The 55,585-nt window shown below is 73.5% G+C and carries 54 protein-coding genes and 2 pseudogenes (1 of these 56 cut by a window edge); 27 read left to right on the forward strand and 29 right to left on the reverse strand.

Features of this window, described 5'->3' with window-relative positions; all coding sequences use genetic code 11:
• Window positions 1-305 (forward strand): annotated as a pseudogene (locus tag E1284_RS42885) (IS630 family transposase); the annotation flags it as partial.
• Between the two features lie 119 nt (window positions 306-424).
• Here the strand turns inward: E1284_RS42885 and E1284_RS03715 are convergent.
• From E1284_RS03715 to E1284_RS03740, 6 genes are all read right to left on the reverse strand, one after another.
• Window positions 425-1,225, reverse strand: a complete 801-nt coding sequence (locus E1284_RS03715; RefSeq protein WP_131937041.1) for a VOC family protein — start codon at window positions 1,223-1,225, stop codon at window positions 425-427.
• Window positions 1,226-1,371: 146 nt separating this feature from the next.
• Window positions 1,372-1,929, reverse strand: coding sequence for a hypothetical protein (locus E1284_RS03720; RefSeq protein ID WP_131937043.1), 558 nt, complete (start codon window positions 1,927-1,929; stop codon window positions 1,372-1,374).
• Between the two features lie 11 nt (window positions 1,930-1,940).
• Window positions 1,941-2,903 (reverse strand): DUF5954 family protein, encoded by a 963-nt coding sequence (locus tag E1284_RS03725; protein WP_131937045.1) that lies wholly within the window; start codon window positions 2,901-2,903, stop codon window positions 1,941-1,943.
• A 58-nt stretch (window positions 2,904-2,961) separates the two neighbouring features.
• The gene (locus tag E1284_RS03730; RefSeq protein WP_131937047.1) at window positions 2,962-4,209 is read right to left on the reverse strand and encodes an alpha/beta hydrolase; all 1,248 of its coding nucleotides are present in this window, start codon (window positions 4,207-4,209) and stop codon (window positions 2,962-2,964) included.
• A gap of 168 nt (window positions 4,210-4,377) precedes the next feature.
• Window positions 4,378-5,913: an FAD-binding oxidoreductase gene (locus E1284_RS03735; protein WP_131937049.1), complete on the reverse strand. Its 1,536-nt coding sequence runs from the start codon at window positions 5,911-5,913 to the stop codon at window positions 4,378-4,380.
• 85 nt (window positions 5,914-5,998) lie between these two features.
• Window positions 5,999-7,012: a helix-turn-helix transcriptional regulator gene (locus tag E1284_RS03740; protein ID WP_207923545.1), complete on the reverse strand. Its 1,014-nt coding sequence runs from the start codon at window positions 7,010-7,012 to the stop codon at window positions 5,999-6,001.
• 130 nt (window positions 7,013-7,142) lie between these two features.
• On the opposite strand from E1284_RS03740, the gene E1284_RS03745 reads away from it, so the two are divergent.
• Entirely contained in the window at window positions 7,143-9,431 is a 2,289-nt protein-coding gene (locus E1284_RS03745) for a PA domain-containing protein (RefSeq protein ID WP_131937051.1), read from the forward strand.
• A 99-nt stretch (window positions 9,432-9,530) separates the two neighbouring features.
• On the opposite strand, the gene E1284_RS03750 is transcribed toward E1284_RS03745, so the two are convergent.
• From E1284_RS03750 to E1284_RS03760, 3 genes are all read right to left on the reverse strand, one after another.
• Window positions 9,531-10,013, reverse strand: coding sequence for a hypothetical protein (locus E1284_RS03750; RefSeq protein ID WP_131937053.1), 483 nt, complete (start codon window positions 10,011-10,013; stop codon window positions 9,531-9,533).
• 419 nt (window positions 10,014-10,432) lie between these two features.
• Window positions 10,433-11,392, reverse strand: coding sequence for a TIGR03557 family F420-dependent LLM class oxidoreductase (locus E1284_RS03755; protein WP_131937055.1), 960 nt, complete (start codon window positions 11,390-11,392; stop codon window positions 10,433-10,435).
• A gap of 89 nt (window positions 11,393-11,481) precedes the next feature.
• Complete coding sequence (locus tag E1284_RS03760; RefSeq protein WP_131937057.1) at window positions 11,482-12,018, reverse strand: ferritin-like domain-containing protein; 537 nt, start codon at window positions 12,016-12,018, stop codon at window positions 11,482-11,484.
• Window positions 12,019-12,243: 225 nt separating this feature from the next.
• Between E1284_RS03760 and E1284_RS03765 the strand changes: the two genes are divergently transcribed.
• The 4 genes from E1284_RS03765 to E1284_RS03780 all read left to right on the forward strand — a co-directional run bounded on the left by E1284_RS03765 (window position 12,244) and on the right by E1284_RS03780 (window position 15,428).
• Window positions 12,244-12,528 (forward strand): hypothetical protein, encoded by a 285-nt coding sequence (locus tag E1284_RS03765; protein WP_131937059.1) that lies wholly within the window; start codon window positions 12,244-12,246, stop codon window positions 12,526-12,528.
• Window positions 12,529-12,648: 120 nt separating this feature from the next.
• Window positions 12,649-12,870: a hypothetical protein gene (locus E1284_RS03770; protein ID WP_131937061.1), complete on the forward strand. Its 222-nt coding sequence runs from the start codon at window positions 12,649-12,651 to the stop codon at window positions 12,868-12,870.
• Window positions 12,870-14,216, forward strand: coding sequence for a hypothetical protein (locus E1284_RS03775; RefSeq protein WP_131937063.1), 1,347 nt, complete (start codon window positions 12,870-12,872; stop codon window positions 14,214-14,216). Before E1284_RS03770 ends, E1284_RS03775 begins: the two co-directional genes overlap by 1 nt.
• Window positions 14,217-14,432: 216 nt before the next feature.
• Window positions 14,433-15,428 carry an alpha/beta hydrolase gene (locus E1284_RS03780; protein WP_131937065.1) on the forward strand — a complete coding sequence of 332 codons (996 nt, stop codon included), beginning with the start codon at window positions 14,433-14,435 and terminating at the stop codon, window positions 15,426-15,428.
• Between the two features lie 105 nt (window positions 15,429-15,533).
• Here E1284_RS03780 and E1284_RS03785 read toward each other — a convergent pair whose 3' ends face one another.
• Together E1284_RS03785 and E1284_RS03790 are read right to left on the reverse strand one after the other, a co-directional pair.
• Window positions 15,534-16,751 (reverse strand): PP2C family protein-serine/threonine phosphatase, encoded by a 1,218-nt coding sequence (locus tag E1284_RS03785; protein ID WP_131937067.1) that lies wholly within the window; start codon window positions 16,749-16,751, stop codon window positions 15,534-15,536.
• A 46-nt stretch (window positions 16,752-16,797) separates the two neighbouring features.
• Entirely contained in the window at window positions 16,798-17,286 is a 489-nt protein-coding gene (locus E1284_RS03790) for an MSMEG_6728 family protein (protein WP_131937069.1), read from the reverse strand.
• 262 nt (window positions 17,287-17,548) lie between these two features.
• Between E1284_RS03790 and E1284_RS03795 the strand changes: the two genes are divergently transcribed.
• The 3 genes from E1284_RS03795 to E1284_RS03805 are packed head-to-tail and all read left to right on the forward strand — an operon-like array spanning window position 17,549 to window position 21,056.
• Complete coding sequence (locus E1284_RS03795) at window positions 17,549-18,385, forward strand: HalD/BesD family halogenase (protein WP_243714231.1); 837 nt, start codon at window positions 17,549-17,551, stop codon at window positions 18,383-18,385.
• A 10-nt stretch (window positions 18,386-18,395) separates the two neighbouring features.
• Entirely contained in the window at window positions 18,396-19,205 is an 810-nt protein-coding gene (locus E1284_RS03800; RefSeq protein ID WP_131937073.1) for a class I SAM-dependent methyltransferase, read from the forward strand.
• A gap of 57 nt (window positions 19,206-19,262) precedes the next feature.
• Window positions 19,263-21,056: a choline/carnitine O-acyltransferase gene (locus E1284_RS03805; protein WP_131937075.1), complete on the forward strand. Its 1,794-nt coding sequence runs from the start codon at window positions 19,263-19,265 to the stop codon at window positions 21,054-21,056.
• Window positions 21,057-21,092: 36 nt separating this feature from the next.
• Here E1284_RS03805 and E1284_RS03810 read toward each other — a convergent pair whose 3' ends face one another.
• From E1284_RS03810 to E1284_RS03825, 4 genes are read right to left on the reverse strand one after another with little or no spacing between them, the layout of a single operon-like run.
• On the reverse strand, window positions 21,093-22,301 hold the full coding sequence (locus E1284_RS03810) for an ABC transporter permease (RefSeq protein ID WP_131937077.1): 1,209 nt from the start codon (window positions 22,299-22,301) through the stop codon (window positions 21,093-21,095).
• A gap of 44 nt (window positions 22,302-22,345) precedes the next feature.
• On the reverse strand, window positions 22,346-23,026 hold the full coding sequence (locus E1284_RS03815) for an ABC transporter ATP-binding protein (protein WP_131937079.1): 681 nt from the start codon (window positions 23,024-23,026) through the stop codon (window positions 22,346-22,348).
• Complete coding sequence (locus tag E1284_RS03820) at window positions 23,023-24,084, reverse strand: peptidoglycan-binding protein (RefSeq protein WP_131937081.1); 1,062 nt, start codon at window positions 24,082-24,084, stop codon at window positions 23,023-23,025. Before E1284_RS03820 ends, E1284_RS03815 begins: the two co-directional genes overlap by 4 nt.
• Window positions 24,081-24,587: a hypothetical protein gene (locus E1284_RS03825; protein ID WP_131937083.1), complete on the reverse strand. Its 507-nt coding sequence runs from the start codon at window positions 24,585-24,587 to the stop codon at window positions 24,081-24,083. The genes E1284_RS03820 and E1284_RS03825 overlap by 4 nt, the downstream gene beginning before the upstream one ends.
• Window positions 24,588-24,731: 144 nt before the next feature.
• On the opposite strand from E1284_RS03825, the gene E1284_RS03830 reads away from it, so the two are divergent.
• Both E1284_RS03830 and E1284_RS03835 read left to right on the forward strand, forming a co-directional pair.
• The gene (locus tag E1284_RS03830) at window positions 24,732-25,388 is read left to right on the forward strand and encodes a response regulator transcription factor (RefSeq protein WP_131937085.1); all 657 of its coding nucleotides are present in this window, start codon (window positions 24,732-24,734) and stop codon (window positions 25,386-25,388) included.
• Entirely contained in the window at window positions 25,385-26,557 is a 1,173-nt protein-coding gene (locus E1284_RS03835; RefSeq protein WP_131937087.1) for a sensor histidine kinase, read from the forward strand. The genes E1284_RS03830 and E1284_RS03835 overlap by 4 nt, the downstream gene beginning before the upstream one ends.
• Here the strand turns inward: E1284_RS03835 and E1284_RS03840 are convergent.
• The 3 genes from E1284_RS03840 to E1284_RS03850 all read right to left on the reverse strand — a co-directional run bounded on the left by E1284_RS03840 (window position 26,554) and on the right by E1284_RS03850 (window position 29,515).
• A complete protein-coding gene (locus E1284_RS03840) occupies window positions 26,554-27,807 on the reverse strand; it encodes an FAD-binding protein (protein ID WP_131937089.1) in 1,254 nt (417 codons plus the stop codon). The genes E1284_RS03835 and E1284_RS03840 overlap by 4 nt on opposite strands.
• A gap of 83 nt (window positions 27,808-27,890) precedes the next feature.
• Window positions 27,891-28,676: a nucleotidyl cyclase domain-containing protein gene (locus E1284_RS03845; RefSeq protein ID WP_131937091.1), complete on the reverse strand. Its 786-nt coding sequence runs from the start codon at window positions 28,674-28,676 to the stop codon at window positions 27,891-27,893.
• A 35-nt stretch (window positions 28,677-28,711) separates the two neighbouring features.
• Entirely contained in the window at window positions 28,712-29,515 is an 804-nt protein-coding gene (locus tag E1284_RS03850) for an AraC family transcriptional regulator (protein WP_243714232.1), read from the reverse strand.
• A gap of 293 nt (window positions 29,516-29,808) precedes the next feature.
• Here E1284_RS03850 and E1284_RS03855 point away from each other — a divergent pair, with 293 nt between their 5' ends.
• Genes E1284_RS03855 through E1284_RS03875 form a run of 5 tightly spaced genes read left to right on the forward strand, consistent with a single transcriptional unit; the run spans window position 29,809 to window position 33,679 of the window.
• Window positions 29,809-31,110 carry an ATP-binding protein gene (locus E1284_RS03855; RefSeq protein WP_131937093.1) on the forward strand — a complete coding sequence of 434 codons (1,302 nt, stop codon included), beginning with the start codon at window positions 29,809-29,811 and terminating at the stop codon, window positions 31,108-31,110.
• Complete coding sequence (locus E1284_RS03860) at window positions 31,107-31,556, forward strand: roadblock/LC7 domain-containing protein (RefSeq protein ID WP_243714233.1); 450 nt, start codon at window positions 31,107-31,109, stop codon at window positions 31,554-31,556. The genes E1284_RS03855 and E1284_RS03860 overlap by 4 nt, the downstream gene beginning before the upstream one ends.
• A complete protein-coding gene (locus tag E1284_RS03865) occupies window positions 31,553-31,909 on the forward strand; it encodes a DUF742 domain-containing protein (RefSeq protein ID WP_131937095.1) in 357 nt (118 codons plus the stop codon). Before E1284_RS03860 ends, E1284_RS03865 begins: the two co-directional genes overlap by 4 nt.
• Entirely contained in the window at window positions 31,887-32,498 is a 612-nt protein-coding gene (locus E1284_RS03870) for a GTP-binding protein (protein WP_131937097.1), read from the forward strand. The genes E1284_RS03865 and E1284_RS03870 overlap by 23 nt, the downstream gene beginning before the upstream one ends.
• Complete coding sequence (locus tag E1284_RS03875) at window positions 32,495-33,679, forward strand: cytochrome P450 (RefSeq protein WP_131937099.1); 1,185 nt, start codon at window positions 32,495-32,497, stop codon at window positions 33,677-33,679. Before E1284_RS03870 ends, E1284_RS03875 begins: the two co-directional genes overlap by 4 nt.
• Here E1284_RS03875 and E1284_RS03880 read toward each other — a convergent pair.
• A complete protein-coding gene (locus E1284_RS03880) occupies window positions 33,648-35,072 on the reverse strand; it encodes an SPFH domain-containing protein (RefSeq protein WP_131937101.1) in 1,425 nt (474 codons plus the stop codon). The genes E1284_RS03875 and E1284_RS03880 overlap by 32 nt on opposite strands.
• Before the next feature lie 681 nt (window positions 35,073-35,753).
• Between E1284_RS03880 and E1284_RS42890 the strand changes: the two are divergent.
• A pseudogene (locus tag E1284_RS42890) lies at window positions 35,754-36,992 on the forward strand (bifunctional copper resistance protein CopD/cytochrome c oxidase assembly protein); the annotation flags it as partial.
• Between the two features lie 50 nt (window positions 36,993-37,042).
• On the opposite strand, the gene E1284_RS42895 reads toward E1284_RS42890, so the two are convergent.
• From E1284_RS42895 to E1284_RS03910, 5 genes are all read right to left on the reverse strand, one after another.
• Window positions 37,043-38,374 (reverse strand): HD-GYP domain-containing protein, encoded by a 1,332-nt coding sequence (locus E1284_RS42895; protein ID WP_131937105.1) that lies wholly within the window; start codon window positions 38,372-38,374, stop codon window positions 37,043-37,045.
• Window positions 38,371-39,723, reverse strand: a complete 1,353-nt coding sequence (locus E1284_RS03895) for an HD-GYP domain-containing protein (RefSeq protein ID WP_131937107.1) — start codon at window positions 39,721-39,723, stop codon at window positions 38,371-38,373. Before E1284_RS03895 ends, E1284_RS42895 begins: the two co-directional genes overlap by 4 nt.
• 618 nt (window positions 39,724-40,341) lie before the next feature.
• Window positions 40,342-41,268 carry an NAD-dependent epimerase/dehydratase family protein gene (locus E1284_RS03900; protein ID WP_131937109.1) on the reverse strand — a complete coding sequence of 309 codons (927 nt, stop codon included), beginning with the start codon at window positions 41,266-41,268 and terminating at the stop codon, window positions 40,342-40,344.
• An 83-nt stretch (window positions 41,269-41,351) separates the two neighbouring features.
• Entirely contained in the window at window positions 41,352-41,648 is a 297-nt protein-coding gene (gene rsrA, locus E1284_RS03905; RefSeq protein WP_131937111.1) for a mycothiol system anti-sigma-R factor, read from the reverse strand.
• Complete coding sequence (locus E1284_RS03910) at window positions 41,645-42,250, reverse strand: sigma-70 family RNA polymerase sigma factor (protein ID WP_163060424.1); 606 nt, start codon at window positions 42,248-42,250, stop codon at window positions 41,645-41,647. The genes rsrA and E1284_RS03910 overlap by 4 nt, the downstream gene beginning before the upstream one ends.
• Before the next feature lie 335 nt (window positions 42,251-42,585).
• Between E1284_RS03910 and E1284_RS03915 the strand changes: the two genes are divergently transcribed.
• Entirely contained in the window at window positions 42,586-43,392 is an 807-nt protein-coding gene (locus E1284_RS03915; RefSeq protein WP_131937155.1) for a class I SAM-dependent methyltransferase, read from the forward strand.
• Here the strand turns inward: E1284_RS03915 and E1284_RS03920 are convergent.
• Together E1284_RS03920 and E1284_RS03925 are read right to left on the reverse strand one after the other, a co-directional pair.
• A complete protein-coding gene (locus tag E1284_RS03920) occupies window positions 43,389-43,730 on the reverse strand; it encodes a TraR/DksA family transcriptional regulator (RefSeq protein WP_243714235.1) in 342 nt (113 codons plus the stop codon). The two genes, E1284_RS03915 and E1284_RS03920, sit on opposite strands and share 4 nt — an antisense overlap.
• Window positions 43,731-43,786: 56 nt before the next feature.
• Entirely contained in the window at window positions 43,787-44,581 is a 795-nt protein-coding gene (locus E1284_RS03925) for an SOS response-associated peptidase (protein ID WP_165965110.1), read from the reverse strand.
• A gap of 78 nt (window positions 44,582-44,659) precedes the next feature.
• Between E1284_RS03925 and E1284_RS03930 the strand changes: the two genes are divergently transcribed.
• From E1284_RS03930 to rsgA, 5 genes are all read left to right on the forward strand, one after another.
• A complete protein-coding gene (locus E1284_RS03930; protein ID WP_131937115.1) occupies window positions 44,660-45,679 on the forward strand; it encodes a DoxX family protein in 1,020 nt (339 codons plus the stop codon).
• A gap of 118 nt (window positions 45,680-45,797) precedes the next feature.
• Entirely contained in the window at window positions 45,798-46,406 is a 609-nt protein-coding gene (locus E1284_RS03935) for a sigma-70 family RNA polymerase sigma factor (RefSeq protein WP_131937118.1), read from the forward strand.
• Window positions 46,403-47,131, forward strand: a complete 729-nt coding sequence (locus E1284_RS03940) for an anti-sigma factor family protein (protein WP_131937120.1) — start codon at window positions 46,403-46,405, stop codon at window positions 47,129-47,131. The genes E1284_RS03935 and E1284_RS03940 overlap by 4 nt, the downstream gene beginning before the upstream one ends.
• 39 nt (window positions 47,132-47,170) lie before the next feature.
• Window positions 47,171-48,442 carry a 3-phosphoshikimate 1-carboxyvinyltransferase gene (gene aroA / locus E1284_RS03945; RefSeq protein ID WP_131937122.1) on the forward strand — a complete coding sequence of 424 codons (1,272 nt, stop codon included), beginning with the start codon at window positions 47,171-47,173 and terminating at the stop codon, window positions 48,440-48,442.
• A gap of 57 nt (window positions 48,443-48,499) precedes the next feature.
• Window positions 48,500-49,465, forward strand: a complete 966-nt coding sequence (gene rsgA, locus E1284_RS03950) for a ribosome small subunit-dependent GTPase A (protein WP_243714236.1) — start codon at window positions 48,500-48,502, stop codon at window positions 49,463-49,465.
• A gap of 15 nt (window positions 49,466-49,480) precedes the next feature.
• On the opposite strand, the gene E1284_RS03955 is transcribed toward rsgA, so the two are convergent.
• A complete protein-coding gene (locus E1284_RS03955) occupies window positions 49,481-50,329 on the reverse strand; it encodes a hypothetical protein (protein ID WP_131937126.1) in 849 nt (282 codons plus the stop codon).
• A gap of 135 nt (window positions 50,330-50,464) precedes the next feature.
• Here E1284_RS03955 and hisN point away from each other — a divergent pair, with 135 nt between their 5' ends.
• From hisN to lhgO, 3 genes are all read left to right on the forward strand, one after another.
• Window positions 50,465-51,268 carry a histidinol-phosphatase gene (gene hisN, locus E1284_RS03960; protein ID WP_131937128.1) on the forward strand — a complete coding sequence of 268 codons (804 nt, stop codon included), beginning with the start codon at window positions 50,465-50,467 and terminating at the stop codon, window positions 51,266-51,268.
• A gap of 187 nt (window positions 51,269-51,455) precedes the next feature.
• The gene (locus E1284_RS03965) at window positions 51,456-51,647 is read left to right on the forward strand and encodes a hypothetical protein (RefSeq protein ID WP_131937130.1); all 192 of its coding nucleotides are present in this window, start codon (window positions 51,456-51,458) and stop codon (window positions 51,645-51,647) included.
• A gap of 42 nt (window positions 51,648-51,689) precedes the next feature.
• A complete protein-coding gene (lhgO, locus tag E1284_RS03970; protein ID WP_131937132.1) occupies window positions 51,690-52,877 on the forward strand; it encodes an L-2-hydroxyglutarate oxidase in 1,188 nt (395 codons plus the stop codon).
• 7 nt (window positions 52,878-52,884) lie between these two features.
• On the opposite strand, the gene E1284_RS03975 is transcribed toward lhgO, so the two are convergent.
• Both E1284_RS03975 and E1284_RS03980 read right to left on the reverse strand, forming a co-directional pair.
• The gene (locus E1284_RS03975; protein ID WP_131937134.1) at window positions 52,885-54,402 is read right to left on the reverse strand and encodes a carboxylesterase/lipase family protein; all 1,518 of its coding nucleotides are present in this window, start codon (window positions 54,400-54,402) and stop codon (window positions 52,885-52,887) included.
• Between the two features lie 75 nt (window positions 54,403-54,477).
• On the reverse strand, window positions 54,478-55,119 hold the full coding sequence (locus E1284_RS03980; protein WP_243714237.1) for a TetR/AcrR family transcriptional regulator: 642 nt from the start codon (window positions 55,117-55,119) through the stop codon (window positions 54,478-54,480).
• 106 nt (window positions 55,120-55,225) lie between these two features.
• Here E1284_RS03980 and E1284_RS03985 point away from each other — a divergent pair, with 106 nt between their 5' ends.
• On the forward strand, window positions 55,226-55,585 hold the start of the coding sequence (locus E1284_RS03985) for an oxygenase MpaB family protein (RefSeq protein ID WP_131937136.1). Its footprint extends 513 nt past the window's final position; 360 of the gene's 873 nt are visible here — the first part of the coding sequence; it begins with the start codon at window positions 55,226-55,228; its stop codon lies off the right edge, out of view.

The following is a 55,585-nucleotide window of genomic DNA, read 5'->3' on the forward strand; positions in this document are numbered from 1 at the left end:
CGAACAAGACCCCGCAGATCAGAGCTTGGGCGGCCCGCAACAACGTCGAGTTGTGCCTCACCCCGACCTACGCCTCGTGGGCCAACCCGATCGAGGCGCAGTTCGGGCCGCTGCGCACCTTCGTGATGGGCAACTCCAACCATCCCAACCACACCGTGCTCGCTTGGGAGATCCAGGCCTACCTGCGCTGGCGCAACGCCAACGCCCGCCACCCCGACGTGCTGGCCGCCCAACGCCGCGAACGCGCCCGGGTCCGCAGCGAACGCCAGCAACGCTGGGGACGACCCCGCCCCAAAGCAGCATGACAAGACCCGGCGAACGTTCGTGGTCACCGCACTAGGGAGCCGTGCGCAATCCGACGTGACCGGAATCGCCAAGATCGCTCAAACGTTGGCAAGTCCGGCGGCCGCGCGCACCGGGCGGTTCAGCGGCGCGGATGGAACCGGTCGCGGGCCCCGGCGGCCGGTGTGAGGACGGCGAAGCGGGCGCCGGTCGGGTCCGTCAGGACCGAGAAACGGCCGGTCTCCACGTCGCTCGGCGGGATGCGCACCCTGGCCCCGAGCTCGACCGCGCGGGCGGCGGAGGCATCGCAGTCGGGCACCCAGAAGTACGGGATCCAGTGGGCGGGGTAGTCGGGCGGCCAGCACCCGTCCATCGCCACCATGCCCGCCACCGCCCAGTCGCCCACCTTCCAGGTCGTGTACAGCGACCCGTGGTAGTCGCGGTCAACGGCCTTCCAGCCGAACACCTCGCCGTAGAAGCGGCGGCTCTCCGGGACGTCCCGGCAGGCCAGCTCCACCCAGCACATCGTCGACGGCTCGTCGGCGACGGGGACGACGTCGGGTTCGCGCGGCTCGTAGAGCGCGAACCCGGCGCCCTGCGTGTCGGCGCACAGCACCGCGCGTCCCATGTGGGCGACGGTCGCCGGCTCCATCAGCACCTGTCCGCCCGCGGCGCGGACGGCGTCGAGCGAGGCGTCCACATCGTCGGTGTAGAAGTAGCAGGTCCAGGACGGCGGCTGGGTGTCGTCGGCCAGCGGCTGCATGCCGCCGACCTCGGGGCCCTGGACGTCGCGGAGGGTGAACATCGCGTAGTCGCCGTACTCTCCGATGGCCAGCGTGTAGCAGTACCAGCCGAACAGCTCGCCGTAGAAGCTCCGCGACGCCTCGACGTCGGGGCTGGCGATCTCCACCCAGAAGGGCGTCCCGAGAACGTGCTCCGTCATCTCGCGTCCCGTCGGCCGTTCGCTGCGTCCATGGGGCCCAACGCTAGGGGCGGGCGCGCAATCTCCGTGATGTCGGCGGCAAGTGCGCGTGCCAAAATGCGTCCAATCTTCGGCAATTCCGGCCGCGCCCGCGTGCGGTCACGTGCTCACACGCTCACGACCGTCTGCAGGAGGCCCCAGACGAAGTGCGCGACGTAGGTCTCGCCGTCCGGCATGGTGATCGTCGCGTGCCGGCGGCTCGGCGCGTCGCCGTCCTGGTGGGCGACCGCGCCGAACCGGGCGTCGACGTCGCCGACCGTGCACGACCACGGGACGAGGTCGTCGGCGCGCGCCAGCTCCGGGACGGGGACGCCGTCGTCCCGGACGAGCCACTCCTGCATGACCGAGCCGTCCGGCGCCATCATGATCTCGAAGCGCAGGCCCGGCCACAGCGGCAGCGGCCCCCACCACGCGGTCGCGCAGACGACGTCGCCGATGCGCCGGTCCGCGGCGCCGGCGGGCGGGCCGAGGACGGCCTCGTAGCGGCGCCGCCCGCGCGGGAACGTCCGGGACCGCAGGACGCGCTGCCAGCGGGCATTGGCGTCCCGCATCTCGGTGCGGGACGCGCCGAGCGCGCGCATCGCGTCCTCGACGAGGCCCGGCTGGTAGTCGGCCATGCGGCGGAGCAGCACGAGCTGGAACTCGCGCCGCGCGAATCCCTTCATCGCCGGCCACGCTACCCCGCGCGGCCCGTGCCGAAGTCGCCGGTGACGGGTTCCTCCAGGTCCCGTTCGCAGGGGCGGGGCGGCTCGGGGCCGTCCGGGCCGCAGCGCACCGTGTACTCGGCGCGGACCACCCGGAAGCGGCGGCCGAGCACCTCGACCTCGGCGCGGCGCACCCCGTCCCGCAGCAGGTCCGCGGCGTGCCGGTAGGCGGCGAGGTCGCGGGGCGACGGGCCCTGCGCCAGCGGCACGACGAGGTCGAAGTAGGCGGCCAGGTGGTCGCGGACGGCGGCGGGGCTGTGCAGGAACGGGCCGTGCACCGGCCACCGCCCGCCGTCGGCCTCGGCGACCGCGAACCGGGTCGGCAGCCGCGCGACCAGCGGATGCGTGGCAAGCGCGCGGCGGGCGTCGGCGGCCATCGCGGGCGGGACGGCGGGCCCGGCGGGGGCGTCCGCCCACCGCTCCCCCGGCAGTGCCGCGGCGCCCGGGATCCGCGCGGCCGGGAGCAGGCCGTGGTCGAACCGGCGGGCGTCGCGCCGGGTGCGGGGCTCGGGCAGGTCGTCGGGGTCGCCGGGGCGCGGCGGCTCGGGACCGTCCGGACCGCACCGGCAGAACCGGTCGGCGCGCACCACGCGGAACAGCCGGCCGGCCACCGACAGCTCGTCCGGCCGGTCGCGGTCGAGCCGCCCGGCGCCGCGGAGGTACTCGGCGCGGACCGCCGCGCAGACGCCCCGGTCGCGGGTCCTGCCCCGCAGCCACCAGCCGAGCGAGTCGCGGGCGTCCTGCGGGGTCGTCCGCTCCATCCCGGACATCATCCAGCCGCCGGGGACCCGTTCCATCACGCCGTACGTCGCGCCGCACCAGCGCACCTCGGGATGCGTCAGCCGTGCGCGCGCCTCACCGAGCCTCGGCGGCCCGGATGCCGGCGGCGGGAACGGGAGATCGCCGGCGAGGGCCGCTCCATCACTACCCCTCATGCCCCCATGGTCACAGGGGACGGCCGCTCACCGCTCGTGTTTCCCCGATTCCGGCCGGTCAGGACTTGCGGGCGCCGATGGCGGCGGCGATGGCCGGCCAGCTCTTCGCCAGCTCGCGCCGCCAGTAGTGCCAGTTGTGCATGCCGGGCCCGTAGAGGTTCGCGGTGACCGGGATGCCCGCCCGCTTCGCCGCCGCGACGAAGTTCTCGTTCATCGTCCCGGCGAGCTGCTCGCCGATGCGGCCGGCGTCCGCGGGCGCGGCGTTCGGGTTGTCGTAGGGGCCGGGCTGGCCGTTGCCGGACGAGACGTAGACGCCGATGCCCTTGAGGTTCGCGACGTTGACGGTCGCGTCATGCGCCCGCCAGTTCGCCCGCGCGGTGATCGGGTCGCCCCAGATGGCGGTGCCCGCCTCGCGGTTCATGGAGGTGAGGATCACCGGCATGCCGGGCGCGGTGATGTTGAGGGCGCCGCTGTAGGACGCCGCGTAGCGGAACAGGCGGTGCCGCTCGGCGTAGGTGATGGCGCCCTGCCCACCGGATGACAGGCCGATCGCGGCGCGCACGTTCCCGGCGCGGAAGTTGCGCTCCATCAACGGGATGACCTCGTCGATGTGGAACTTCTCCCACTCGGGGATGCCGCCCTTGCCGCCGTTGTACCAGTTGGTGTACGAGCCGTTCCAGCCGCCCTCGGGCATCACGACCATCGCGTTGTACGGGCCGATGACCTGCTCGATGTCGGAGTCCTTGGTCCAGGACGTGTAGTTGTTGTTGCCGCCGTGGTAGGCGTACACGACCGGCCACGTGCCGGTGCTCTTGGCCGACCAGCCCTTCGGGACCATCACCCGGGTCTTCACCGCCGCGCCGAGCGCGGGCGAGGCGATCGTGACATCGAAGATCCGCGAGTTGACCTTCTTCACGCCGGTGATCGCGGCGCCGTCCTTGGCCGGAAGGTACTTGCCGGATCCGGCGCCCGCCGGCAGCTGCGGCTTCTTGCCGCGGCTGCCCTGGTTGGTGTCGGGGTTGTTCGGGCTCGGTGAGCCGTTGCCCGTCTTGAACGGGTTGGTCCCGAGCGGGACGCTCGGCAGCTTCGTGCTCTTCGGCGAGGCGCTCGCGGACGCCGACGCCGGCGACGACGGCTGCGTCGCCGGGCCGAACGAGGGGATCGGCTGGGAGTTGCCGGACGCCTCCGACTTGCCGGTCGGCACGCCGATGCCGGCCTGCGCGAGGCCGACCATGACGGTGGGCAGCAGTACGGCCGCCGCCGCGGTGCCCGCGATGGCGATCTTCCTGTCGGTACGCTTCTTCATGGACTCCCCAGCCGCTCAGGCCGCCCCGGGCCCGACGCTCTGCTCGTCCGAAGAAACTACTGTCCCGGCAGTCACAGCCGCAAGTATTGGCAAAGAATGCAATAAAGGCGAGACAAGACGGGCCGCCGCGCCCTGTGACCGGGGCCACTCTCCACCTCGCGGCGCGTCTCAGGGGCGGACGGACTGGGCGTGGCGGAACACGCCGCACGGGTCCCAGTGCCGCTTGACCTCCTGGAGTTTCGCGTAGGCGTCCTTGTAGTACAGCGTCTCCCACGACTGGCCCGACCCGTTCCACTCGGGATCGGCCAGATCGCCGTCCGGATACCCGATGTAACAGCCGTCCGTGATCTCGCCGTCCGCCACGGGCACGCCCCCGGTCTCCGCGAACGTCGCCTTGTAGGCGTCGCGTATCCACGCGATATGGGCGTCCTCGGCGGGGTCGTGTTTCGTCCAGTAGGACTGGTATTGCACTTTCAGTATGGAGTCGCGCTGCCGCACCGCGGTCTGGTGCAGCGGCGTGTTGATGGCACTGCCGTACGAATCGACCTGAATGAGCGCCTGCCGGTTGGTGTAATCGGTGTACTGCTCGTTGCCGAGATAAGCCCACATGGCGTCGATCTGCCGATCGGTGAACGGCTTGCGAAGATACGCGGACTTGTATTTCCCGCAGCGGTTCTGGCAGCCGGCGTCCAGCATCTGGGTCGCCGTCAGCCAGGGCATCACCCGCGGAACGTCCAGGTGGACGAAGTGCTCCCCCATCACCGACCGCATCTGCGTCGCCTTCGGCCCGATCGGGCCGTCGAGGGCCGCGATGAAATCGGTCATCGCCCGCTCGCCGTCGGGATCGTCGACGTCCACCTGGGCCAGCAGGCCGATCTGACCGTTGCTCACATGGTTGAGCTTCAGCATCGCGAACAGCTTCCCGGCCGCCGTCGACGGATTCTGCCGGTCGCGGAAGTACTCCCCGAACGCGGTCACCAGCGCGGCGAAGTCGTCCTCGGCGACGTCCTCCCAGTCCCATGCGAGCGCCGTCAGCAGCACCTGTTTCGGCGGCTGCGGGAGCCCCCGGAACCAGAACCGGGTGGCCACCCCGAAGTTCCCGCCGCCACCGCCGGTGTGCGCCCACCACAACTCGCACAGCCTCGAATCCTCGTCATCGCGCCTGGCCACGACGAGTTCGACGTTCTTGTCCCCGTCCACCACGGCCACCTCGACCGCGTAGAGGTAGTCGACGGTGAGGCCGTGCTGCCGCGACAGCAGCCCGAAACCGCCCGCCGGGATGTGCCCGCCCAGGCCCACCGAGAAGCACGAGCCGCCCGGCAGCACCTTTCCGCTGACCGGATAGAGGCGGCCGTACACATGCCCGTTCGTCGCCCCGGCCTCGACGCAGTACGCCTTCATCGAACTGTCGTAGGACACCCCGCACATGGGGCTCACGTCCAGGATCACCCGGACGTCCTCGCCGCAGACGAAGTCCTCGTAGCAGTGCCCGCCGGACCGCACCGCGATCCGCGCCCGCGCCGGGTCCGCCGGCTCCTCGGCGACCGCCTCGGCGAGCGCCGCCCGCGCCTCCTCGGGCGTCCGCACCAGCCGCACGTACTCCGGCGCGGCGATCCACCGCTGGTTGAACCCCCGGCTGAGCGCCGGATACCGCCTGTCCCCGGGCCGGACGACCGTACTCGGCAGCGTCGACAACTCGCTCATGACCCCGCGCCCCCACACCCTCGAAGAAAGGACGCGAGGAACCCTTCCCCACCCGCCTCTCACGTAGTCGGCCGGTGACACAGGGTTAACGCTCCGGAGAGGTCGCGCTCGGCGCCGACGCCGCGGCGCCTCCCGGAGGCGCAGGCGAAGGAGCGGGCCGCCAGGGTTCGGGGTGGCGGACGGAGAGGGCGCCGGCTTGGAAGCGGGTGCGGGCGCCCAAGCGGTCGCACAGGTCGCGGACGCGGCGCTGGACGGTGCGGGTGCTGATGGAGAGGCGGCGGGCGATGGCCTCGTCGGTGAGGCCCGCGGCGAGGAGGGCGAGGACGGGGTCGTCCGGGGCGTCGCCGCCGGGGAGCGGGAGGGCGGTGCGCCACAGGGCCTCGAAGAGGGAGACGAGCGCGTCCAGCAGGGCCGAGGGGTGGACGACGAGGGAACTGTCGACGCTGCTCGCGTGCTCGGAGGTCAGCGGGAGCATCGCGGTGCGGCCGTCGGCGATGGCGAGCTTGATGGGGACGGCGCCGAGCCGGGGCTCCTCGCCGGACGCGGCGGCGCGGCGGATGTCCTCCAGGGCGTGCGGCTGGTCGAGCGCCTCGGCGCCGTAGATGCCGCGCACCCGGATGCCGCGGCGCATCGTGCGCTCCTGCTCGGCGCCGGAGAGCGCGGCGTCCGTGGCGAACGGCGGCTGGACGAGGACGCGCAGCTCCTCCCGGGCGCCGCGCAGCAGTTGCAGGTAGCGGCGGGCCACGGCGGTGCGCCCGCTGACGACCTCGACCAGTTCCTCGGGGTGCGGGGCGGCCTCGGCGAGCAGCGGGCCGATCGCGGCGCGGCTGCGGGCGATCTCCTCCTGGCGGCTGGCGACGAGGGCCTCCACCGCGACGTGCGGCGGGGTCGCGAGGAGGCGCAGCGGGCGTCCCGCGAGCCGGGTCACGAGGCCGAGCTCCTCCAGGCGTGGCAGGAGGCGGCGCAGGGCGGCGACCGACGTGCCGTGGCGCGCGGCGAGGTCGGCGAGGGTGGACGGCCCCTCCCGCAGCAGGGCGCGGTACGCCGACTCCTCGGCGGCGGCCACGCCGAGCCCCTCCAGCAGCGGCAAATCGGACACGTCCTAAATCTAGGGGTTCTCCTGGCCGTTTGTCGGGTTCCCGCCATGGCGGAAGCCGCCACCGCCGTCTCTGGATCGCCGCCGGGCGGCGGCCCGACAATCAAGATCCACTTCTTGGGGAGGGATGGCCATGTGGCTGAAGACCGCGGCGGCCCTGGCGCTCGGCGCCCTCGGGCTCGCGGCGCCCGCCGCGCCCGCGGCGGCGGAGAGCGGGCCGCCGGCCGCGCTGCGCGCCGCCGCCGGAGCCTATGACGTCACGCTGCCCACCGGCGACGCGGTGCGCGTCGCGGGCGGCGCCGCGACGGTGGCGTCCGCGCCGGGACGCGCCACCGCGTTCTCGGTCCGGCACAGCGGCGGGGACCTGTACGTCGTCCCGGACGACCGGCTCACCGACGACCCGGAGCGGTACAACGTGACGGCGCTGCACGAGGGCCGCGGCCCCGCCCCGGCGGCGGCTCCGGCGCCGGCGGAGGACCTGGTCACCGTGCGGGTGCGGAGCATCGCGCGGGACGGCCGGCCCGGGCCCGGCACGGTCGGCTTCGTGAACGTCGAGGACGCGGCGCTAGGTAACGCGCACCGGCCGCTGCCCGGCTCCGCCGACGGCCCGTGCACCGACGAGCGCTGGAACGACTCGAACTGCATACGGCTGCGGCCGGGGACGTACTCCGTGATGGGCGTCGTCAAGACGATGCCGTCGTGGGCACCGGCCACCGGTCCCGGCAAGCCGCTCAACTACAGCCTCGTCGGGGACCCGGAGATCGACATCACGGGGGACACCGAGATCGTCCTCGACGCGCGGAAGGCCGAGGAGGTGACGGTCCGGACGCCCGACCATGAGACCGGGCCGAACCTCGGCGCGATCAGCCACCTGATGTGGACCCGCGGCCCCGCGAACGGCCCGGCGGTCGACGAGGGCGTCTACATGAACGCCGGGGCGACGCTGGAGCAGCGGGTGTTCCTGCAGCCGACCCGGAAGGTCCGGACCGGCACGTTCGAGGTCTACACGCGGTGGCGGCTGGAGGCGCCGGCCGTCACCCTGCGGGCTCGGGGCCGCTCGCTGCACCCCTCGTACTATCCCGCCGGCTACTTCAGCGACACCTCCGACCAGTTCCCCCGCCTGGACGGCACGGTCCGCATGCGGGTCGCGGACGGGGACTCCCCCGGCGCCCGTCTGCGCGGTGCCCTCGCCCTCGTCGAGCGCAAGGACGGCGTGTCCGTCGCCGAGCTGTCCAACCGGGCCGCCAAGGCCGGCGCACGGATGGTCGCCGTCTACAACGACGAGCCGGGCGTGAACGACGACCCCGGCGGTTACGGGGTCCGGTTGCGGGTTCCGACCGTCCGGCTTTCCCGGGAAGAGGGGCTGGCCCTGCTGCGCCTGCGGCACGCGACGGTGACGGCCAAGGGCGTCGCGCACAGCCCGTACCAGTACGACCTGGTGCTCCCCGAGACCGGGCGGATTCCCCGAGACCTCGGCCATGTCGTCCGCACGCGGGACCTGGCACGCGTCGACGGCGCCTACCACGGCAGCGGCGCCATGTCCTTCGCGCGCTACGGCAAGCGCCCCTGGGAGGAGTTCGCGATCGCCTACAGCAGCCCGGTCACCGGCACCCCCCGGACGCGCGCGGAGTACGTCTCGGCCGACCCGGAGACCCAGTGGTCGGCGATGGCGATCACGCCGGAACAGCCGTACAACAACGCCTTCCCCGGCCCGGAGACGCCGCACCTCGTGCTCGGCGAGGCGAAGTGGTCGGCCTACGAGCCTCGCGACCGCGACGCGCACTCCTGGGGCAGGGCGCCGCTCGCCGGCGGAGTCGGCGCGCTGTCACCGGTGACCCGCGCCGGCGACCAGATCCGCCTCCACGTGGGGCTGGTGGACGCCGCACGCAACTTCTCCGACGCCTATTCCAGTTCATTTCCGGACGGATTCACCACCGATTTTCGTGTATATCGGAACGGGGGGCTCATCGCCCGGACTCCGCACCGCGCTAACGGCACGCTGACGACGACCCCGGACGACGCCGAATACCGCGTCGATTACGACTTCACCAACAACGCTCCGTGGGCCAGGCTGTCGACGCGCACCACGACATCCTGGACGTTCCGTTCGGCGCACACCTCGGCAGCCACCGCACTGCCGCTTCTCCAGGTCGAATACGGCGCCGATCTGGATGTGCATAACAGAACACGTTCTAGGACGCTGCGGCTGGCCGTCCGCCACCAGGACGGCTCCGCCGCGCGGCTCGAGCGCCTGTCGCTGCAGACGTCCTTCGACGACGGTGCGACCTGGACGGACGTCCCGCTGCGCGACGGTGCCGCACGGCTGCGCGGCACGGGCGCGGTCTCCCTCCGGGTCACCGCCGAGGACGCGCGCGGCAGCGCGGTGACCCAGGAGGTCGTCCGCGCCTACGAGCTGCGCTGACGGCGGACGCGTCCGCGCGCCGCGACCCCGGCGGGGTGCGGGGTCGCGGCGCGGCGCGGTGCGCGGCCGGTGACGTCGGGCCGGCCGCGCACCGCCGGGTCAGGAGGCGGCGAAGTCGTACGTGGCCGACACGGTCGCCGGGTCGGGGCAGAACCAGCCGCTGGTCTTGCGGACGGTCTGGTTGGCGAACGTGGCGGTCACCGGCAGGTCGGAGCCGGTGAAGCTGCCCGACAGGTTGCCGCCGTAGGTGCAGCCGATGGCGCTCATCGCGAACCCGTTGATGGTCGCGACGCCGCCGTCGAGCTTGCCGCTCCACGGCAGGTTCTGCGGCGTGACGGTCACACCGCAGCCGCCGACCGAGGCGGAGGTGATCGACAGCGTGCCGTCGGAGGCGATCGTGCCGGACAGGGTCGAGCTGGTGCAGGTGGCGGAGACCCCTGCGTTGATGGTCATGTTCCCGTTGAGGGTGGCCGTGAAGTCGCCGGCCGTCCAGGCCAGCGCGGGGGTGGCGGTCATGGCGACGGCGACGGCGGCCGCGGCCGTGATCGAGGCGATCGCGGCCGGCTTCGTGATGCGGGACAAGGGAGTCCTCATTTCGAACGGTGGGCGTCGCGCCTGCACCCGGAGATACGGGGTGGGAGGCCCGCCGCCTCGTGCGCGCGCCCGCCCTGGCCAAGGGGCGTGGCGGCGCCGAATCGGAGGGCCGGGAGCCGGGAGCCGTCTCGCTTCGTCGCGCGGCACCGGCGGCTCCAAGTAGAACGCGTTCTATGCAAAAGATAGGGAAAATTCCCAGGCCGGTCAACGATCGGCCTGAGACTTTCTGCCTTCTCTTTCTTAGGGCGTCCGCAACACCGCGTAATGAATGTCCGTTAGATGGTTGCATGCAGCAGCCATCCGTCCGGCGGTACACCATCGGACGGATGCGATTCGGACGCCGGATTCCCCGTCTTCGGATGGCCGGGAACCACCCGGTGGCGTCGCCGCGACCACGGACGGGCGGGTCAGCCGAAGCGCTCGCGGAGAACGGGGAGGAGGTCGGCCTCCGCCCACGTGCGGAAGTCCTTCTGGCGGTCCGGCCCGGACTGGCAGAACGACACGTGGGTGAAGCCCGCGTCGGCCCATTGCTGGACGGCCTGGACGTAGTCGTCGATGCCGTCGCCGCACGGCACCGACTCGGCGACGTCCTCGGGACGGACGGTCTTCGTCGCGGCCTCGAAGTTCACCGGCCCGGGAAGCTCCGCCATCACCTTCCAGGCCGGCACGGAGAACTTCCAGATGCGGTGGGCGCGCCGCTTGCACTCCTCGTAGTCGTCGCCGAAGGCGACGGGGATCTGCCCGTAGGCGGGCTTGCCCTCGCGGCGGAAGAGGTCCGCGACGGCGCCGACGGGCTGGTCGGAGACCAGCAGGTCGGCGTGCCGGGCGGCCAGCCGCCCCGCCTGCGGCCCGAACGCGGCCATCCCGATCGGGACGGGCTGCGCGGGCACGTCGTAGAGCTTCGCCGAGTCCACCCGGTAGTGCCGGCCGCGGTAGTTGACGTAGTCGCCGCCGAACAGGGCCCGGATGATCTCCACGGCCTCCTCGAACATCTCGTGCCGGACGTCCACCGGGGGCCAGTCCCGCCCGACGACGTGCTCGTTCAGGTTCTCCCCCGCGCCGATGCCGAGGATGAACCGGCCGTCCGACAGGACGCCCATCGTCGCGGCCTTCTGCGCCACCACGGCGGGGTGGTAGCGCATGGTCGGGCAGGTCACCAGCGTCATCAGCGGGACGCGGTGGGTCGCGTGGGCGAGCGCGCCGAGCACCGACCACGCGTAGGCCGAATGCCCCTGCTCCTCCAGCCACGGGAAGTAGTGGTCGGAGATGGTGACGTAGTCGAAGCCGGCCTCCTCGGCCTCGATGCCGTCGGTGATGAGCTGCTTGGGCGGTGTCTGCTCGCAGAGCAGTGAGTATCCGAATTCCATGCCCGCTCGCATACCCCCCGCACGACCCTGAATCGTCAAGCCCGCCTCATCGTCGTTCCGGGGGACGCCCCCGGACACTCCCCGCGCGGTCATTGTCCGAGCAGGTCCATGAGGTCGTCGGCGTGCTCCTCCTCCTCGGCGAGGATGCCCTCCATGATGCGGCGCGTGGTGACGTCGCCGTCGCCGAGCCAGCGGATGATCTCCTGGTAGGACTCGATCACGATCCGCTCCGCGACGAGGTTCTCTTCGAGCATGCCCTTGAGGTCGTTGTCGTCGAACGTCGCGTAGGTGGTGTGGGAGCGCTCGGCGAGCGTCTTCGGGTCGAAGTCGGGGTCGCCGCCGAGCTGGCTGATGCGCTCGGCGGCGCGCATCGCGTGGTCGCGCTCCTCCTCGGCGTGCTCGTTGAACTCCGCGGCGACCTGCGCGCGGTCGATGCCGGTCGCGCTGATCGCGTGCCGCGCGTAGCGCATCCAGCAGACGATCTCGGTGGCCAGGACGTCGTTGAGGACGCCGATGACCTCCTCGGGGCTCCTGCCGTAGTTCTCGGTCACCGGGCCGTCGGCCATCTTCGCCCGGGCGCGCTCCCGGATCGCCGCCACGTCGATGCTGAAGCTGTTGTCGGCCATGCCGCCTCCTCCTGATCATGCGCTGACGCAAGGCGTCCTACCCAGGACGAAGGCCTCATGCGCCGCCACGCGACACGACGCGCGGGAGCGCCGGGACACGGCATATTTGGCCACGGACCGTAACGCGTGCTATACGTAGAGCTACCTCGCTACGACCGGTGGCGAGGAAGGGACATCCGGTATCCACCTTGAGATCCGGGCGTGACAAGGAAGAAAAGGAACCACATGAAGTCCTTCAGCTACACCGAGCTGGACAAGCTGGCCGGCGAGGTTCTGCCGGAGCGGGCCGTTCTGTCCACCCTTCTCGTCGGTGGCGGCGACGACGACAACCACAACTTCAACCTCAACGCCAACCACGGCCACGACGGCGGCGACGGGCACACGGTGACCACCAGCTCCTGCTCCGCCAACTCGAACCAGCCGCAGATGGGTCTCCTCACCCTGTGGCAGGTCGCGCCGGCCGCCAACTCGCAGATCTGCACGCCGGCCAACTCCGCGCTCAACGGCTGACCTCTGGTCTGACGTTCGCGGGGTTTCGGCCCGCACTGGAAGGGCTGGCGTTCGCGCGCCAGCCCTTCCCCTTTTCCTTCGATGCACAGGCACTCAACGGACTGATCCCGAAAGGGAGTCATGAACCCTCTGAAACTGTCGTACGACGACCTGGACCAGCTCTCCGGCGAGGTCCTCCCGCCCCGGCTCGCGCTCTCCGGCGGCGGGGACACGGTCGTCATGTACGCCTGCCAGGCGACGTACTCCGCGGGCACCACGGGGCTGCTCGGTACCGGGCTGCTCGCCCAGCCGGCCCACTCCACGCTGACCTGCGTCCCGGCCACCGTGGTCGAGCACCATTGATGGGCACCCCCGCGACTCCGTCCGTGGCCGGCGGCGAGCCGCCGGCGGCGCTCACCCTGCCCGCCCTCGTGGACGGCGCCGAACTGGTGGGCGAGTTCAAGAACTCCGGCTACCGGGAGCCGCCCCAGCTCGTCCGCCTGCCGGACGGGCAGCTCGTCCGGCTGCCGCCGCTGCTGTTCCTGGTCGCCAAGGCGCTGCACGAGCACCGCGACGAGGCGGGCGCGGACGTCGCGCAGGCGCTCGACCGGGTCGCCGCGGCCGTCAGCGAGCAGGCCGGCGCCCGGCTCACCGGCGAGCAGGTCGTCTATCTCGCCGACCGCAAGCTCGCCCCGCTCGGCGTCACCACCTACAGCGACGGCACCGCGCCCGCCACGGTCAAGGCCGACCCGTGGCTGTCGCTGCGCTGGCGGGTCGCGGTCCTGCCCGAATCGTTCACCTGGTTCATCGGCGGGCTGTTCAGCTGGCTGTTCCGGCCCGTCGCGATCGCCGCCATGCTCGCCGCGTTCGCGGTCAGCGAGGGCTGGCTGCTCACCAGCCACTCGGTGGCCGGCGCCATCACCACGGCGATCATGAACCCGCTGAGCATCCTGCTGATCATCGGCCTCGGCATCGCGTCGTGCGCGTTCCACGAGGTCGGGCACGCCACCGCCTGCCGGTACGGGGGCGTCCGGCCGGGGGTCATGGGCTGCGGGATCTACCTGGTGTGGCCCGCGTTCTACACCGACATCACCGAGTCGTACCGGCTCGGGCGGGGCGGCCGGCTGCGCGCCGACCTCGCGGGGGTGTACTTCAACGCCATCTTCGTGGTGGGGCTGACGCTGGCGTACCTGCAGACGGGGTTCGAGCCGCTGCTCGTCGCCGTCCTCTACGTCAACCTGGAGATGATGCAGCAGCTCCTGCCGACGCTCCGGTTCGACGGGTACTACATCATGTCCGACCTTGTCGGCATCCCCGACCTGTTCAAGTACATCGGCCCGATCCTGCGCCGGACGCTGCTGCGCCGCCCCGCCGACGCCCGGCTGAGCGAGCTCAAGCGCTGGCCGCAGGTCTTCGTCACGCTGTGGGTGCTGACCGTCATCCCGATGCTGGTGTTCCAGATCGGCCTCATCATCAGCCAGGTACCGGCGCTCGTCGCCAAGGACTGGATGATGATGCGGCGGCTCGCGGCCGAGGCGGCGCAGGGGGCCGGAGTGCTCCAGCTGCTCACCTCCGGGCTGCAGATCGTCATGCTGATCCTGCCGCTGGCCGGGGTGGCGCTGATCCTCTACGGGGTCGGCCGGCGGCTGGTGCGGTGGGCCGTCCGCTACATCCAGGGCCCCGCGCCGCAGCCGATGCCGGACGCCTGACCGCGCCCGGACCGGACGCCGGATGCCCGCACCGGGCATCCGGCGTTCGCGTACCCGGCCGCATGGAAATGCATTTTATACAGTTTTTACTTTCCGCTTCGGACGGACGGCCCGCGGGAACCTACTCCGAGTAGGGAGAGAAATGACCGTACCCGGCGCTCCCCTTTTCTCCACGGCCGGCGCGACCCTCTGCCGGTGTTTCCGGAAGGCCCCGCATTGCTCCGTCGCACCACCCCCGCCGCATGGCTGGGGGCCTTCGTCCTGCTCCTCCCGTCCCCCTTCGCGGACCGCTCCACCGCGGCCGCCGGCACCGCGCTCGCCGCGGCCGGCGCGACCGGCGCGCGGGTCGTCGCCGAGACGGCCGTCGCGTCCCGCACCGTGGACCTGACCATCGACTCGCCGGCCATGGGCGGCGGCCAGAAGGTCCGCCTCCTGCTCCCCCGCGGCTGGTCGAAGGACGCCCGCCGCACCTGGCCCGCCCTCTGGCTCCTGCACGGCGGCGTGGACGACTACACCGCCTGGACGCGCGACACCGACGTCGCGGAACTCACCGCCCGCAGCGGCGTCATCGTCGTCATGCCGAACGGCGGCCGCTGCGGCAATTACTCCGACTGGTGGAACTACGGGAGCGGCGGCTCCCCGCGCTGGGAGACGTTCCACATGACCGAACTCCGGCGCATTCTCGAGAACGACTACCACGCCGGGACCGACCGTGTCATCGCGGGCAATTCCATGGGCGGCCTCGGCGCCATGCTGTACGCGGCGCGGTTCCCCGGCATGTTCAAGGCCGCCGCCTCGTTCAGCGGGTACGTCGACACGCTCCACGGCCACGAGCCGGGCGACGACTCCACCGGCTGGGGACCGTCCTTCGCCTGCCCCGGCACCGACTGGCGGCGCGTCTGGGGCGACCCCGACGACCAGGCCGCGATCTGGCGCGGGCACAACCCGACCGACATCGCGGGACGGCTGCGCGGCGTCCGGCTCTGGGTGGCGAGCGGCAACGGCAGGGCCGGGCCGCTCGGCGGGCTCCCGTTCACCGACCCGGTGGAGGCCGCCGCCGACGGCAACGCGCACGCGTTCGTGGACCGGCTGCACGCCCTCGGCGTCCCGGTGACCGCCCGGTTCTTCGACGGGCAGCACGACTGGCCGTACTGGCAGCGCGACCTGCACGAGGCGTACCCGATGCTGATGGACACCCTGCGTACCGGGTGACCCGTATACCGGGCGACCCGCGTACCGGGTAGCCCCCGTGCCGGGTAGCTCGCGTGCCGGGCGACCCGCGTGCCGGGCGACCGGCCTGCGCGGCGGCCGGAGGGGTCAGGTCTGCCGGAGCGCGCGCAGGGCGGCCTTCCCTCCGCTCCAGCCGTGCCATTCCAGCAGCAGGACGGTGGCGTCGTCGTCCAGCCGCCCCGCGTGGTGCGCGAGGATGCTGTGGACGAGGCGGCGCAGCGTCTCGGGCGCCGCCAGCCCGTCGGCCTCGTGCTTGATGATGAAGTCGACGAAGCGGCGCAGCCCGAACTCCTGCTTGTCGGGGTCGCGGGCCTCCACGATGCCGTCGGTGTAGAGCAGGACGCGGTCGCCCGGTTCGAGCTGCTCGGTGCACAGCTCGGGCTCGACGCCGAGGCCGGTGCCGAGCGGCGTCCCCGGACGGCACTCCAGCGTGCTCACCCAGCGCCCCTTGCGGATGATGACCGGCGCGGGATGGCCGTAGGAGGCCCAGGACAGGACGCCGGACCGCAGGTCGAGGTCCGTGAGGACGGCCGTCACGAAGCGCCCGCTGGCGTCCTGCTCGGTCAGCACCTCCTCGATCCCCCGCCCGATCCCCGGGATGTCGGCGCCCTGGAGCCGGTACTTGCGGAAGGCCGCGACGGCGAGGGTGGAGGTCAGCCCGGACATGGTGTCGTGGCCCATGGCGTCGAACACCCCGAAGTGCACGGTCTCGCCCGCCAGCGCGTAGTCGAAGGTGTCGCCGCCCAGGTTGTAGGCGGGCTCCAGGGCCGCGCTGATCACCACCTGGTCGTTGGCGAAGGTCAGCGGCGGCAGCAGCCGCCACTGCATCTCCGCCGACACCGTCATGTCGCCCGTGCGCACCAGCCGGGAGTAGGAGTCGCTGTAGGGGCCCTTGCTGACGACGATCAGCGCGACCATCCCGGCCAGGTACTCGGCATCCTCGCGGCACGCCGGGTCGTCCCGCCGGATGGTGACCCTGACCACCCCGATCCGCTCGACGCCGTCGAGGATCGGCACCCAGTACTGGCAGGTGCCGTCCTCGAACGCCTGCCCGATGACCGGTGTCACAGTCTGGTAGACCCGGCCCGCGATGGTGCCCTCGATCTTGATCTCCGGGCTCTCCGCACCGGGGCCGCCGCCGGCGTCCGCGCCCTCGCCGGTCAGCAGGCGCAGCACGTTCTGCTGGAGGTCCACGACGTAGATCACCACGTCGTGCAGCCCGACGTCGGCGGCGTGCCGGGCGGCCGCGCCCGGCAGTTGCTCCATGGACATCAGGTGGCTCTCCGCCACCAGTTCCCTCAGCATCGGCACACCGTCCTCTGCGCCCCCTCACCCGTGTGTCCGCGGATACCTACCCGCCTTCGCCGGTCCCATGAGGCTCCCGGTCCGACGCCGGCCACACGTACGGCAGGTCGTCGGGGACGCCGGGGAACAGGGCTCGGTAGAAGTCCGGGTCCTTGCGGACGAGCGCGGACCGGTGGCTGAGGTGGAACGCCCGGTCGCCCAGCCAGGGCGGCAGGTCCCCCGCGGCGGCGAGGGCCGCCTGCCCTCGCGGGTCCCGCACGCCCCGCGCCCCGGCCAGATCGGCCGCGAGCGTTCCCGCGCAGGTGTCGGCGTGGCCGAGGCCGCACCACCGGTCGCACATCTCCAGGCCGTACCGGACGAGCGCCTCCTCGTACCCGGTCCACATCAGCGCCGCCGGATGGTGCCGCCAGCCGTATCCGGGCACCGTGAGCGCGCGCAGCACCTGGATCGTCTCGACCCGCTGCTTGCCGAGCCTCCGCCGGTCCAGGACCCGGGCCGTTTCGGCGAAATCGGCGTACGGCAGGAAGGTCTGCATGACCGCCCCCTCTCGCTCCCCCCGTGCCTTCCTACCCGCTCGGCGGCCCGGCGGGCGGCGGGTGAGATGGACCACACCGGCGGCGCGGCGCGCTCCGGGCCGGGAACGTTCGAAGGCACAGGTCACGGGCCGGGCTTATCGTTTTCTGACAAACCACGCCGGAAAGGCGCGCCATGAATTCCCGGAAGGACTGTGCTAAAACCCGTCTGAGGTTCGGCGAAGCGGAGGGAACGCTATGGGCGCGGCGGAGGCTCTCGCACAGGTGGCCGACACGGAACGCTATCCGCTGGCCGAGCCGGACGGTGCCGGCTGGAACGCGACGGTCTCCCGGACACGGGACGAACTGGCGAAATCCGGGTGCTGCGTGCTGCCCGACTTCATTCGCCCCGCATTGCGGGACGAGCTGCGCACGGAATGCTCCGAGATCGCGCCGTCCGCCCATTATGACGTCGAAACGGTCAACGCCTACAACATCGATGTCGATACGCCATTGCCGGACGGCCATCCGGGGCGCATCACGGTCGAGCGGGGCAACGCGTTCGTCGCCCGCGACCGCATCCCCGCCGGCGCCATCATCCAGCGGCTCTATTCGAACGGGCTGTTCCAGCGGTTCGTGGCGAGCTGCTTCGGGCTGCCGCGCGTGCACGAGCTGGACGACCCGCTGGCGGGCCTCGTCCTCAACGTCGTCAAGCCCGGCATGGAGCACCCCTGGCACTTCGACACCAACGAGTTCACCGTCAGCCTGCTCACGCAGGAGCCGGACGGCGGCGGCGTCTTCGAGTACTGCCCGAACATCAGGTCGGCGGAGCGGGAGAACTTCGGCGACGTCCGGGACGTGCTGACCGGCCGCGGCGGGCACCTCGTCCGGCGGCTCGCGCTGCGGCCCGGCGACCTGCAGCTGTTCAAGGGGCGGTACTCGCTGCACAGGGTCGGCACGGTCTCGGGGGACACGGCGCGGCACACGGCGATCTTCGCCTACAGCGAGCGCCCGGGGGTCATCGGCAGCGTCGCGCGCACGAGGCAGCTCTTCGGCCGCGTCCTGCCCCAGCACCTGGCGGCGGAGGGGCGCGCCGTCCGGGTGGACCAGCTGCTCGACTAGGAGGCCGGTGTTGCGCGCCGACACGACAGGGAAGATCTCGCTCGACCACATCTACACGCGGCCCGACCCCCGCGCCTACTTCAGCACCCTCCGCGACCTCGACTACAACATCCCGGAACTGGCGAAACCGCACTTCCGGCGGCTCATTGCCCAATACCGGGAAACGACCGGCGTCCCGGTCCCGACCGTGCTGGACATCGGCTGCTCGTACGGCATCAACGCGGCCCTCGTGAAGCACGGCGCGACGATGGCCGAACTGTACGATCGCTACAGCGGCCGCGACGCCCACCGGCAGACCCGCGACACGCTGCTGACCCGCGACCGGGAGCTGATCGATTCCGGTGAACCCGCGAACGGCGTCCGCTTCCTCGGCCTGGACGCCTCCGAAAGCGCCCTTTCCTATGCGCTCGACGCCGGGTTCCTGGACGGCGCCGTCCACGCCGACCTGGAGAACGGCGAACCGACCGGGGAGCAGCGCGGGCAGCTCGCGGCGGTGGACCTGGTCATCTCCACCGGCTGCCTCGGCTATGTCACCGAACGCACCATTTCCCGGATCATCGGCGCGCAGGACGGGCGCCTGCCGTGGATGGCGCATTTCATCCTGCGCATGTTCCCGTTCGACCCCATCGCCGACGTCCTGGACGCCGCCGGATACGAGACCGTCCGCCGCGAGGGTCTGTTCCGGCAGCGGCGGTTCGCGACGGACGAGGAGCAGGCGTCCGTGCTGGACAGCCTCCTGGACATCGGGGTCGACCCGTCCGGCCTGGAGACCGGCGGCTGGTACTACGCGCAGCTCTACGTCTCCCGCCCGCGCGGCTAGCGCGGCGGCGTCAACGCATCGGCAAGCGGTCAACGCATCGACGACACGAGGAACGAAGTGAACGCCAGCGAAGAACTCTCGTCCCGCACCTTCGGCAACGAGGCGGGCCTGCCGCGCGTGCCGCTGCCCACGCTCGACGCGACCTGCGAGCGGTTCATGGAGTGGTGCGGGCCGCTGCTGACCGACGACGAGCGGGCCCGGACCGAGTCGGCGCTCGCCGCGTTCGTCCGCCCGGACGGTCCCGGCCGCCGGCTGCACGCGGCGCTCGAGCGCTACGACACGACCGAGGGCGTGCACAGCTGGCTCGACACGTTCTGGCCGTACCGGTACCTCGGCCGCCGCGACCGGATCGCGCTGAACGCGAACTTCTTCTTCCTGTTCAAGGAGTCGCCCGAGGGGCAGGTGGAGCGCGCCGCCGGGCTCATCGCCGGGGCGCTGGACTACAAGCTGCGGCTGGACGAGGAGCGCGTCCCGCCGGCGGTGCAGCGCGGCCGCCCGCTGTCGATGGTGCAGAACCGGTTCCTGTTCTCCACGACCCGCATCCCCGGCGCCGAGCAGGACACCGTCCGGGCGCCCTACACCGACGCGTGGCCGGGCCCGTCGCAGGCGCGGCACATCGTGGTGTTCTTCCGCGGCAACATGATCCGGATGGACGTGCTGGGCCCGGAGGGGCGCCCGCACAGCCTCGACGAGCTGCAGGCCGGCCTCGGCACGATCATGAAGGCGGAGGCGGCGGCGGAGCCGTCCACCGGGCACCTCACCACCAAGGCCCGCGCCGAGTGGGCGGCGAGCCGCGACGCACTGCTGGCGCTCGGCAACGGCACGGCCCTCGACGACGTCGAGACCGCGCTGTTCTGCGTCTGCCTGGAGGACTTCGCCCCGGCGAGCACCCTGGACGCCTGCGACCACCTGCTGCACGGCGACAGCGGCAACCGCTGGTTCGACAAGGCCGTGTCGTTCGTCGTGTTCGGCGACGGCACCGCCGGGATCAACGTCGAGCACTGCGGCCTGGACGGCACCACGATCCTCAGTTTCGTGGACGCGCTGCTCAGCGCGTCCCCCGGCGAGCTGTCCCGGCGGTCGGGCGCCGCGTCGCAGGGGCTGCCCGCCATCGAGCCGATCGAGTTCGTCCTGGACGAGGCGGTGCGGCGCGACATCGACGACGCCGCCGCCTCCTTCGCCGGCTACGCCGCCGCGACCGCCACGGCGACCGTCTCGTTCGACGACTTCGGCGCCGCCGAGGCCAAGCGCCTGAAGACGTCCCCGGACGCGTTCGTCCAGATGGCCTACCAGCTCGCGCACCGGCGCGCGAAGGGCCTCACCGGCACCACCTACGAGTCGATCGCCACCCGCCAGTACCGGCACGGGCGCACCGAGGCGATGCGCGTCATCACGCCGGAGGTGCTCCGCTTCGCCGAGGTGATGGACGACCCGGCGGCCGGCCCCGAGGCCCGCCGGGACGCCTTCCGCGCCGCCGCCGAGGCGCACGTCCGGCGGGCCAAGGAGTGCCAGGCCGGGCAGGCCCCCGAGCAGCACCTGTGGGAGCTGCAGCTGATCGCCGAGCGGCGCGGCGCCGAACTCGGCGTCACCGGGCCGCTGCCGCTCTTCGAGACGCCGGGCTGGCTGAAGATGCGGGACGACTACCTCAGCACGAGCTCGGCGCCGTCCGCCAACATCCGGTACTTCGGGTTCGGCTCCACCAGCGAGCAGTGCATCGGCGTCGCCTACGTCCTCCTCCCGGACCGCTTCAACGTCTACCTGAGCACCCCGCAGCCGGTCGCCGGGGCCATGTACGCGTTCGCGGACCGGCTGCGCGAGGCCGTCCAGGAGCTGCGCGCCCTCCTGTCCTGAACGGCCCGCTCCGGCGATCGGCGCTCGCCGCACCCGTCAGGTGGCGGCGAGCGCCTCGGTCGGGCTGAGGCGGGCCGCCCGGACCGCCGGGTACAGGCCCGCCACTGCGCCGATCACCAGCGTCGCGGCGACGCCGCCGAGCACCGCCCAGGCCGGGAGCACCACCGGCCAGCCCTGGTAGAGGGCGTACCCGGACGTCACCAGCGCGCCGATGACCGCGCCGCCCGCGCCGCCGAGCGCCGACAGCAGCAGCGACTCGGCGAGGAACTGCGTGCGGATCTGGCCGCGCGTCGCGCCGAGCGAGCGGCGCAGGCCGATCTCCGCGCGGCGCTCCAGCACCGAGATGACCATGGTGTTGGCCACCCCGACGCCGCCGACGAGCAGCGCGACCGCGCCGAGGCCGAGCAGCAGCCCGGTGAACGCCTCGCCCGCCGCCTTCTTCGCGGCGAGGGCGTCGGAGGGGCGCGACACCTCCACCTCGTTCGGCGCCTGCGGGTTCGCGGTGGCGCCGAGCACCGCCCGGACGTCCTCGACGCTCGCGTCCGCGGACCGGGTGTAGATCGTCGTCGGATGGCCGTCGAAGCCGAGGCGGGCCCGCGCCGCCGGCCAGCCGACCAGCGCGGCCGTGTCCAGCTCGGGGGCCAGCGGCACCGGGTCGAGGATGCCGATCACGGTGAACGGCCGGCCGCCGACGAGCACCTGGACGTCGGGGGCGGCGTGGCCGATCCCGAGCCGTTCGGCGGCGGTCGCCCCGAGCACCACCGCCGGGAAGCTCCCGGTCGCGGTGTTCAGCCAGACGCCCCGGCCCAGCTTCGCGCCCGTCGCCTCGCGCAGGTCCGTGCGCGCCGCGTAGGCGGCGATGCCGTTGGTCTGGGTCTCGGGGATCTTGCCGGACCGGTAGACCTTCACCTCGTCCAGCAGCCCGGTCGCCGACACCTGCCGCACGGGGGCGATGCGGGCGACCATCGCCTCCGACTCCAGCGGGAGCTGCGCCTTCCCGCCGGTGAGCGTGCTGCCGGGCGACACCGTCAGCAGGTTGGTGCCGAGCGCGGCGAGGGCGCGGTCCAGGTCGGCCCGCGAGGACGAGGACACGCCGACGACGGCGACCATCGCGGCGATCCCGATCGCGATGCCGAGCGCGGACAGGAACGCCCGCATCGGACGCGTCCGCAGGCCGACCGCGCCGACCTTGAGCACGTCCCCCGGCCACAGCCGCGCGGGCCGCAGCGCCCCCGGCGCAGGCACGGGCGCCGTCCCGGGCGCCGTCCCGGGCGCCGTCCCGGGCGCCGTCACGTCCCCGCCCCCGCGAGCGCGGAGTCGGCGACGACGCGGCCGTCGCGCATCCGGACGCGGCGCGGCAGCGCGGCGGCGATCTCCCGGTCGTGCGTGATGATCACGACGGTGGTACTGGCGGCGTGCAGCTCGCGCAGCAGCGCCATCACCCCGTCCCCGGACGCCGAGTCGAGCGCGCCGGTCGGCTCGTCCGCGAGCAGCAGCGCGGGCTCCCCGGCGACCGCCCGTGCGATCGCGACCCGCTGCCGCTCCCCGCCGGACAGCTCGTGCGGCGCGTGGTCCAGCCGGTGGCCGAGGCCCACCCGCTCCAGCGCCGCGGCGGCCCGCCGGCGCCGCGCCGCCGCGCGCAGGCCCGTGTAGAGGAGCCCGTCCGCGACGTTGTCGAGCGCCCGCGTCCCGGCGGCCAGGTGGAAGTGCTGGAAGACGAACCCGATGCGGGTCGCGCGCAGCGCCGACAGCTTCGCGTCCGGCAGCCGCCCCGCGTCGTGCCCGTCGATGCGGACACTGCCGGACGTCGGGCGGTCCAGCGTGCCGAGGACGTTCAGCATGGTCGACTTCCCCGAGCCGGACGGCCCGACGATCGCGACCAGCTCCCCCGCGCCGATGCGCAGCGACACCCCGTCGAGGGCGCGGACGCCGCCGGGGTACAGCTTCGTCACGTCCTGCAGCTCGATCATTTCGGGACCCCCACGACCGTGCCCTCGGTGATCCCCGCGCCGGAGACCTCCACCTTCCCGTCCGCGAACAGGCCGGTCTCGACCGGGACGTAGGAGGACGCCGCGCCCTTCACGACCTCCACCCCGAAACCGCCCTCGCTCAGCGCGACGAGCGCCGTGACCGGGACGGTCAGCACGCCCTTGCGCTCGCCCGCCGTGAACGTGACGTCGACCGCGGCGAGCGCGTACCGGGCGGCGGCCTTGCGCGCCTTCGCCGAGCGGAGCCAGATCGTCACCTCGACCTTCGTCGTCGGGTCCTGACCCTGCTCCCCCGGCTCGATCACCGTCGTGACCTGGTCGATCTTCGCGGTGACGGTCTCGTTCTCCGGCAGCGTCACGGTGACTGCCGCGCCCTTCCTCGCCATGCGCTGGTCGGCGGTGTCCAGCTCGACCGTGACTGCCTGACCGGTGCCGGTGTAGGCGAGCACCTTCTTGCCGGGTGCGGCCGGGTCGCCCGGATCGGCCTGGACGCTGTCGATCCGGACGGGCCCGTCCGCGAACGCGACCCGTCCGAGGTCGACGATCCCCGTCTCCGCGACACCGATGTCGTCCTGCCATTCCCGGACGGCGTCGGCGGTGTCGGACGTGTACTCGTCGTCCACGGTGAAGCCGCCGTAGCCGAGCGCGCCGAGGTTCTTCTCGAACCGCTTCACGTCCGCCCCCTCCGTGCCGACCCGCAGCGGCCGGTAGGACGGCTTCGACCCGTACATCAGGACGACCGGGTCGCCGTCCACCTCGTACAGCTCGTGGCCCCGGGTGATCTCGTCCCCGCTCTCCGGGAGCCTGGTCAGCGTGCCTCTGAGCTGGCTCGTCACCGCGGACGTGGGGCCGTAGCCGAGCTGCCCGCCCTCGGTCTGCCGGTCGTGGAGCGTCTGCCGCGCCACCTTCGCGGTGCCGGGCGGCAGCGCCTGGGCCGTCCGGCCGCCGGAGCCGCCGCCGCCGAGCGCGGCCACCGCGGCCGTCCCGCCGGCCGCGACCAGCGCGCCGACCGTCAGCGCGACGAGCAGGCGCGACCTCATCGCTTCCCGCCCTGGAAGATCTTCTCGCACTTGTCCTGGGCGGCCTGGAAGTCGGGGTCCCCGGCGACCTTCTGGTCGATCCGGATGCCGCGCTGTCCCGGCTTCGGGTCCGGGAACGCCTCGACCCCGTTCTGCCGCATGCACTCGGCGTGCTCGCGGGCCCGCTCCTCCATCTTCGGGTCGGCGGCGCCGGTCCCGGACTCCATCGGGTTGTACTGGCGGCACGCCTCCATGGCCTTGTCGATGCTCTCCTTGTCGCCCTTGGCCTTGATCTGGACGCCCTGTCCCGGCTTGGGGTCGTCCATCTGCACGCCGTGCTCGCGCATGCACTGGGCGAACTTGACGCCCATGTCGCCCTGATCCGGCTTCTGGCCGCCGGCCGCGCCGGTCCGCTCGGTGCCGCCCGCCGAGGCCACGCCCGGGTCGTCGCCGCCGTCCGAACCGCAGCCGGTCAGCGTCAGCGCCAGCGCGAGGGGCAGCACGGCAAGGATCCGCAGTCGCATGTGTCTTCTCCTCGTCCCCGGCCGGAGCCGTTCCGGCCGGACGGGGAGCGATGCAACCGGGCCGGACGTTTCCCCTTCGTTTCCGCGTCCGGGACGCCGGGTCCTAACGGAGACGAAACACGGCGTCGGCCATCATCACGGGTCATGAGAGTGCTGGTGGTGGAGGACGAGCGGCTGCTCGCGGACGCGATCGCCGAATGGCTGCGGGACGGCGCGCACGCCGTCGACCTCGCCTACGACGGCGCGGCGGCGCTGGAGCGCGTCGGCGTCAACGACTACGACGTGGTCGTCCTGGACCGCGACCTGCCGCTCGTCCACGGCGACGACGTGTGCCGGGAGATCGTCCGGGACGGGACGGCGGCGCGGGTCCTGATGCTGACCGCCGCCGCCGAGGTCACCGACCGGGTCGACGGCCTCGGCATCGGCGCGGACGACTACCTGACCAAGCCGTTCGCGTTCCCCGAGCTGGCCGCCCGCGTGCACGCGCTCGGCCGCCGCTGCCGCCCGGCCGCGCCGCCCGTCCTGCACCGCGCCGGCATCACGCTGGACCCGGCGCGGCGCGAGGTGTTCCGGGACGGGCGCTACGTGCCGCTCGCGAGGAAGGAGTTCGCCGTCCTCGCCGAGCTGCTGCGCGCGGACGGCGCCGTGGTGTCCGCGGAGCAGCTCCTGGAGAAGGTGTGGGACGAGAACGCCGACCCGTTCACCGGCGCCGTCCGGCTCACCGTCCTCAAGCTGCGCCGCAAGCTCGCCGACCCGCCCGTCGTCGAGACCGTCAAGGGAGCGGGGTACCGGATCCCATGAGGCTGTCGCTCCGCGCCCGGCTCACCCTCACCTACGGCGGCCTGTTCCTCGTCGCGGGGGTCGTCCTGCTCGGCGCCACCTACGCCCTGTTCGACCAGCAGCTGTCGCGGTCGGGCACGAAGGTCCTCGCGACCCGGCTGGTCCCCGGCACCACGGCGCAGCCGCCGCGGAGCGTCCCGGACGACCGGGTGATCGCCGACGCCGAGAGCTGGATGACGAAGCAGCGCGCCGAACTGCACGACGCCGCCGTCACCTCGCTCATCACGCAGGGCTCCCTCGCGCTGCTCGTCGTCGGCGGGTCCGCGGCGGGGTTCGGCTGGCTCATCGCCGGCCGGGTCCTCGCGCCGCTGCACCGCGTCACCGACACGGCCCGCCGCATCGCCGGATCGCCCGCCGCCGACCGGGGCCTGCACGAACGCATCGCGCTGCGCGGCCCGCGCGACGAGGTCAAGGAGCTCGCCGACACCTTCGACACGATGGTCGAGCGCCTCGACCGGTCCTTCGACGGGCAGCGCCGCTTCGTCGCCAACGCCTCGCACGAGCTGCGCACCCCGCTGACCCTCGGCCGCGCCCTGGTGGAGGTCGCGATGCACCGCGAGTCGGCGTCCCCGGACGTCCGGCAGCTCGGCGAGACCCTGCTGCAGATCAACGCGCGGCACGAGCGGCTCATCACCGGCCTGCTGCTGCTCGCCCGGTCCGAGAACGAGATCACCGCCCGCGCCCCCGTCGACCTGGCGGACGTCGTCGCCCACGTCACGTCGCAGACCGCCGTCGAGGCCAAGGACGCGGGCATCACCGTCGAGACCGACACGGCCGAGGCCATGACGACGGGTGACGCGCTCCTCCTCGAACGCGTCGTGCAGAACCTGCTGGAGAACGGGCTGCGCCACAACACCGAAGGCGGCCGGGTCATCGTCGTCTGCCGCACCGACGCGGGCCGCGCCGTGCTGGAGGTCGCCAACTCGGGGCCGGCCGTCCCGCCCTACGAGGTGCCGGCCCTGTTCGAGCCGTTCCGCCGCCTGGACGCCGACCGGATCGTCACCGCCAAGGGCGCGGGGCTGGGGCTGTCGATCGTCCAGTCGATCGTCCGGGCGCACGGCGGCACCGTCGCCGCCGTCCCGCGCGAGGAGGGCGGCCTGACGGTCACCGTCACGCTGCCGGGCGGCTAGCCGGGCGGGAAGAGCGCGTCCACGAAAGGGTTGCCGAACTTTCCGGCGGGATCCATGTCGCGGGCCAGCCGGGCGAAGTCGGGTGCGCGCTCGTAGCGGGCGATGACCTCCGCGGCGGGCGCGGTGGCGACCTTGCCCCAGTGCGGCCGGGCGCCCAGCGGGAGGAGCCGCTCTTCCAGCCGGCCCACCACGGGCAGCACCCCGGCGGGGTCGTCGCGCCAGGTGAAGTGGAGGGTCACCGAGTCGCGCCCGTAAGCCGGGCTCAGCCAGAGGTCGTCGCCGCGGACGGTCCGGATCTCGGAGATGTGCAGGACGGGCGCGACCACCCCGGCGAGCGCCCGGACCTCTGCGATGGCCTCGGCCGCCGCCTCCCGCGGCAGGAACCACTCGGACTGGAGCTCCTGCCCGGCGCTCGGCGTCAGCTCCGGCCGGAAGTGCGGCAGGCGCTCGTGCCACGGGCCGGGCGTCCCGAGCTGGACGGTGCAGGCGGCCGGGTCCATGCCGGGCACGGGATGCACCGGGCCGGGCGCGGCGCGCCCGCCGCCCCACCCCGGCGCGGGCCCGTCGCTGCGGCACTTGAGCCACACGGCGGCCTCACCGCTGGTCCAGTCGGTGAACGCGCTGACGCTGTAGGCGGCACCGAAGACCGCATCGAACCGGGCCGCGACGTCGTCGAGCGCGACCCCGGTCCGGACGCTCTGCGCCACCTCGAACGCGGGCTCCACGTCCAGCGTCAGCCGGGTGACGACGCCCAGCGCACCGAGCGCGACGACCGCACCGGGAAAGTCCGCGTCGGCATCCCGCCGGAGTTCGACCAGGTCGCCGTCCGGGCCGACGAGTTCCAGCGCGGCGACGGACGCGGACAGGCACCGCAGCCCGTCCCCGGACCCGTGCGTGCCGGTCGCGCACGACCCGGCGACCGAGATGTGCGGCAGGGAGGCCATGTTCGGCAGGGCGAGCCCGTTCCGGTGCAGCTCCGCGGCGACGTCCGCGTACCGCATCCCGCCCGCGACGGTCACCGCCCGCCGCGCCGCGTCGACCTCCAGGAGCGGCGGCAGCCCGTCCAGCCGGACGAAATCGCCGGCGGTGTCGGCGACGAGGCTGAACGAGTGCCCGCTGCCGAGCGCCCGCACCCGCCGGCGGCCCGCGACGACGCGCCGCAGCTCGTCCACCGACTCCGGCCGATGCGTCCGGACGGCCCCGAAGGCCACGTTCCCGGCCCAGTTGGTGAGACGCGCACGTTGATCCACACCGGCACCGTACTCGTCCCCGGCCCCCCGGGCCGCACCACCGCCACTTGCAGCAGTTCGCGGACGCCGCCCGGAAGACGGGGTCAGTGGTCGTGGGTGATCTTGTCGCCGAGGACGAGGTCGCCGCGGATCTGGACGTCGCCGCTGAAGACGGTGGTCCCCTGGGGGCCGTGGGGGTCGGGTGAGCGGCGGGCGGGCGCGGACGCCGTGCCGGCCAGGTACATCCAGGCCTCGGTGGTCGTCTCCTTGACCTTGAGGGTCACGCGTTCGAAGGCGGCCGCATCCAGGGCGCCGTGCAGGTGGGCCACGTAGGCGTCGTAGACGAACGGCGAGACGATGAAGCCCAGGTCGGCGCCCCTGTCGGCGAGGGCGGCCTTGAGGACGGGGGCCTCCAGGAGGCGGGCCGTCTGGATGATGGCCCGGCCGTTCAGGCCCTCGGCGTCCGGGGTGACGGGGCCGACGTGCAGGGCGACGCGGAGCTGGACGCGGACGGCGGCGCTCGCGCGGTGGTTGTGCCGCCGGAGCGCGACGGCCAGGTGCCCGGCGAGCGGGTCGACGAGGGACGCCGTGGGCACGGCGGGCGAGACGATCACCAGGGCGCCGTCGCCGCGGTCCTCGCGGTAGGTGTCGGCGAGCGGGACGTCCGACGCCTCCAGGGCCGCCAGCAGGATGCCGTAGGTGACGTCCCGGACGACCCGGCGGTCCTCGTCGTCGCGGGACGGGTCCCCGAAGCCGGCGACGTCGCAGAAGAGGACGGAGCAGTTCAGCCCCGACCAGCGCGTCGGGGCGCCGGCGGGCGTGCGGTCGAGTGGGGCGTCCACGGTACGAGTGAACGCCTCCGGCGGCGGGTTGTCCATGTCACCGGGCACAAAGAGCGGGGTATCGGCGATCCGGGCCGGGACGGTCAGGGGCGGGCGGTGCGGCGGCGCAGTTCGCGGGGGCTGACGCCGAAGCGCTGCCGGAACGCGTGGCTGAGGGCGCTGGCGGAGGAGAAGCCGGTCGCGTGGGCGAGGTCGGTGATGGTGACGTTGCGGAAGAGCGGGTCGCGCAGCCGGTCCCGGACGAGCCGGAGCCGCTCCTCGCGGACCAGTTCCCGGGGCGTGGTCCCGGCCCGCTGCAGGGCGAGCTGGATCTGCCGCAGCGACCAGCCGAGGTCCTGCGCCATCGCCGCGCCGGTGAGGCCGGGGTCGGTGGCGTGCTCGCGGACGTACCGGCGCACGACCGCCTCGACCTCGGCGAGGTGGCCGGCCGCGGGCGACCGCCCGGTGCCCGCGAGGAGGAGGCACAGGAGTTCGGTGATCCGGTCGCAGGCGGCGTCGAACTGCGGTTCGGAGAGGGTGCCGCGCTCCTCGCCGACGGCCCGCACCATGTCGGCGACGACGCGGCCGAGGCCCGCGGTCAGGTCGAGGCCGGTCACCGGCCGGGCCGGGAGGTTCAGCCGCTCGTGCGCCGGGATCGTCATGACGAGCGTGCGGGCGGGGCCGCGCTGGACGACCCGCAGCGGCGCGGCCGGCGGGACGAGGCCGCCCGTCCCCGGGCTCAGCCGCGACTCCCGGCCGTCCTGGAGCATGAGCAGCTCGCCGTGCAGCGGCAGGAGGAACCGGTAGGCGCCGCCCGTGCCGACGTGCGCGGCGGCGGGGTGCCCGGTGCGGTCCGTGCCGTACAGGACGAGCCGGTAGGCGCCGTCCGGCCCGCCGAGGTCGTCCACCGCAGGCCCTTCCGCCGGTCCGTGCCCTGCCCGGCACGATGATCGCTTGCGGGCCCGAGCGTAGTACGGTCACCGCCGCCAAATCAGGTGAATCCAGCGGAAAGTAACGCGATTCAGACTGTCGGTGATCTTGCAATGCGCCCGGGCGCAAGTTCCTTGCGCGCGAGCACAAGCACGCCCCCGCGAACCGCCCTACGGTGCCGATTCTGTGGCCTGTTCAGCGCCACTCCCCCCACCGCCCGGCCGTAACGGCCGGTCCACCTCGCCCGAATCCCCTCTGCACCGAGGATCTGATGGAGCAATTCCTCTTGGCGGCGGCGTTCGCCATCGTGGCGGGCGCCGGCATCGCCGCCGGCGTCCTGCTGGCACGCCAGCGGCAGGCGACGGCCGGCCTCCGCGACCAGAACGCCGCGCTCGCCCGCGGCCTCGAGCTGCGCGAGAAGGAGCTGCGGCACCTCGCGGACGTCCGGCTGCCCGAGCTGATGGAGTCCCTCGCCAACCCGGGCGTGCGCGTCACCGGCCCGCTGCACGACCTGGACCGCGAGGCCCCCGCCTACGGGCAGGCGATCCAGACCGTGGTCGACCTGTTCGCCGGGTCCGCCGCGCGCGTCCAGGAGCGCGCCGACCGGTCCGCGAAGTCGACGCTGCGCGCCATGATGCGCGCCGTGCAGAGCCTCGCGAACGAGCAGCAACTCGCCATCTCGCACATGCAGGAGCGCCACGACGACCCGGACGTGCTGGAGGGCCTGCTGCGCATCGACCACATGAACGCCCAGCTCGGACGGCGCGCGCAGGCGACCGCCGTGCTGTGCGGGTCATGGCCGGGGCAGCAGCGCTCGGCGTCCTCGCTGACCGACGTGGTGCGCGGCGCCACCTCCCGCATCCGCGACTACCTGCGCGTCAACCTGGAGGGGTCGCTGAACAGCGCGGTGACGAGCCGGGCCGTCGAGCCCGTCGTGCTGACGCTCGCCGAACTCCTCGACAACGCCGCGCGGCACTCCCGCCCCGACACCGCCGTCGAGGTCAACTTCCGGTCCGCGCACAACGGCGTCGCGATCACGATCGACGACGCGGGCGTCGCGATGGACGCCGACGAGCTGCAGCGCGCCGCCGACCTGCTGTCCGGGGACGCCTCGGTGGACATCCACCGGCTCGGCGACCCGCCCCGCGTCGGGTTCGCGGTCGCGGGCGTGCTCGCCGCCCGGTACGGGTTCCGGGTGTCGGTCGACAGCCAGTCCCCCTACGGCGGCGTGCGGGCCGTGGTGTTCGTGCCGAGCGCGCTGCTGACCGCCGTCCCGGACGGCCGCGCGCCCGAAGCGGCGGCCGCGTCCCGCGCGGTGGAGGCCGTCGCCGCCGAGTCGACGCCCGGCGGGCTGCCCAAGCGGAGCCGCGTCGCCGTCGCCGAACGTCCGGCCGAGCCCGCCGCGTCCGCGGCGGCCGCCGAGCCCGCCGCACCCGCCGCCGGGGACGAGCCGCCGGCCCGCCCGGCGCGGGAGACCGCCGCCGGCCTCGGCGCCTGGCAGCGCGGGACGCGGTCCGGCCGCGCCTCGGCGCCGGGCGGCGAGGACACCGACAGCAAGGAGCCGCGGCCATGAACTCCGCGGTCGACGACAAGGGGTGGAACGGCTCGATGGACGACGGTACGAACCGGCTCGGCTGGATGCTGGACGACGCGCTCCGAATGCCGGAGACCCGCTACGCGATCCTGCTGTCGGCCGACGGGCTGCTGATGGCGCACTCCGAGGGGATCAGCCGGGACGAGGCGGAGCGGCAGGCCGCCGGGATGGCGGGCCTGCAGTCGCTCGCCCGCAGCACCGCCGAGTTCTGCGGGGACCCCGGCACCACCTGGCGGCAGACCGTCAACGAGTTCGACGACGGCTACGTGTTCCTCGTCGCCGCCGGCCCCGGCGCCTACCTGGCGGTGTCGGCGACGCAGCGCGTCGACATGGAGGCCGTGTCGTTCCGGCTCCAGGAACTCGTCCAGCGGCTGGGCAAGGAGCTGACCAGCCCGCCGCGCCCCGGTGCGGGCAGTCCCGCATGACCCCGCGCCGGAACGAGCGCGCGCTGGTGCGCCCGCACGTCGTCACCGGCGGCCGCGCGCACCCGACCCGCAACGTGTTCGACCTCGTGACCCTCGTCATCGCCACCGGCGACCTGCCGCGCACGGGCCTGTCCCCCGAGAAGCTCCGCATCCTCGCGCTGTGCCGGGGCGGCGCGCTGTCGGTCGTCGAGATCGCCGGGCACCTGAGCCTGCCCGTGGGGGTCGTCAAGGTGCTGCTGTCCGACCTCGTCGACGGCGGGCACCTCACCACGCGGGCCGTCGCGCCCGCCGCCCAGCAGTCCAAGGCCCGGCTCCTTCAGGAGGTGCTCGATGGACTCCGCGCCAGCCTCTGAGACGTCCCGCTCCGACTCGCGCTACGTGCGCGCCAGCGTCCGGACGGCCGTCAAGATCCTCATCGTGGGCCACTTCGCCGTCGGCAAGACCACCTACGTCGGGACGCTCTCGGAGATCCGCCCGCTGCGCACCGAGGAGCGGATGACGCAGGCCGGGGCGACCGTCGACGACCTCGCCGGCATCCGCGACAAGACGACCACCACCGTCGCGATGGACTTCGGCCGCCTCACCCTCAGCGACGACCTCGTCCTGTACCTGTTCGGCGCGCCCGGCCAGCAGCGCTTCACCCGCCTCTGGGACGACCTGGCGCGCGGCGCGCTCGGCGCGCTGGTCCTCGTGGACACCGCGCGGCTCAAGGAGTCGTTCGACGTCATGGACCTCGTGGAGAAGCAGGGCCTGCCGTACGCGGTCGCCGTCAACCACTTCGACGGCTCCCCCGTCTTCCCTGCCGACGAGGTCCGCGAGGCGCTCGACCTCGCACCCGGGACGCCGCTGGTCACCTGCGACGCCCGCGACCGCAGGTCGTCGACCCAGGCGCTGATCTCGCTCGTCGACCACCTCCTCACCCTCGATCGGGAATCCGCATGACCGAACCGCAGCGCTTCCCCCTGTACGGCCCCGAGTACGCGCGCGACCCGGCCGCCGCCTACGCGGCGATGCGCGCGCACGGCGACCTCGTGCCCGTCGAGCTGTCCCCCGGCGTGCCGGCGACGCTGGTCATCGGGTACGAGGCGGCACTGGAGATCCTCCGCGACCCGGACACGTTCCCGCGCTGCAGCGAGGTGTGGGAGGAGGAGGTCGGCCCGAGCTGCCCGGTGCTGCCGATGATGATGTCGCGGCCCAACGCGCTGTTCACCAACGGGCCCGTCCACGCCCGGCTCCGGTCGGTGATCGTCGACAGCCTGGACCGGGTCGACCCGGCGACGCTGCGCGAGCACGTCCAGCGGAGCTCGGACACCCTCATCGACCGGTTCGCCGCCGACGGCAAGGCCGACCTGATCGGCCAGTACGCGCGGACGCTGCCGCTGCTGGTGTTCAACGAGATGTTCGGCTGCCCCCGCGACATCGGCGACAAGCTCGTCCGCGGCATGAGCGCCCTCTTCGACGCCGAGGGCGCCGCGGAGGGCAACGCGCTGCTCGCCGAGGCCACCGGCGAGCTCGTCGCGCACAAGCGGCGGGCGCCGGGCGCGGACGTGACGTCGTGGATGATGCGGCACCCGGCCGGACTCGACGACATGGAGATGGCGCACCAGCTCACGCTGCTCGTCGGCGCGGGCACCGAACCGGAGCAGAACCTCATCGCCAACGGCATCCTGCTGCTGCTGTCGGACGACCGGTTCGGCGGCGACCTGTCCGGCGGCAGCATGCCCGTCGAGGACGCCCTGGACGAGATCCTCTGGATCGACCCGCCGATGGCCAACTACGGGACGACGTTCCCCCGCCAGGACATCGACTTCCACGGGTACACGCTGCCCGCCCACCAGCCCGTCCTGATCAGCTATGCGGGCGCGAACACCGACCCGTCCCGGGCGACCCCCGACCGGAAGGGCAACCGGGCGCACCTGTCCTACGCGGGCGGGCCGCACACCTGCCCGGCCAAGAGCCACTCCCGGCTGATCGCGTCCGCCGCCATCGAGGTGCTCCTCGACCGGCTGCCCGACCTGGACCTCGCCGTCCCGCGGGAGGCGCTGGAGTGGCGGCCGGGCCCGTTCCACCGCGCCCTGGTCGCCCTCCCCGTCACGTTCCCGCCGGCCGGGACCCGGTACTGACCGACCCGTCCGCCGCCGCGCGCAGCGCGCCGATCACGGCGGTCAGCTGGGTGACCAGACCCGCCACGCTGGTCTGGTCGGCCCCGTTGACAGTGACGGCGCGCAGCTCGTCCGGCTTGGGGAGCCGCGCCATGATCTCCGGGAGCGAGGCGATGAGCCGCGCCTGGAGCGCCGCGGGCGTCCGGTCGTTCTCCAGCGCGGCGGCCGCCGCCTCCCGCTCCAGGTCCAGCAGCGCCTGCTCGTGCCGGGACCGGGCCCGGGACTCGGCGAGCGCCAGCTCGCCCTCGAGGCGGAGCCGGGCGAGCTCGTGGTCGCGCTCGATCCGCAGCCGCCCGGTCTCGGCCTCCTCCGCGTGCCGCTCCCGCTCCATCCGCAGCGCGTGCCGCGTCGTCTCGGTCTCCAGCTCGGCGACCTCGCGGGCGTCGTCGTGCTCGCGCCGGGTGCGGCGCAGCTTCTCGGCCGCCTCGGCCTCGAACAGCCGCGCATCGCCCGCGGCGCGCAGCTCGGCCAGCTCGCGCTCGTGGTCGAGCCGCTGCGACTCCTTGGTCCGCGCGGCCGCCATCTCCCGCTGCCCGACGACCTCCTCGGCCTCCAGCTCGGCCAGCCGCGCGACCTGCCCCTGCTGGGCGCGGTAGGGCTTCTGCAGGTTCTCCCACAGCCGGGACGAGCTGACCACGGCCTCCTTGATCTGGACGGTGACGATCCGCAGCCCGAGGCCCTGGTCGCTGTTGTCCTCGCCCTCGGCGACCGCGCGCAGCCGGGCCGTCAGCTCCTCGATGATGGGCTGCTTGTCGCTGAGGACGTCCCGCACGCCCATCGTGGAGACCTTGTCCTTGATCGCCGCCTCGGCCTGCTCACGGAGCTGCAGGTTCACCAGCCGCATCGGGTCGTCGGCGTCGCCGAAGTCGAGCTTGCGGTAGGCGGTCCCGAAGTCCTGGATGATCCACTGCACGTAGCCCTGGACGAGCACGCCCTGCAGCTCCCGGCAGATGCAGTACGCGTTGATCAGGATCGTCTGCGTCGCGCCCGGCACCACGATGAACGAGTCGGTGGACGGGTTGAACCGGAACGACACCCCGAGCCCGATGTGCAGCGGCTCGGCGCGCCCGCGCCGGGTGTGCACGACGAACGCGTTCGGCGGGACGAGCACGTTCTTCCACCGCCAGAACCCGGTGATGCGCACGTCGACGGGACCGGGCCCGGTACCGTCGCCCGCGCCGCGGCCGAGGGCGCGCTCGCGCTTGGCGAGCGGGCCGGGCGGCGGCGGGACGGCGCCCGGCGCACCCGGCACCGGCATCGGCGCGCGCCTGCCCTTGAGATCGTCCTCCAGCACCGCCTGCTGCGCGACGACCTGCTCCAGATACGTGTTGCTCCCCGGCTGCTGGGCGCTCATCTCGCTCCTCGGCGCGATCACGGGGCCGGGCGGACCGGCCGGAACGGGAGGCCGCCTCGGCGGTCGGTCCCGGTGCGAGATGCGGCTTGGCGGCCACAGTAATGAACTTTCCACCGGGTTGTACGCGTATTTCGACGCGTGACGACACACGAGGCGACCCCGGCTCGGCCCCCGGCCCGGACCGACCGGGCGATGCTCGTCATCGGGGCCGCGGCGTCGGCGCTGGTCGTGCTCGCACTCGCCGTGCGGCTCGGCGGCGCGTTCAGCGGGAGCGCGACCCCCGGGCTGTCGCAGGCGGGCGCGCTGACCAAGACCGGCCTGTCGGTCGCCGAGCTCGGCGGGGACGTCGCGGCCGTCCTCACGGTCGGCTGGCTGCTGGTCGCGGCCGTGTTCGTGCCGGGGACGTCCGCGATCGGCCGGCGCTGCCTGCGCGCCGCCTCGCTGACCGCGCTGGCGTGGGCGCTGTGCACGCTCGCGCTGATCCTGTTCACCGCCCTCGACCTGTTCGGGATCGGGCCCGCGGGCCTCACCGGCGACATGATGCGGACGCTCCTCATCGAGCTGCCGCAGGGGCGGGCGCTGCTCCTCGTCCTCGCCGCCGCGGTCGCGCTGGCGGTCGCGGCGGGCCTGCCGCGCGCGGCGAGCGGCGCCGGGTACCTGCTCGCCGGCGCGCTCGCCGCGATGCTGCCGCCGCTGTTCACCGGGCACGCCGCGAACGCCTCGAACCACGCACTCGCCGTCTACAGCCTCGCCGCCCACGTGCTGGGCGTCGCGCTGTGGGTCGGCGGGCTCGTCGCCCTGGTCACCGTCGCGCCGGACGTCCGCGACGGGCTCCCCCGGGGCGCCGGGCACTCCTCCCCGGACGCCGATCGGCACGGCCTCGCGCGGATCGTCGAGCGGTACAGCTCCCTCGCCCTCGTCGCGTTCGCGGTCGTCGGGGCCAGCGGCGCGGTGAACGCCTGGGTGCGGCTCGGCGGCGTCCACCTCGGGTCGCGGTACGGGATGCTCGTCGTGGCGAAGGGCGTGGCGCTCACCGCGCTCGGCGTGCTGGGGTGGCGGCACCGCCGCGCCACGATCCCCGCCCTGCGGGACGGGACGGGCCGGCGCCCGTTCCTCCGCCTCGGCACGGCCGAGGTCCTGGTGATGACGGCGACGATGGCGCTCGCGACCGGGCTGTCCCGCACACCGCCGCCGGAGAACGCCCCCGGGACCCTCGACATCACCGCGCTGCGGCTCGGGTTCCCGATGCCCGGCCCCGCCGGGATCGGACCGTACCTGGCCGACTGGTGGATCGACCCGCTGTTCCTCGTGCTGATCGTCACCGGCGCCGTCCTGTACGCAGTGGGCATCGCGCGCGTCCGGGACTGGCCGTGGACGCGGACCGCGGCCTGGGCGGGCGGTCTGCTCGCCCTGCTGCTCGCCACCGCGAGCGGGATCTCCCGCTACAGCATGGTCCTGTTCAGCGCCCATGCCGTCCAGCACGTCCTCGTCGGGCTCGTCGCCCCTCTGCTGCTGCTCTACGGGGCCCCGGTGAGGCTGGCGCTCACGGCGATGCGCGGCGAGGGCCGGGCGCTGCTCGCCGCCGCGGCCGGCGGCCGGGGCCTGCGCGCACTGGCCAACCCGGTCGCCGCATCGGCGCTGCTGCTGCTCAGCCTCTACGGGTGGTACGTGTCACCGCTGTTCCCGCCGTCGCTCGGCAACCACGCCCTGCACTCGCTGGCGATGGTCGCCTTCCTCGCCATCGGGCTCGCCTACTTCCACGGGACGGCCCGGACGCTCGTCCCGCTCGCGGTGCTCCCGCTGCACGCGGCCGCCGGGGTCGCGCTCATGCGGGACGGGACCGTCCTCGGCGGCTGGTACGAGACCCTCGGCCGCCGCTGGGGCGCGTCGCCCCTGGACGACCAGCGCCTCGGCGCGCTCCTGCTGTGGACGGCCGCGGCCGCGATCACCGCCGCGCCCGCGGCCGGCCGCTACTGGCGGAGCCGCCGGTCCACGACGCGGCTGAGCGCCTCCACGACCGCCGGGTCGTACTCGGCGGCCGAGTCGAGCCGCAGCCGCTCCAGCACGGCGGCGCCCCGGTCGCGGTCGGAGGAGTCGCCGACCAGGTCGTCGTAGGCGTTCGCGACCTTGATGATGCGGCCGGCGAGCGGCGGCGGGATCGGCCGGTCGGCCGCGCCGCCGGCGGGCTCGCGGCCCGTCCGGTACGGGTGCGAGGACAGCTGCACGATGTAGGCGACCCGGTCCAGCACGCCGGTCTGCTTGATCACCTCGGCGCCCAGCTCGGCGATGCGGCGCTGCTCCACCGGGGACGCCAGCACGGTCGCGCCGCCCGGGATCGGGTCGCCGAGCGACAGCTGCCCGATGTCGTGCATCAGCGCCGCGTACTCCAGTTCGAGCAGCTCCTCCTCGGACATGCCGAGCTCGCGGCCCATCGCGACCGCGAGCCGGGCGACCCGCCGCGAGTGGCCCGCCTCCACGTAGCCGCCCACCTCGGTGACCCGCGACAGCGCCCGGACGGTCTCCAGGTAGGTGGCGCGGATCCCGGCGTACCGGCGGAACGCGAACTGCGTCACCAGGATCGGCACCGTGAAGATCAGCAGCGCGGCCTCGCCCATCGCGGTCGTCGCGACTGCGATCAGCATGGCGGTCGCGCTGGTCGCGGCGCACAGCGCCATCTTCGCGTCGATCTCGTCGCGCAGCGCGATGCCGAACCGGGCCCGGACGGTCTCCGCCCGGATCATCGCGGCGATCAGCACGTCGGTGAAGCAGGACGCGATCACGACGACGCCCATCACCGCCAGCAGCAGGTACCAGGCGAGGTCGAGGCCGAGCATCGGCCGGAAGCACAGCGCGATCACCGCGACGGTGAACAGCCGGCGCGCCATCGCGTCCGGCCGCGGCGTCCGGCCGACCGCGATGTGCGGCAGCGAGCCGACCAGCATGCCGACCGCGGTGACCGCGACGACCTGCAGCGCGGAGTGCTCGGCCGGGACGACGCCGAGCGGCGCGTCCGGCGCCGCTCCCTCGGGGCCGACGCCGACCAGCAGCGCGTACCCCATCGCGCCCGCGCTGGCGATCGGCGCGACCTCCCGGTTGCCCGGCATCACCATGCGGAACAGCTCGCCGAGCGCGATCAGCACGCCGAAGATGAGCGCGACGTTGGGCTGGTACAGGCCGACGGCCGCGACCTGCGTGATCGCGACGACGACGAACAGCCCGGCGGTCGCGATCAGCAGCAGCTGGCCGGAGTCGATGGTCTGCCACGCGGCCCGCTCGCGGGCGGGGATACGGCCGGTCGTCACTGGTGCCGCACCTCGTCGCCGCCGGTGACGCGCAGCGGCGCGCTCGGGTCGTCGTGGTCCTGCCGGGTGGTCTCGACGACGTCGTCGTCGGGCAGGACGACGGGGTCGGGCGGCTCCCAGCCGTCCCGGTCGAGCGCCCGCAGGAACGCCTCGACCATCTCCGGGTCGAAGTGGTCGCCCATCCCGCGGCGCAGTTCTGCCACGGCCTCCTCGATGCTGCGGGCCGCCCGGTAGGAGCGCGTCGAGGTCATCGAGTCGAACGCGTCCGCCACCGAGATGACCCGGGCGAACTCGGGGATCTCGTCCCCGGCGAGGCCCATCGGGTAGCCGCGGCCGTTCATCTTCTCGTGGTGGTGCATGATCCCGGCGAGCGCCTCGTCCAGGAACCCGATCTCGCGGACGATCTCCAGCCCGCGCATCGGGTGCAGCTGGATCGCGGCGAACTCCTCCTCGGTCATCGGCCCGTCCTTCTGCAGCACCTTGGTGGGGACGCCGAGCTTGCCGACGTCGTGCAGCATCCCGGCGTAGCGGATCGCCTCCACCCGGTCGGCGCGCATCCCGATCTCCCGCGCGATCATCACCGATCCCCGGGAGACCCGCTCGGAGTGGCCGCGGGTGTAGAAGTCCTTGGTCTCGACGGCCTGGCACAGCGCGGCGAGGGTGGCGGCGTGCGCCTGCTGCTGCGCGTACGCCTGGTCCATCGCCCAGCGGGCGATGAACAGCGGGAGCAGGACGAGCACGGCGGCGAACGGCCCGACCCGCGGCCACAGCCCGGCGATCAGCAGGCCGACCATGCCGTAGCCGAGGCAGCCGACGGCGAGCTGGCCGCTCTCGTGCAGCAGCTCGCGCGGCGCGGCCTGCCGGCTGAGCAGCAGCACCCCGGCCATCAGCGTCAGGTTGACCAGGACGAAGGTGACCAGCGCGCCGAGGAACGGTCCGATGACGTGCTCCACCCAGCGGGCCTGCTCGGGGTGGAAGCGGGCGCCGCCGAGCAGGTCGAAGACCGTCCCGGCGATGAACCCGCTGAGCGCGAACTGCGCGCCGTTGAAGACCCGCTTGACCGGGGCGAAGAACCGCTGCCCGGTGATGACCGCGACGAGGCCGAGCAGCGCGGCCCCGACCGGGCCGAGCAGCACCACCGAGGCGAGGCTGGCGGCGAAGCTCAGCGACACCCGGGCGCGGGTGATGTTCAGCCGCGCCGGCGCCGAGTCGCAGATCAGGAACAGCAGGGCCAGGACGGCCAGCTTGCTCCAGTCCAGCTCCGCGAAGGACGACGTCGCGACGAGGCCGGCCGCGAGGGCCACCACACCGCAGACGTACGCCCAGGCAGCGAGAGGTAGTCCACGCATTGCCGCCCCTCGGGGAGTGACGAGATGGCGGGCCGCCGCCGGGGTGCCGAGTGCCTGCCGGCACCTAGACCCAGGACACGCCCTTGGTCAGCATCAGCGACGACGCCGCGGCGCTCGGGCGCCCGCCGTGTCCTGCCGGCGACACACGCTTGAGCATGGCTCCTTGCCTCCCCCCGCCGAACCGGGTCGTCCCGGCCTCGCGGGCCGGCCTCCATCCGGGGCCGGGCGCGGGCCCGGCTTCCCGGGCGAGCACCTACCCCGAATTGCCTCGGTGCGCACGTGCTCTCGTCGCTGATTTCGGCACAAGCCTAACGCGAACTGCCCAGGTCACACACGTGTGAAGGAAAAACTGAGCAAAGCGTGAACTGATCGTCACCATAGGTGATCAATTGCCCGGGTGAATGCACTCAACGTAAGCGCACAATCCGAGTGCACACCAGAATGCACGTGCATCGGCGAATGTGCCGGCCACCGGTCCTTTTCCACCCCGGCCGGCCGCCGCGGTGCGATGGACCACTCTTCTCGGATGAAAAAGACTCACCTCTAGGAAATGGCCACAATACGACAACCCCGCGTTTTGGGGTATGCAGCCGAATTCAGCCGTACCGGCGGCCGGCGTCAGCGGGACGCCGCGTGCCGCTCGCGCGCCCACGCGACGGTCTCGGCGAGCCCCTCCGCGAGGCCGACCGCCGGTTCCCAGCCGAGCGCCTCCGCCGTCGCCCGCGGGTCGACGGCCATCGCGGGCAGGTCGCCCAGCCGCGGCGGCGCGAACTCCGGGTCGTCGGGCGCGCCCGCCGCCTCGGCGACCAGCGTGTGCAGGTCCCGGTCGGTGGTCTGCAGCCCGGTGCCCACGTTGAGGCGGCGGCCGCCGCCCGCCTCCCCCGCCGCGCGGGCGAAGGCGTCCACCACGTCCAGGACGTAGACGTAGTCGCGGGTCTGGGTGCCGTCGCCGTAGACCTTCGTCGGGCGGCCGGACAGCAGCGCGTCGGTGAAGATCGAGACGACGCCGGCCTCGCCCTCGGGCGTCTGCCGCGGCCCGTAGACGTTCGCCAGCGTCAGCGTCGTGAAGTCGATGCCGTGCAGCTGCCGGTACATCCCGGCGTAGACCTCGCCGGAGACCTTCGAGGCCGCGTACGGCGACGCGGGGCGCAACTCGGCGTCCGCCGGGACGGGCAGCGCGTCCGGCACCCCGTAGACCGCGCAGCTGGAGGTGAACACGACCTTGCGCCCGCCGGCCGCGCGCGCCGCCTCCAGCACGTTCGCGGTGCCGAGCACGTTGATCCGGGCGTCGGCCAGCGGGTCGGACACGCTGGCGCGGACGCTGACCTGCGCGGCCAAGTGGCAGATCACCTCGGGGCGGCGCACCGCGGCCCGCTCGGCCAGCGCGGGGTCGGCGACGTCCATCTCCCACAGCTCCACGCCGGGGCGGACGTTGCGGCCGGACGACAGGTCGTCCACGCCGATGACCTCGTGGCCGTCCGCGACGAGGCGGTCGGTCAGATGGGACCCGATGAACCCGGCCGCGCCGGTGACGAGTGCGAGCACCCGCAGCACGATACCGAAGCCGCCGCGGAGCGGCGCCCCTGCAGGGCGGCCCGGGTCAGGCGGCCCGGGTCAGGCGGCCCGGGTCAGGCGCTCTCGGTCTTCTCCGCGCTCCCGGTCGCCTTGATCTCGCCGCAGATCTCCTCGATCCGGCCGAGCACCTTGGCGCGCAGGTCGGTGGGCGCCTGCTCGCAGCCGCAGGACTTGCTCACGAGCTTCTTGACGGCCTCTTCGAGCCCGTACTCGCGCAGGCACGGCCCGCACTCGTCCAGGTGCTGCCGGACCTCGCCGCAGCCGCCCTGGTCGAGCTCACCGTCGAGATAGGTGTAGACCCGCGCCAGTACCTCGTCGCAGGGCGTCTCGTGGTGGTTGCCGCAGCTCATGATGACCCCCTGCCGGCACGGGTGAGCCCGCGCTCCTCAGCGTAGTCCTCCAGCATTCCGCGGAGCTGGCGCCGGCCGCGGTGCAGGCGGGACATCACCGTACCGATGGGCGTGCCCATGATCTCGGCGATCTCCTTGTAGGCGAAGCCCTCGACGTCGGCGAGGTAGACCGCGATGCGGAACTCCTCCGGCAGGTCCTGCAGCGCCCGCTTGACGTCGGAGTCGGGCAGGTGCTCCAGCGCCTCGGCCTCGGCGGACTTCAGCCCGCTGGAGGTGTGCGACTCGGCGCGGTGGATCTGCCAGTCCTCGATGTCCTCGGTGGCGGCCTGCTGCGGCTGGCGCTGCTTCTTGCGGTAGGAGTTGATGAACGTGTTGGTCAGGATGCGGTAGAGCCAGGCCTTGAGGTTCGTCCCCTCCTTGAACTGGTGGAAGGACGCGAACGCCTTGGCGAACGTCTCCTGGACGAGGTCCTCGGCGTCGGCCGGGTTGCGCGTCATGCGCAGCGCGGCCGAGTACAGCTGGTCCAAGAACGGGAGCACGTCGCGCTGGAACCGCTCCTGGCGCTGCTCCACGGTCTCCGTGGTGCCCGGTACCTGACCCACCCCCTCGGCTGTGGCGCCCTTGGCCCGGACTGGGCCGGCGGCGTCGTATCCCACAGACGATATCGGTCCTCGCGGCCGCCCGACGCGGGCGGGTGCCCGCGCGTCGCCGCGGGGCGCCGCCGTGTCGGCTCTCCGCTGCTGATCGGCGACGGCTGTGGTCATCGGCTAGCACCTCCGTGTTGCTCCTGTGAGACGGTGCAACACCGGAACGGCCCCGCCGATTCCCCGGGCCGGCGGCCGGGGAGCCCGGTCGCCGGATCACGCAGGGTGCTGACCGGCCCCGGACGGGGAAGAAGTGACGTATACGGCGAGAACAGGAGCAATTGGTGCACTCCGTGCATTCGGCGCGACCTTCCGAGCCCACCATCGCCAGCCTGCGCGACAGCTCCGGGGCCGCGGCCGGGGACTCCCTGGCGCGCTACTGGACGTTCTACCGGGCGGTGGCGGACGCCCAGCTGGCCCGGTGGCTGCCGCCCAGGCCGTCCCGCGTCCTGGACATCTCCGGCGGGCACGGGCGCACCGCCGACCGCGCCGCCGGCGCCGGCCACACGGTGCTGGAGGTGCGCGACCCCGAGCGCCCCGGCCGGTCCGCGGCCCGGGGCGAACCGGGGCGCCCCGCGCGCGGCACGATCCCGCTGGTCGGCGACTCCGGCACGCTGTCCTACCTGGTCGACGCCTCGGTGGACGCGGTGATCGCCGAGAACCGGGTGCTGTCGCGGCACCTCGCCACCGAGGCCACCATCGCCGAGATCGCCCGCGTGCTGCGCCCCGGCGGGCGCGTCCTGCTCTGCGTCGACTCCCTGACGCTCGGGATGGCGCTGCTCGCCGAGCGGAACTACTGGGCGCACCTGTCGGACGTCCCGAGCGCCGAGGTCGTCCTCGTCCCGTGGCCGGACGGGACGATCACGCGCTCGTTCTCGTCCCACCAGCTCCGCGAACTGCTCGCCGACGCGGGCCTGGACGTCGAGTGGATCAGGCCGCGCACCGCGCTGTCGCCCTCGACGGTCGAGCACGTGCTGGCCGAGTCGCCGGACGCGCTCCCCCGGCTGATCCGCACGGAGCTGAGCGCCGGCCGGCCGGACGAGTCCCTCGGCTTCCACCTGCTCGCCAGCGCCCGCAGGACCGGCCGGCCGCGCCGCTAGCGGCGGCGGTCGCGCCTCGCCTGGCAGGTGATGCAGCGGGCGGCGTCCGGACGGGCCTCCAGGCGCCCCTCGGGAACCGCCTCGCCGCAGTCGACGCACCGGCCGTAGGCGCCGGCGCCGATCCGCTCCAGCGCGGCGGCCACCCCGGCGCGGTGGCGTTCGAGGGATTCCAGCGCCGCCGCCACGCGGTCGTGGGCGGTGAGCCCGGCCCCGGCGTCGGCGGCGGAATTGTCGCGCTCGGGCGTCTCGCCGCGGAGAATGGCGATGGACCGGTCGAGATCGGCGAGCATGCCCGCGAGGCGGGAACGGGCGGCGGCGGTGTCCACGATCGTGCGCACTCCCCTCCCCCCGAGGCTGCTGCGGTCAGAACAAGGCGGTCGGAACAGGGCGGCGGTCAGAACAAACTGTCGGACCGGTTACCCGGACTATCCCCAGAAATCACCGGTTCTATGAGTTCCGGCCCGTTGTTTCGCACGCTGTTGACCGCCTTCGACACCGGGTAGGCGTCCATTGTCCCGGCCATGGCGGGGACCAGGAGGCCGCGGACCCGCTCGGTGTCGGTCAGCTCCGGGTCGAGCCAGGCGTCCCAGCGGTCCCGCTCGACGATCATCGGCATGCGGTCGTGGATGCGGCCGAGGTCGTCCGGCGCGTCGGTGGTGATGACGGTGCACGTCCAGATCCACTCGTCCTCGGGCGACTTCCACAGTTCGTAGAGGCCGGCCATCGCCATGATCTCGCCGTCGTTCGGGTGGATGAAGTAGGGCTGCTTCTGCGGCTTCCCCTTGGCCTTCTTCTCGCCGTCCGCCGGGTCGGGCGAGGGGCCTTGGCCCTGGAGGGTGTACCACTCGAAGTAGCCGTCGGCAGGCAGCAGGCAGCGGCGCCGCGCGAACGCCCGGCGGTAGGACGGCTTCTCGTGCACGGTCTCGAAGCGCGCGTTGATCATGCGGGATCCGATGGACAGGTCCTTCGCCCAGGACGGGACGAGCCCCCAGCGCACCGTCCGCAGCTGCCGGACCGCGGGCTCCTCCTCGGGGGCCTCCTTCGGCCGCCGGTTCAGGACGGCCGGGACCTGCTTGGTCGGGGCGACGTTGTAGTCGGGCTGGATGTCCCCGTCGACGGCGTCGAGCTGCACCTGGAACTCGTCCAGCAGCTCCTGACGCGCGCGGGTGGTGGCATAGCGTCCGCACATGGGTCCCATGACACCACGCGCCGGGGACAGCGGACGGGGGCGCGCTTGAGGTGCGGCGCGCTGGGCATGTAGCGGGCTATGCGACCCTTCACGACCCTGGCCCGCCCGCTCGTGGCGGCGCCCTACATCATGACCGGCCTGGACGCCATCCGCGATCCGCGCGAGCGCGCCGAGCAGGTCGGCCCGGCCGTCAAGCCGGTCGCCGACCGGCTCGACTGGATGCCGAAGGACCCCGAGACCCTCGTCCGCATCGAGGGCGCGCTCAGCCTCGGCACGGGCGCGCTGCTGCTGACCGGCAGGTTCCGCCGGCTGACCACGCTGATGCTCGCCGCGCAGCTGATCCCGGCGCTGGCGACCGAGCACCGCTACTGGACCGAGGACGACCCCGAGCGCCGCGCGAACGAGCGCTCCCACCTGCTGAAGAACGCGGCGCTGTTCGGCGCGCTGCTGATGTCGGCGACCGAGCCGCGCCGCCCGCCGCGCACCGCGGAGCTGCGGCGCGCGATGCGCGAGTCGCAGATCAGGACCGGCGCCGAGGCCAAGGCCATGCGCAAGGAGGCCGCCGCCACGCTGCGGAACGCCCGCCGGGAGGCCGCGCACCAGGTGCGGGTCGCCCGCGCGGAAAGCGGCCGCAAGAGCGCCAAGCAGGCCGCGAAGGCGGCGCGCAGGATGCCGGCCGCGAAGCCGGGCGGGCTGCTGCGGACCGGCAAGGCCGGCGGGACGGGCCTGTTCAAGGCCGGCAAGGCGGGCGGCAAGGCGGGCAAGGGCGGCATGGCCAAGGCCGGCCGGGCCGGGGGCGCGCTGACGAAGATCGGTGCCGCGGGCTCGTTCAAGGCGGGCAAGGCCACCGGCGCGCTGAAGGGCATGGGTTCGCGGGGCCGGTCCAAGGGCGGCCTCTTCTCCCGTGGCGGCAACCCGGACATCCGGGAGATGGCGGCGTTCCGCGCCGGGCAGGCGGCGAAGGCGGGCAAGGCCGCGGGCAAGAGCATGAAGGCGGGCGGCGCGACGCAGGCGGCGAAGGCCGTGAAGGCCGGCCGGACGGTGAAGACGGGCACCGCCGTCCAGGCGGGCAAGGTCCTGGAGGCGGTCAAGCGCTGACTTCCCGAAGGAAACCTTAAAAGAGGCTCAAGACGGTTGAACCGGGGGCGGGCGGGCTCCGTACTGCCAGGTGACCAGTTGCATCCACCGTCCTCCACCCCCACGGAGCGCCCCGGCCATGGCCCTTCCCGGATCGACCGGACGCCAGCCCGGCGGGTTGCGGAGCCTGCTCCGCCGCCCCGGCACGGTACGTCCGCCATCGGCCGCGAGTCCGCCGCGCGACGACGACGAGGAGATCGCCGCCGCGCTGTACCGCGAGTACCATCGGCCCCTCCTCGCGTTCGTCCTCCGGCTGACCGGCGGTGACCGCCAGTGGGCCGAGGACGTGGTGCAGGAGACCATGATCAGGGCGTGGCGCAGCGCGGACCGGCTCGATGACCGGACGTCGTCGCTGATGCCGTGGCTGGCCACGGTCTCCCGGCGTATCGTGATCGACAACCGGCGGCAGCGCGAGGTCAGGCCGCCGGAGGTCGGCGACGGCCCCCTGGAGAACCTCCCGATGGCGGACGAGATGGACGGCCTGCTGCGCAAGGTCGTCGTGGCGGAGGCGCTGGAGTCCCTCTCCCCGGCGCACCGCCAGGCGCTGACGGAGACGGTGCTGCGCGACCGCACGGTGAACCAGGCCGCCGAGTACCTCGGCATCCCGGTCGGGACGGTCAAGTCCCGCGTGTACTACGCGCTGCGCGCCCTGCGCGTCGCCTTGGCGGAAAGGGGGGTGACCTCATGAGTTCCCAGATCGAGCACACCGACGTCGGCGCCTACGCCCTGGGCCTTCTGGAAGCCGGCGACCGGCGGGCGTTCGAGGCGCATCTGCACGGGTGCGGCCGCTGCCAGGCCGAGCTCGGGGAGCTGTCCGGGACGGCCGGGGCCCTTTTCGAGCTGGCGCCGGGGGCGGCCGAGCCGGGCCCGGCGGCGGCCGCGGAGGGGGACGAGCCCTCCGCACCGCCGGCGCCCGTGCTCGACATGGTGCGCCGCAAGCGGAAGGCCGACCGCCGGTTCCGCCGCACCGCGTACGCAGTCGGCACGGCCGCCGCGGCGGTGGCGCTGGGCGCGGGCGTCGCGGTCGGGGCGGCATTGGGCGCCACCGGCGGCGACGAGGGGAAGCCGCCGCCGGTGGCGCAGCAGTCCGTCACCGGTCAGCGGTTCCAGGCGACGAACGCGAGCACGGGCGCGTCCGGAACGGTCGGGCTGGTCGACAAGGGGTGGGGCACGCAGGTCAGCCTGGAGCTGCGCGGCATCAAGGGGCCGCTGCGCTGCCACCTGGAGGCCGTGTCCCGGAGCGGTGAGCGCAGCGTGGTCGCGGGCTGGCGCGTCCCCGACAAGGGCTACGGCGTGCCCGGCCAGCCCAAGCCGCTGGTCATGCAGGGCGGGACGGGCCTCGACCGGCAGGACATCGACCACTTCACCGTCCGGCTCGACGACGGCGGGACGCTGCTGACGATCCCCCTCTGATTCCCGCTGCGATTTCCCCCGGCCCGATAACCTTGGGTCATGCCCTCTCCGCATTGGTCCGCCCCGGTCGCGCACGCCCCGGTGGACGCCACCGTGCCGCTGCCCGGTTCGAAGTCGATGACGAACCGGGCGCTGGTCCTCTCCGCGCTCGCCGCCGGGCCGGGCCGGGTCGTCCAGCCGCTGCGCAGCCGCGACACCGACCTGATGGCCGCGGCGCTCCGCGCGCTCGGCACCGGGATCACCGAGGACGGCGGCGACTGGGCGGTCGTCCCGGGTGAGCTGCGCGGCCCCGCGAGCGTCGACACGGGCCTGGCCGGGACGGTGATGCGGTTCCTTCCGCCGGTCGCGGCGCTCGCGTCCGGCGAGGTGTCCGTGGACGGCGACCCGCGCGCGCGGGAGCGGCCGATGGGCCCGATCATCACCGCGCTGCGGGCGCTCGGCGCCGCGATCGACGACGGCGGGCGGGGCGCGCTCCCGTTCACCGTGCGCGGGACGGGCTCGGTGAACGGCGGCGAGGTCGTGATCGACGCGTCCGGGTCGTCCCAGCTGGTGTCGGGGCTGCTGCTGGCCGCGCCGCGCTTCGAGAAGGGCGTCGACGTCCGGCACGCGGGCCCGCCGGTCCCGTCGGCGGCGCACCTGGCGATGACCGTGGAGATGCTCCGCGAGGCGGGCGCGGCGGTCGAGGCGGAGGAGAACGCCTGGCGCGTCGCCCCCGGCCCGCTCCAGGGCCGCGAGTGGGCGATCGAGCCGGACCTGTCGAACTCGGCGCAGTTCCTCAGCGCCGCGCTGGTCACGGGCGGCCGGGTGACGGTCCCCGACTGGCCGGCGGAGACGACGCAGCCCGGGGACGCGCTGCGCGGGCTGCTCACCGCGATGGGCGCCGAGGTGACCCACGGGCCCGGCGGCCTGACCGTGCGCGGCCGGGGCGGGTTCGCGGGCCTGACCGCCGACCTGCACGAGGTCGGCGAGCTGACCCCGGTGCTCGCGGCGCTGTGCGCGCTCGCGGACTCCCCGTCCCGGCTGACGGGCATCGCGCACCTGCGCGGCCACGAGACCGACCGGCTCGCCGCGCTGGTCGCCGAGATCAACGGGCTGGGCGGCGACGCCGCCGAGCTGCCGGACGGGCTGGAGATCCGGCCGCGCCCGCTGCGCGGCGGCGTCTTCCACACCTACGACGACCACCGGATGGTGATGGCGGCGGCGGTGCTCGGCCTGGCCGTTCCCGGCATCGAAGTGGAGAATCCGGGCACCGTCGGCAAGACTCTTCCGGACTTCACTCGGCAGTGGGCGTCGATGCTGGCGCCCGCCTGACGGCAGGGGCGGACACTGGCTCGACGAGTACACGACTACGACGAGGACGACGTCCGGGTGCGGCCCGGGCGCCGCGGGTCCCGGCCGCGCACCCGCCGCCGTCCCGCGCACGAGGACGCCTCCGGCGGGTTCGTGATCGCGGTGGACCGCGGCCGGTACCGGTGCCTGGTCGACGGCGGCACCGGCGACGAGCGCGGCGTGACCGCGATGCGCGCCCGGGAGCTCGGCCGCAAGGGCGTCGTCGTGGGCGACCGGGTGGCGCTGGTCGGGGACGTGACCGGCGCCCCGGACACGCTCGCCCGGATCGTGCGGGTCGAGCCGCGCACCTCGTCGCTGCGCCGCACCGCCGACGACACCGACCCGTTCGAGCGGATCATCGTCGCGAACGCCGACCAGCTCGCCATCGTGACCGCGCTGGCCGACCCCGAGCCGCGCCCCCGGATGATCGACCGGCAGCTCGTCGCCGCCTACGACGCCGGGATGGACCCGCTGCTCTGCCTCACCAAGGCCGACCTCGGCGACCCGGACGCGCTGGTCGCCGAGTACGCGCCGCTCGGCGTCCCGTACATCGTGACCCGGCGCGGCGGCGACCTGGACGAGCTGCGCGGGCACCTGGCCGGCCGCACCAGCGTCCTCGTCGGCCACTCGGGCGTCGGCAAGTCGACGCTGGTGAACGCGCTCGTCCCGGACGCCGAACGCGCCGTCAGCCACGTCAACGCGGTCACCGGCCGGGGCCGGCACACCTCCTCGTCCGCGATCGCGCTGGAGCTGCCCGGCGGCGACGGCTGGATCATCGACACCCCGGGCGTGCGCAGCTTCGGCCTGGCGCACGTCGACCCGGGCAACGTGATCAACGCGTTCGAGGACCTCGCCGAGGGCGCCGCCGAGCGCTGCCCGCCGCACTGCGACCACTTCCAGGACGACTGCGGCCTGGACGCGTGGGTCGCCGAGGGCCATGCGTCGCGGGCCCGTCTCGACTCGCTGCGCCGCCTCCTGTCCTCCCGCGAGGCCGAGAGCGACTAACCCGCGGCAGCCGGGCTAGCCGCGCGACTCCTCGAAGAGGGTGCGGGCCTTGGCCTCGGCCTCGTTGAGCGCCTTGACGTGCCGGGGCGCGAGTTCCTCCACGCACCGGGTCATCTCCTCGGTGACGTGGCTGAACGCGCTCTCCTCCGCGCCGCGCAGCGCCGCCCGGACGGTGGCCGAGCGGGCGCCGAGCGCGGCCCACTCCAGCTCCAGCCGCGCCACGGCCTCGTCGAACGCGCGGGACGTCTCGGCGCCGGCGCTCCGCAGCTCGTCCGGAACCGGTCCCCGCCCGGCCTTGCGGGCGTGGCCGGAAAGGGCCGAGATGCGGCTGGCCAGCGTCAGCCCCTCGCGGGCGAGCGGCAGCACGTCGTGGATCAGGTCGGTGACCGCCTTGGCGAGCTCCTCCACCCGGGTGAGCAGCGTCTGCGTCGCCTCCTCCAGCGCGGTGGAGGTCCGTTCGGCGACCTGCTCGGCGACGTCCTGCTGCTGCCTGGACAGCACCGCCACGACGTCGCGGTCCAGCAGCCGGCGCAGCTCCCGGTGCCGGGCGCCGTGCTCGCCGGGCCCGGCCTGCTCGGTCCAGTCGGCCCAGACCCGCTCGATGCGCTCCGCCCCGGACGCGGCGATCTCCGCCGTGATCTCGTCCAGGGCCTCGCCCACCCGGGCCTTCAGCCGTTCGACGCGGCCGTAGAGCGCCTCGCGCTTGAACGGGTCGTTGAGCTCGTTGAGCTGCGCCTGCAATCGACGGGACACGTCGATGGCGTGCTCTGCCAGGGGGACGAGGCGGTCGGCGAGCTCGTCGAGCGTCGCCGCCCGGCGCGGGTCGGTCAGCTCGGCCACCCACGCGGGAAGGTCGTGCGCCATGGCCCCCATGCTGCCACTGCCCGCCCCGCGGCACCGCCCACCGCGCCCGGCGCGCCCCGTCCGGAGGACCGAAAAGCCGGATCGGCACGGGTAAGTGTGTCTGGACGGGCGGTGATCAGGGTAGCGTGGCTGGCCGTGGCGGGCTATTCCGATGACCTGCGTCTCGCGCACGTGCTGGCGGACGGGGCCGACGACATCACGACCAGGCGTTTCCGCGCCCTCGATCTCGACATCGAGACCAAGCCGGACCTGACGCCGGTCAGCGACGCCGACCGCAGCGTGGAGGAGCAGATCCGCGGCACGCTGAAGCGGGCCCGCCCGCGCGACGCGGTGCTCGGCGAGGAGTACGGCAAGACCGGCTACGGCAACCGCTGCTGGATCATCGACCCGATCGACGCGACGAAGAACTTCGTGCGCGGCGTCCCGGTGTGGGCGACGCTGATCGCACTGATGGAGAACGACGAGATCGTCGTCGGCGTCGTGTCGGCTCCGGCGCTGAACCGGCGCTGGTGGGCGGCGCGCGGCGGCGGCGCCTGGACGGGCCGCAGCCTCACCCGCGCCACCCGCATGAACGTGTCCGCGGTGAGCGAGATGTCCGACGCGTCCCTGTCGTTCTCCAGCCTGAGCGGCTGGGAGGAGCAGGGCCGCCTCACCCATTTCCTCGACCTGACCCGGTCGGTGTGGCGGACGCGGGCCTTCGGCGACTTCTGGTCGCACATGATGGTCGCCGAGGGCGCCGTCGACATCTCCGCCGAGCCGGAGGTCTCCCTGTGGGACCTCGCCGCCCTCCAGGTCATCGTGGAGGAGGCCGGCGGCATGTTCACCGACCTGACGGGCGTCCCCGGCCCGGACGGCGGCAGCGTGGTCTGCACGAACGGCCACCTCCACGCCGACGTCCTGCGCACCCTGGGCGGCGGCCAGCTCTCCCTGCGCATCTGACGCCCCGCCCGGCCCGCGAGCAGGCTTCACACCGCGCGGCAGGGGGTACCTCCCCGGGAACAGCGGCGGCACCCGGAAGGTAGGGCGGCCCGGCATTGGCTTTCGGCGCGACTCGCGACATATCGTGGAACAGCGGTCGCGGGACGGCCGTTGTTCCAGGTGGGCGGCCCGTAAACGGAGGTACCAGATGTCGACCCAGACCAAGGTAGTGATCGGCGGCGTCGTCGTCGGCTTCCTGACCCTGTTCGTCTTCCCGTGGTGGCTGAGCGCGCTGATCATCCTCGGCGTCCTCGGCGCACCGCTCGTCGGCTACCTGATGCTCGACCCGTCCCAGCGCAAGCGGGTGCGGGCGCAGGGGCGCAAGCGCCTCGGGAGCTGAGCGCCCGGAGAGCGGGCCGCCGGCGCCCGCTAGGGTGCCGGTGTGGCGGAGACGAGGGTCGGGGTCGTCGGCGCGGGGATCCTCGGGCTGGCGATCGCGCGCCGGCTGGCCCGGACGCGCCCCGACGTGGAGGTCACGGTCCTCGACAAGGAGGACCGCGTCGCGGCCCATCAGACGGGCCACAACAGCGGCGTCGCGCACGCGGGCCTGTACTACGCGCCGGGTTCGCTGAAGGCGACGCTGTGCAGGCGCGGGATCGGCCTGCTCAAGGAGTACTGCGCCGATCGGGGCCTGCCCTACGAGGAGTGCGGCAAGGTCGTCGTCGCCCGCGACGCGTCGGAACTGGCCGCCCTGGACGAGATCGAGCGGCGCGCGGCGGCCAACGGCGTCCCGGGGCTGCGGCGCCTGACCGGTGCCGGGCTGCGGGAGATCGAGGCGCACGCCGCCGGGGTCGCCGCGCTGCACTCCCCCACCACCGCGATCGTCGACTTCCCGGCGGTCGCCCGCGCGTTCGCCGACGACGTCGCCGATTGCGGCGGGCGGGTCGGGCTCGGCTTCGAGGTGGTCCGCATCGGGCGGGCCGGCGACCGCGTCACCGTCGCGTCCCCGCACGAGGAACTGGTGTTCGACCGGCTCGTCGTGTGCGCCGGGCTCCAGTCGGACCGGGTGGCACGGCTGGCCGGCGACGCGCCCGCACCGGCGATCATCCCGTTCCGGGGCGAGTACTACCGGCTCGTCCCGTCCCGGACGGACCTGGTCCGGGGCCTCATCTACCCGGTGCCCGACCCCCGCTACCCGTTCCTCGGCGTGCACTTCACGCGCCGCGTGGACGGCGGCGTGGACGTCGGCCCCAACGCCGTCCTGGCGCTGGCCAGGGAGGGGTACAGGCGGCGGGACGTCCGTCCGGCCGACCTGTGGGAGACGGTCCGCCAACCGGGCTTCCGGCACCTGGCGCGGCGGCACTGGCGGACGGGCGCGAAGGAGCTGTACGGGTCGGCGGTGAAGCGGGCGTTCGTCGCGGAGGCGCGCGGCTTCGTCCCGGAACTGACGGCGGCCGATGTCGTCGCGGCGCCCGCCGGGGTCCGCGCGCAGGCGGTGGACCCCGACGGATCGCTGGTCGACGACTTCCGCATCGGGCGGGTCGGCCCGGTCGTGGCCGTCCGGAACGCCCCGTCCCCGGCGGCGACGTCCTCCCTGGCCATCGCCGAGCACGTGGTCGAGCGGCTCTAGGGCGGGCTCAGTCCCAGAGCTTGCGGACGTCGCCGCGCGGGTCGGTGACGGTCTCGTCGCCCGGCCCGTCGAACATCCGCACCAGCCGCGTGGACGGGTCGAAGCGCTCCCAGCCGGGGTCGCCGGTGGCGGCGAAGTCGACCCAGTGGCGGTGCATCCGGTCGGCGAGCGCCTGCGGCGGGTTCGGCCCGGTCAGCCCCTCGGCCTCGGCGGTCAGGTTGTCGAAGACGAAGCCCAGCTCCAGCGCGTGGCAGGCGCCGAGGTCGTGGTTCGGGGACCGCCACGCGAACTCGTACATCCAGGTGCGCCCGCCGGAGGCGGCGTGCCCGGCGGCGGCGCGGTTCGCGGGGATCCGGAACAGGTGGTCGGTGATGATCGTCGCCATCAGCTCGCCGGCCGTCATGTCCGGGTGGCGGTCGCGGTAGGCGGCGGGCAGCCCGGCCGGGACGCCCATCCCGGCCGTGACGAGGCCCACGATGTCGTGGGTGAGCTCGGCCGCGAGACCGGTCGGCATCAGGAAGAACCGGAACTCCTCGGAGGTGTAGCCGAGGAGGAGGTCGACGTCGCGCCCGGCGCCGGCGGCGATGGCGTCCTGCGGGCGCCGGGTGATCAGCTCGCCGTCCAGGACCGGGGTGAGGGACATGCCGCCCGCGGCCGTGGTGGCGCCCCAGCGGCCCGGATCCGGCACCATCGTGACCTCGGCGGCGACGGACGCCTGCGCGGGCAGGATCGCGGCCGGGTCGAGCGCGGCGAACGCCGCCGCGGTCGGCTCGATGCCGAGCCGCGCCGCCATCTCCCTGGTGACGAGCATGGCGTCGTCCGGGTCCTGCGCGATGTGCCCGGCGCCGCTCTGCGCGATCGCGCGCCGGAACAGCCCGAGATCGAGGGAGACGAGGGTGGTCACGCTCATCCCGCCCGCGGACTCGCCGAAGACGGTGACGTTGCCCGGGTCGCCGCCGAACCCGGCGATGTTGTCGCGGACCCATTCCAGCGCGGCGATCTGGTCGAGCAGCCCCCGGTTGCACGGCGCGCCGGGCAGGTTCGCGAAGCCCTCCACGCCGAGCCGGTAGTTGATCGTCACGCAGACGACGCCGTCGCGGGCGAAGTTGTGCCCGTTGTAGACGGACACGGCCCCGGACCCGTTCCGGAACGCGCCGCCGTGGATCCACACCATGACGGGCAGCCCCGACCCGCCGGGCTCGGGCGTCGTGTCGTTCAGGGGAGACGACCCCCCTGTACCCCCCGAGAAATACGGCGTCCAGACGTTCAGGTTGAGGCAGTCGTCACCCGGGATCGCGGGCTCGGGCAGCAGCGTGTCGAACGGTCTCGGGTAGCCGGGCATCGGCGCGGTCGGCCCGAACTCGAAGGCGTCCCGGACACCGTCCCACGGCTCGGGCGGGCGCGGCGCCGTGAAGCGGTTCGGGCCGAACGGGGGCGCGGCGTAGGGGACGCCGAGGAAGGCGGTGACGCCGTCCCGTGTCCTGCCGCGCACCTTCCCGTGGGACGTCTGGACGACCGCCTCCATGGCGCGCCTCCGGGTTCTAGAACGAAATTCGACAAACCAGAGGGTACGGGACCGACGCGCCCGCTGGAATGCCGCTCATCCCCCGGCGCGCGGAGCGGGGTGGAGCATGCGGGTGAGGTAGTCGCGGGCGAACGCGCGGACGGCGTCGTCCCCGTCCAGCGCGAGCCCGCCGCCGGGGACGAGCAGCAGCGACACCGCGAGCCGCAGCAGCACCTCGGCGACCGTGTTGTGGTCCTCGGCGCCGCCGGGGCGGGCGCGGCGCAGCCGGTCGGCGAGGATGTCGCGGGCGGCGAGCATCACCGCGCCCCCGTTCATGCTGAGCTGCGGCACGAACGCCTCCGGCTCGCTCTCCAGCACGCGCCGCATCAGCGGGTGCGTGCGGGCGCTGCGCAGCCCGACCACGAAGCCCTCCGCCACGGCGTCCTCGGCGGACGGGAGGTCCTCGGTGGCCTCGGCGATCGCGGTGAGGAAGCGGCGGCACTCCCGCAGGATCACCGCCTGGAGCAGCTGCTCCTTGTTGGTGAACCGCCGGTAGATGGTGGTGCGCGCGACCCCGGCCCGCTTGGCGACGTCCTCGACGCTGACCCGGCGCAGCCCGTAGGTCTCGAACTCGGCGAGCGCCGCGTCCAGGATCCGGGTGTCGAGGCCGTCGGCGCCGCCCTCCGGCGCGGCCAGCCGGGCCCGCAGCGCGTCCGGGGTCGTGGCATCCATGGTCATGGCCAGCACCCTAACGGGATCGGGGCGTCCGGCTCGTGGCGCCGGACGATACAGAGCTACAATAATCGTCGATCTGTACTTCTGTCTCCTCATCGCGGCGGTGCACATGACGGACCAGGCCGAGACCCACAAGCCCCCTGCGGAGACGCCGCCCCCGGCTCCGCTCGGACCGGGCTCACTGACCTGGCGCTACTTCGGCGACACCCGGATGGCCCTGGTGGGGCCCCGGGCGGCCGTCCTGCAGAACATGCTGCCCGCGCTCGGCCAGGGCGTCCTCGACCACTCGGTGTTCTTCAAGGAGACCTTCGCGCGGGTGAAGCGGTCCGCCGGGCCGATCCTGGACACCGTGTACGGCGGGGAGCGGTCCGCCGAGACGGGCCGGAAGGTCCGCGACTACCACCGCGACATCAAGGGGACGATGCCGGACGGCACCCGCTACCACGCGCTCGACCCCGAGACCTACTAC

This window comes from Actinomadura bangladeshensis (assembly GCF_004348335.1).
Classification (GTDB): domain Bacteria; phylum Actinomycetota; class Actinomycetes; order Streptosporangiales; family Streptosporangiaceae; genus Spirillospora; species Spirillospora bangladeshensis.

Bases quoted from the DNA above. Each gene is read 5' to 3' on its own strand.
- E1284_RS03745 (WP_131937051.1), top strand. From the start codon at position 7,143: ATGTGGCTGAAGACCGCGGCGGCCCTGGCGCTCGGCGCCCTCGGGCTC.
- E1284_RS03875 (WP_131937099.1), top strand. From the start codon at position 32,495: ATGACCGAACCGCAGCGCTTCCCCCTGTACGGCCCCGAGTACGCGCGC.
- E1284_RS03760 (WP_131937057.1), bottom strand. From the start codon at position 12,018: ATGGCCGACAACAGCTTCAGCATCGACGTGGCGGCGATCCGGGAGCGC.
- aroA (WP_131937122.1), top strand. From the start codon at position 47,171: ATGCCCTCTCCGCATTGGTCCGCCCCGGTCGCGCACGCCCCGGTGGAC.
- E1284_RS03715 (WP_131937041.1), bottom strand. From the start codon at position 1,225: ATGACGGAGCACGTTCTCGGGACGCCCTTCTGGGTGGAGATCGCCAGC.
- E1284_RS03870 (WP_131937097.1), top strand. From the start codon at position 31,887: ATGGACTCCGCGCCAGCCTCTGAGACGTCCCGCTCCGACTCGCGCTAC.
- E1284_RS03935 (WP_131937118.1), top strand. From the start codon at position 45,798: ATGGCCCTTCCCGGATCGACCGGACGCCAGCCCGGCGGGTTGCGGAGC.
- E1284_RS03770 (WP_131937061.1), top strand. From the start codon at position 12,649: ATGAACCCTCTGAAACTGTCGTACGACGACCTGGACCAGCTCTCCGGC.
- E1284_RS03975 (WP_131937134.1), bottom strand. From the start codon at position 54,402: ATGGAGGCGGTCGTCCAGACGTCCCACGGGAAGGTGCGCGGCAGGACA.
- E1284_RS03965 (WP_131937130.1), top strand. From the start codon at position 51,456: ATGTCGACCCAGACCAAGGTAGTGATCGGCGGCGTCGTCGTCGGCTTC.
- E1284_RS03820 (WP_131937081.1), bottom strand. From the start codon at position 24,084: ATGAGGTCGCGCCTGCTCGTCGCGCTGACGGTCGGCGCGCTGGTCGCG.
- E1284_RS03980 (WP_243714237.1), bottom strand. From the start codon at position 55,119: ATGACCATGGATGCCACGACCCCGGACGCGCTGCGGGCCCGGCTGGCC.
- E1284_RS03735 (WP_131937049.1), bottom strand. From the start codon at position 5,913: ATGAGCGAGTTGTCGACGCTGCCGAGTACGGTCGTCCGGCCCGGGGAC.
- E1284_RS03895 (WP_131937107.1), bottom strand. From the start codon at position 39,723: ATGCGTGGACTACCTCTCGCTGCCTGGGCGTACGTCTGCGGTGTGGTG.
- E1284_RS03755 (WP_131937055.1), bottom strand. From the start codon at position 11,392: ATGGAATTCGGATACTCACTGCTCTGCGAGCAGACACCGCCCAAGCAG.
- E1284_RS03865 (WP_131937095.1), top strand. From the start codon at position 31,553: ATGACCCCGCGCCGGAACGAGCGCGCGCTGGTGCGCCCGCACGTCGTC.
- E1284_RS03785 (WP_131937067.1), bottom strand. From the start codon at position 16,751: ATGCTGAGGGAACTGGTGGCGGAGAGCCACCTGATGTCCATGGAGCAA.
- E1284_RS03835 (WP_131937087.1), top strand. From the start codon at position 25,385: ATGAGGCTGTCGCTCCGCGCCCGGCTCACCCTCACCTACGGCGGCCTG.
- E1284_RS03940 (WP_131937120.1), top strand. From the start codon at position 46,403: ATGAGTTCCCAGATCGAGCACACCGACGTCGGCGCCTACGCCCTGGGC.
- E1284_RS03730 (WP_131937047.1), bottom strand. From the start codon at position 4,209: ATGAAGAAGCGTACCGACAGGAAGATCGCCATCGCGGGCACCGCGGCG.
- E1284_RS03955 (WP_131937126.1), bottom strand. From the start codon at position 50,329: ATGGCGCACGACCTTCCCGCGTGGGTGGCCGAGCTGACCGACCCGCGC.
- E1284_RS03855 (WP_131937093.1), top strand. From the start codon at position 29,809: ATGGAGCAATTCCTCTTGGCGGCGGCGTTCGCCATCGTGGCGGGCGCC.
- E1284_RS03925 (WP_165965110.1), bottom strand. From the start codon at position 44,581: ATGTGCGGACGCTATGCCACCACCCGCGCGCGTCAGGAGCTGCTGGAC.
- E1284_RS03825 (WP_131937083.1), bottom strand. From the start codon at position 24,587: ATGCGACTGCGGATCCTTGCCGTGCTGCCCCTCGCGCTGGCGCTGACG.
- E1284_RS03880 (WP_131937101.1), bottom strand. From the start codon at position 35,072: ATGAGCGCCCAGCAGCCGGGGAGCAACACGTATCTGGAGCAGGTCGTC.
- E1284_RS03775 (WP_131937063.1), top strand. From the start codon at position 12,870: ATGGGCACCCCCGCGACTCCGTCCGTGGCCGGCGGCGAGCCGCCGGCG.
- E1284_RS03720 (WP_131937043.1), bottom strand. From the start codon at position 1,929: ATGAAGGGATTCGCGCGGCGCGAGTTCCAGCTCGTGCTGCTCCGCCGC.
- E1284_RS03860 (WP_243714233.1), top strand. From the start codon at position 31,107: ATGAACTCCGCGGTCGACGACAAGGGGTGGAACGGCTCGATGGACGAC.
- E1284_RS03790 (WP_131937069.1), bottom strand. From the start codon at position 17,286: ATGCAGACCTTCCTGCCGTACGCCGATTTCGCCGAAACGGCCCGGGTC.
- E1284_RS03725 (WP_131937045.1), bottom strand. From the start codon at position 2,903: ATGAGGGGTAGTGATGGAGCGGCCCTCGCCGGCGATCTCCCGTTCCCG.
- E1284_RS03930 (WP_131937115.1), top strand. From the start codon at position 44,660: ATGCGACCCTTCACGACCCTGGCCCGCCCGCTCGTGGCGGCGCCCTAC.
- E1284_RS03830 (WP_131937085.1), top strand. From the start codon at position 24,732: ATGAGAGTGCTGGTGGTGGAGGACGAGCGGCTGCTCGCGGACGCGATC.
- E1284_RS03765 (WP_131937059.1), top strand. From the start codon at position 12,244: ATGAAGTCCTTCAGCTACACCGAGCTGGACAAGCTGGCCGGCGAGGTT.
- E1284_RS03815 (WP_131937079.1), bottom strand. From the start codon at position 23,026: ATGATCGAGCTGCAGGACGTGACGAAGCTGTACCCCGGCGGCGTCCGC.
- rsrA (WP_131937111.1), bottom strand. From the start codon at position 41,648: ATGAGCTGCGGCAACCACCACGAGACGCCCTGCGACGAGGTACTGGCG.